Here is a 56609-nt window from a genome sequence, read left to right on the forward strand (position 1 = left end):
GCGCCTCGCCGGGCCGGAGCCGGCGCGCTGAGGACGCCGTCAGGCGCCGGTGCCGCGCGCCGGCTGGACGTTCGGCGCCGGCGCCGTCGGCGGCAGCCGCGTGCGCGTGTTGTATTTGCCCGAGTTCATCGAGCCATCGCGATGACGTGAGACTGCAACCGCGGCGGCGGAACGCAGTTGACGTTGCTGACGGCGGACCGCGGTGAAGGCGCAGCGGAACGCGCGCCGGCGGCCTTCAATGACGAAAAGTTTAGCCGTCCGCATCGCGGCTCGCCATTGCGTCCCACCTGCCTCACCTCCAATTCTAGAAACGAAACGGTTCCGTTCTATTCAAGGAGACGTGATGACACGGCAAGCTCTGTCGTCGGCCGAGGTCCCATCGGCGGCCAACGACGATCCGGCGGTCTCGGCCCGCGATCGGGCCGTGCAGCAATGGCGCGGGCGGGCCTCCGGCGAGCCTCGGCAGCAGGTCGAGGCCAAGATGCCGGCGGCGGAGCCCGGCCCGCCGCCGACGGAGCACGGGGAGCGCCAGGAGGGGTCCCGGAGGAGCCTGATCCGGCGGCATCCGCTCGGGGCAGCGCTGGGTCTCGTGCTGCTGCTCGCCGTCGGCGCCGGCGGCTACGTCTACTACGATGCGGCCGGTCACTATGAGACCACCGACGACGCCTTCATCGCGGCCCGCCAGTTCTCCATTGCGCCGAAAGTCTCCGGCTACATCACCGCCGTCCCGGTCACCGACAACCAGCACGTCAAGGCCGGCGACGTGATCGCGCGCATCGACGATCGCGACTACAAGACCGCGCTGGCGCAGGCCGATGCGCAGGTGAAGTCGGCGCAGGCGGCGATCCGCAACATCGATGCGCAGATCGACGTGCAGCAGGCGCAGATCACCGCGGGCCAGGCCCAGGTCGAGCAGGCCCAGGCCGGGCTGACCTTCGCAGAGCAGCAGGCCAAGCGCTATCAGGACCTCGCCCGCACCGGCTCCGGCACGGTGCAGAGCGAGCAGCAATACACATCGCAGCTCCAGCAGCAGAAGGCGGCGCTGACCTCGGCGCAGGCCAACCTCTCGGTCGCGCAACGCCAGTTGGAGTCGCTGAAGGCGCAGCACGAGAGCGCCGACGCCAATCTCGCTCAGGCGCAGGCCCAGCGCGACCAGGCCCAGCTCAATCTGTCGTACACGACCGTGACCGCGGCGCAGTCCGGCCGCATTGTCAATCTCAGCGCCGCCGATGGTCAGTTCGCGGCACAAGGGACGGCGCTTTCGATGTTCGTGCCCGATGACGTCTGGGTGACCGCCAATTTCAAGGAAACCCAGCTCGACGAGATGCGACCCGGCCAGCCCGTGACCCTCGAGATCGATGCCTATCCGGAGCGCGAGATCCGCGGCCATGTCGCGAGCGTGCAGTCCGGCTCGGGCCCGGCATTCTCGCTGCTGCCGCCGCAGAATGCGACCGGCAACTACGTCAAGATCGTGCAGCGCGTGCCGGTCAAGATCGACATGGACGATCCGCCGACGGACGTCGCGCTCGGCCCGGGCATGTCGGTGGTGCCGACCGTTCGCGTCGATCCCAAGCCGTCGCTCTATGAGCGGCTGAAGGCCGTGCTGTGAGAGAGGTCGGCCATGAGTGAGGCTGCTCCTCTCGCCGCGTCGCGATCCGCAGGCAGTCCGTGGATCATCGCGGTGCTGGTGGCGCTCGCGACCTTCATGGAGGTGCTGGACACCACCATCGCCAACGTCGCACTGCCCTATATCGCCGGCGGCATGGGCGTCAGCCAGGACGAATCCTCCTGGGTGGTGACGACCTATCTCGTGTCCAACGCGATCATCCTGACCGCCTCGAGCTATCTCGCCAAGCGCTTCGGCCGCAAGACCTTCTTCCTGCTGTGCCTCGGCCTGTTCACCTTGAGCTCGGTGCTGTGCGGCTTCGCCTGGAATCTGCAGGTGCTGCTGCTGTTCCGGATCATGCAGGGCCTCGGCGGCGGCGGCATGGTGCCGGTGGCGCAATCGATCCTCGCCGACTCCTTCCCGCCGGAAAAGCGCGGCCAGGCGTTCGCGCTGTTCGGCGTCGCCGTCGTGGTCGCGCCCGTCGTCGGTCCGACGCTCGGCGGCTATCTCTCCGACAACGTCTCCTGGCACTGGTGCTTCCTGATCAACGGCCCCGTCGGCGTCGCCGCGATGATCCTGATCGGGCTCATCCTCAAGGAGCCAGAAGAGGTCACGGCCGAGCGGCGCAAGCAGGCGCATGGCTTTGACGTGGTCGGCTTCGTGCTGGTCGCGACATTTCTCGGCGCGCTCGAACTGATGCTGGACCGGGGCCTTGAGGACGACTGGTTCGACTCGCGATTCATCATGGTGACCGCCGCGGTCTGCGTCGCGGCCTTCATCGCCATGATCCCGTGGGAGATGAACCAGAAAAATCCGACGGTCGATGTCCGCATGCTGGCGTCGCGCCAGTTCGGCGCCAGCTTCCTGGTGATGCTGGCGACCGGCGCGATCCTGCTCGGCACCACGCAGATGCTGCCGCAGATGGTGCAGCAGGATTTCGGCTACACCGCGACCTGGGCCGGCCTCGTGCTGTCGCCGGGCGGCCTCGTCACGATGGCGATGATGTTCGTCGTCGGACGCCTCTCGGGCAAGGTGCAGCCGAAATACATGATCATGACGGGCGCGGCCGTCGTGGCGTTCGCGATGTACGACCTCACCCGGGTCTACGCCAATGTGGATTTCTGGTTCTTCGCCGAATCCCGCATGCTGATCGGAATTGGCCTGCCGCTGATCTTCCTGTCGATCACGACCGCGTCCTACAACGGCATTCCGCCTGAGAAGACCGACCAGGCCTCGGCGCTGATCAACGCCGCGCGCAACACCGGCGGCTCGATCGGCGTGTCGCTGGCCGCCAACATCCTGGCGCATCGAGGGCAGTTCCACCAGAGCCGGCTGGTGGAGAATGCGATTCCATCCAATCCGGCCTATCAGGACACGCTGCACCAGGTGACCAATTACTTCACCGCGCATGGCAGCTCGCTGGTCCAGGCGCAGCAGCAGGCGCTCGCCTGGATCGGCCAGACCGTGCAGATGCAGTCGTCGCTGCTCGCTTATGTCGACGTCTACTGGGCGCTGATGCTGATCTCGCTGTCGGCGATTCCGCTGGCGCTGACGCTCCGCAAGGTCAAGCTCGGCGGCGGGCCGGCGATGGCGCATTGAGTAGGCACTGTTGTTCGGCTGTCATTCCGGGGCGATGGCAAGCATCGAACCCGGAATCTCGAGATTCCGGGTTCAGCCCTGACGGGCTGCCCCGGAATGACGGTCAAGAACATCAGGGGCGCTTACACCGCCTCGTCGGCGATGCCGTTCCGCAACAGCCCGATGCGGTCGATCTCGACCTCCACCACGTCGCCCGGCTTCATCCACAGCGGCGGTGTTCGGCGCGACCCCACGCCGCCCGGCGTCCCCGTGGCGATCACGTCGCCCGGCTCGAGCCGGGTGAACGACGAGCAGTATTCGATCTGGCGCGGGATATCGAAGATCATCTGGCTGATCGTGGCGTCCTGCACCACCTCGCCGTTCAGTCGGGTCTGCAGCCGCAGCGGACCGAGATCGTCGATCTCGTCCGGCGTGACCAGCCACGGGCCGAACGCGCCGGTCGCGGGAAAATTCTTCCCCGGCGTGAACTGGTGGGTGTGGCGCTGGAAGTCGCGCACGCTGCCCTCGTTGTAACAGGCATAGCCGGCGATGTGCTGCCAAGCCTCGCTGCGCGGGATGTAGCGGCCGGGCTTGCCGATGACGATGGCGAGTTCGCCCTCGAAATCGAGATCGGTCGAGACGCGCGGGCGGATGATGTCGGTGAGATGCCCGGTCTGGCTGTTGGCGAAGCGGCCGAACACCGTGGGGTTCTCGACCTCGGAGCGGCCGGTCTCCTTGCGGTGCGTCTCGTAGTTCAGGCCGATGCAGAGGATCTTGTCCGGGTTCGGAATCACCGGCAGGAAGCTGATGGCCGAGAGCGGATACCGCCTTGCGCCCGAGGCCGCTGCAGCCGCTTCCTTCAGCGCGTCCGCTGCGATCGCCGATTTCAGATCCGGGAAGCGGTCGCGTAGGACAGCACCGAGATCGGCGATGTCAGTGCCCTCGACCAGTCCCCAGGTCGGCGCATTGTCGATGGTGAAGCTTGCAAATCTCATCCGATGTCCTCAGGTCGAAACCGCCGCTACGGCGGAGGGAGAAGCCGGTTCTTGCGCCGATTTCGCGAAGCGCGCGATGGTGCGCTCCGGGAAGATCAGCGCGAAGGCCGAGATGGCGCCAACGATCAGCACGCCGGCGGTGAAGGTCATGGCGTGGGCGTAACCAAGCGGCGCGTTGCCGCCGGCCTCGCCGACGATCCAGCCGGTGAGCGCATTCGACACCAGCGCGGATGCCGCGTTGCCGGAATAGATCACGACGATGAGCCGGCCGCGCTGGATCGCCGGCGCCACGGCGCCGAGCGCGACGGGGCCGAAGATCGTGGTGAGGCTCGGTGCGGCGAAGGCGATCGCGATACAGGCGAGCTGCAGCGGGCCCGAGGTGACGATGCTCAACAGCAGTGCGCAGCCGGCGGCGAGCAGCGCGAGACCGGAGGCGTGGCCGAGGCAGGCACGCAAGCTGAAGCCTTTGCGCTGCAGAACTTGCGTCAGCCAGGAGCCGCCGAGCAGCAGCGGCGACTGGAACAGATAGATCCCTGAGATGATCCAGCCGACATCGACCTGCTTGTAGCCGAGCCCGAGCTGCAGATAGGGCGGCAGCCAGGTCGCGGACATGCCGACGATCCAGTACGACGCGGTCGACATGATGATGACGCCGATCACGGTCGGATCGGCCCACAGCACGCGCGCCGGCAACGCCTTGTCCTTGGCCGCCGCAGCCTCCGGCGCATGGGCGGAGTAGGGTCCTTCGCCGCCGATGAAGAACCAGCCGAGCATCCAGGCCAGCCCGAGCAGGCCGCAGAACAGGAAGCCGGTGCGCCAGCCATAGCTCACGATGACATAGGTCAGGATCGGACCGCCGGCCAAGAGGCCGACGCTGATGCCCTGCAGCACCACGGCGCTCGGCACGCTGCGCCGGTCGGCGGGAAACCAGTTGTAGCAGGCGTGCAGCGCGGTCGGCAGCCCAGGCCCTTCGCCGGCGCCGAGGATGATGCGGCAGATCACCAGCACGGCGATCGAGCCGGAGAAGAAGATCGGGATCTGCGTCGCCGACCAGACGCCGGCCATGATCAGGAGCAGCCATTTCACCGGGAAGCGTCCGACGACGAACATGCCGACCGCCATGCCCGACAGCGAGAACAGCAGGAAGAAGCTGCTGCCGATCAGCCCGAACTCCTTCGGGCTCAAGCCCAGCTCCTTCATCATCGGCACGGCCGAGAGGCCGAATACCAGCTTGTCGAAGAAGTTCAGCGTCTGGAACAGGAACAGCATGATGAGGACGGCGATCGCGCGTCCTCCCATACTGGATCTAGCGGTGTCCGATGATGTCGTCATGGCGTTTCCCCGTTTGATAGTCTCTTGTTATGATGAGTGCAGTCGTTCGTTCAGCTCGCTCAGCAGCGCGGCGAGCCCTGGCGCGTCCGTCGCGACGCCGTAGACATAATGGTCGGGTCGCACCAGCGCGGCGCCGCAGCCGTGGCGTTCGAACCAGCGTGCAACGACGGCGCTCTCCTCGTGCAGGCCGTGACCGCCGATGGCGATCACACTGATCCCGGCGTCGCGGGTGGCAGCGTCGATCGCGCTCGAGTTCAGCGCACCCCGCCCGTCGAGGACGAGCCGCCATCCGGTGCCGGCCACGCTATCGAGCAGGGCACGCCCGCCATCACCGGCGATCCAGGGCTGCGGAAACAGCGTGCCGTTGGCCGCATTTGCCTTGGTCGCGAGCAGTCCCTGCGTCAGCGGCGGCACGATCTCCTGCCGGGTGATGGTGCGCGGCGCGCCGCCGCCTTCGGCAAGGATACGCGCGTCGCGTGCCGCTGCGGCCTCCGGATCCTGCTCGCAGATGACGCGGCCGATCGCCTTGATGCGCGTGGTCAGCTCGCGCACATGCGTGCTGCGCTCGATCTCGTAGCTGTCGAGCAGCGCCGCGGTCGATTGGCCGCGCAACACGCGCGCGAGCTTCCAACACAGATTGGCTGCATCGCGCAGGCCCTGGCACATGCCCTGGCCGATGAAGGGCGGCTGCTGATGCGCGGCGTCGCCGGCGAGCAGGACGCGCCCCTGGCGCCAGCGGCGTGCGACCAGCGCATGGAAGCGATAGCTGGCCGCGCGCCACAGCTCGCCATCGTCCGGAGAGAGCCAGGGCGAGAGCAATTGCCAGACCTGATCCGGCTGCTCCATCGCATGTCGGTCCTCGCCCGGCCGCAGCATGATCTCGAAGCGGCGATGGTTGCCGGGACCAATGATGTAGGTGGTCGGCCGCGCCGGATTGCAGAACTGAGCGGCTGTCTTCGGCAGCTTGCCGACGCCGCTGTCGTTGACGAGGAGGTCGACCACGAGCCACGGCTCGTCGAAATCGAGATCGTCGAAGCTGATGCCGAGCTTCTGGCGCACGCTGCTCGAGGCGCCGTCGCAGGCGATCACGTAGTCGGCGGTGACCTCGCGCGTGGTGCCGTCCTCGCGCTTCAGCACGACCGTCGCCGCAGAACTGTCCTGGCGGATGTCGACCAGCGTCGTGCCGAGCTCGATCGTCACGGATGGGCAGCGGCCGACACGATCGCGCATCACCTGCTCGACCGGCGGCTGGGTGAACACCATGCTCGGCGTGTAGCCGAGGGGATAGGGCGGGCCTACCATGTCGATGCGGCGGATCAACTGCCCTTGGGCGCCGAAATGCTCGGACGCCGGGAACGGCGCGACGTACCGGCTGACTTGTTCGGCGATACCGAGATTGTCGAACAGCCGCATGATCTCGTGATCGAGCGCGATCGCGCGCGGCTTGTCGTAGATCTCGACAGCGCGGTCGATCGCGAGCGTTTTGATGCCCTGCATGCCGAGCAGGCTCGCGGCGATGGCGCCGGTCGGACCGAAGCCGACGATCACGGCCTCGAAATGCTTGTGATCTGACGTGGCGGACATGGATCTGGAAACTCTGGAGTTGGAAAACGAGTCAGGCGGCGTAGCCGACCGCGAGCTGCGCGGACTTGACGTGCTCGGCCTTGGGCGGAGCGATGCCCCATTGATCGGTGCGGCCGGGCGGCCAGACCCAATGCTCCGGCCCGCGCACGACGTAGTCGTCGTCGACCTGCAGCACCTCGGCGGTGTATTCGATCACGGTCCCGACGGGATCGATGAAGTAGGCGAAGACATTGTCGCCGGGGCCGTGGCGTCCGACGCCCCACGCAATCGGATGGCCGGCATCGATCATGCGGCCCGCACCGCGCATCACGCCTTCCCAGGTCGGCATCAGGAAGGCGACATGGTTGAGCCCGTTGACCTTCGCCGCAGCGATCACGACGGCATGGTGGTCCGAATTGCAGCGAACGAAGGCCATCGCCGCGGAGCGGTCGGTCAGGCGGAAGCCGAGCGCCCTCTCGTAGAAGGCCGCCGAACGATCGACATCGGTGCTGTTGAGATTGACGTGGGCGAGCCGCTCCGGGAGCTCGGGCCGCGGCGGCCTGGCGTCGTGCCTGATGTCGCCATGCACGAAGCGCAGCACGCCACCTTCGGGGCCGCGCAGGCTCATGATCACGCCGCCGTCGGGGCCGGGGTTCGGCGCCGGCGCTGCGATCAGCGTCGCGCCTTCATGGATGGCGTTGCGGCTGACGGCATCGAAATCACTGGACTCGGCGAGGCGGAAAGTCACCGCCTGCAGCTCGGTGCGCTCGCTCTGGTGCAGCGCCACGACATGATGGTCGCTGCCGGTCGCACGGAGGTAGACGATGCCGTGGGCCTCCGCGACGCGCTCCAGCCCCCAGGTCTGTCGATAGAACGCTTCCGAACGCGCGAGATCTGGCGTGCCCAGATCGACGCTGCGCAGAGCCGTGACCGGAAACCGGGTCATGAGCGTGTCCTCCTGCGCGATGCCCGGATGAGGACGCGCGACGTTTCTGTCCCTGGCCGGCGAAACCGGCTCGTCCCTTTTATTACATAAAAAATCGAAATCAATCAGAATTTATAAATTTTATGTTCTGCAGCCTCGCTCTATACATGTCGTCTGATTCAGAGGAGATCGGGCGTGGATGCGGTTTTGGAGGCCGAGGGGCAGGGCCCGTCGACGCAGGCGAGTCATGTGTATGACCGGCTGCGCGAGGACCTGCTGTCCGGCCGGCTGGCGCCGTCGCGCAAGCTGCAGATGCGGTTTTTGACCGAGACCTATCAGACCGGGCAGACACCGCTGCGCGAGGCGCTCAACCGCCTGACTGCCGACGGACTGGTCGAGGTGCGCGAGCAGCGCGGCTTCTACGTCAAGGACATCAGCCGCGCCGAGCTCGCCGAGCTGACCAAGACGCGCTGCTGGGTCGAGGCGCTGGCGCTGCGCGAGTCGATGGCGGCGGCGACGCCCGATTGGGAAGAGCAACTGGTGCTGGCGCAGCATCGGCTCAGCCGCGCGCCGCGCTCGCTCAGCGCGACAACGTTCGAGGACAATCCGGAGTGGGAGAGGCTGCACCGGATCTATCATCGGGTCCTGATCTCGAACTGCGGCTCGCAGTCGCTGATCGCGTTCTGCGGCCAGCTTGCCGACCAGCTCTATCGCTACCGCCGGCTGTCGATCCGCAAGGCGTTTCCGTCACGCCCCGTCGGCGACGAGCACGCCGACATCGTGAACGCCGTGCTCGACGCCGACACCGAACGCGCGGTTGCGCTGCTCACGGCGCACTATCAGCGCACCGCGGACGTGATCCTGCAGGACGAGACGATCTTTCCGGAGCTGCGCAAGGACAGAAAGATTTAGGATCACGTCGTCGCGGCGAGGAAGAAGTCGACGCGCTTCTCGACATGCGCCTGGGCTTCCTTCTTCAGGGCGCGCATGTCCTCGCCGAGCAGGCTGCGGATCAGCACGGCGAACACGACGAGATCGAGGAAGATCCGTGCGCTGTCCTCGATGCGGTCGGCCGAGAACGCGCCCTTGCCGGCGAGACCTTCGGCGCGCGCGAGCTCGCCGATCGCGTGGCTCACATTGCAGGTGGCGCGCTTGCGCGCCGTGTCCTGGATCTCGAGCGTCAGCTCGGGAAAGCGCGGACTTTCCGCAATCGCGGTGCGCATCAGGCCGATCGTGTCCTCGACGAAGGCGCGCTCGATCAAGGTGAGCCCGAGGCTGATCAGCCGGGCGCGGAAGGTGCGGCCCTGCGGCACCAGGTTCTCATACTGCGTGTTGCGCGCGGCCTGGCGGCCGATGACGGCCGCGAACAGCGCGGCCTTGCTGGGAAATCGCGCGTAGATGGTCGGCTTGCCGGCGCGCGCGGTCTGCGCGATTTCGTCGACGCTCGCGCCTTCGAAGCCGTTTGCGAGGAACACCGTCTTTGCCGCGTCGAGAATGCGCTCCTCGACCTCGCCGGCACGTTCGAGCGGAGGCCGCCCCACCTTGCCGCGCGCCGTCCTGGAAGCAACCATTCGATCCGCCATGGCTTTCTTTCGAGGCCTTTGTGTTCCCGTCCTGTTTGGCACAGGGGTCGGGATTGTTCAATCAACGCGGCCGGGGCCGCTGCTCATGCCTGGGGTGTTAATGCGTTCCACGGAATATCAGCTTGCCCGTGGGGTCTCGAACACTGAAACTGCACATAACGAATTAGGAGGAAAATCATGGGACGGACATTCGTTCATTTGGCGTTGCTCGCCGTCGTCTGCGTCGCGGCCGCGCCGATGGCTCGCGCCGAAACCGTCGTCTTGAAGTCCGAGCTCAAGGCCGCCAACGAGGTGCCGCCGAACGCGTCCGCCGCGTCGGGCGCGGCCGAAGCGAGCTTCGACACCGCAACCAAGACGCTGAGCTGGAAGGTCACCTTCTCCGGCCTCAGCGGGCCGCCGATCGGCGCGCATTTCCACGGTCCCAGCGAGCCCGGCAAGAATGCCGGCATCGTGCTGCCGTTCAAGAGCCCGGAGCCGCCGATCACGGGCTCCGCCGTGATCACCGATGCGCAGGCGGCCGATCTGCTGGCCGGCAAATGGTACGCCAACGTCCACACCCAGGCGAATCCGGGCGGCGAGATCCGCGGACAGATGACCCGGCAGTGAGGCGCGTGCCCGACGCGCGCGGGCTCGCCGTCACGCGGCCAGTTCCGGCTCGCCGGCCTGGCCGGGAACGGCCGAGGCCCGGCGCACGTCGAGGAACTGCTTGAAGCGGCCGAGCGACAGCGGCGGCGCGACCAGGTAGCCCTGGCCTTCCTCGACGCCGCAGGCGATCAGCGCATCGACCTGCTCCTGATGCTCGATGCCCTCGGCGACCACGGACATGTCGAGCTCGCGCGCCAGCGCCACCAGCATCTGCACCACCACGATGGCGGACTGGTCGCGGGTGATCGCGTCAACGAAGAACTTGTCGATCTTCAGGATGCGCGCGCCGAGCCGCTGGATATAGGACAGGCCACTATGGCCGATGCCGACGTCGTCGAGCGCGACGCGGAAGCCGAGTTCGCTGAGCTCCCTTACGACATCAGTCGCCTTGGCGAGATCGGCGAGCTCCTCGCGCTCGGTGACCTCGAGCACGACCTGGCGGGTAGAGACCGACGACGACGCGACCGTCTTGCGCAGATCGTCGATGAAGCGGTCGCCGAGCAGATGGCGCGGGGTGATGTTGACGGACAGCTTGAACAGCTTGTCCTGCTTCATCTCCGGCTGCAGTTCGCGCAAGGCGGTCTTGAGAAGCTGCCAGGTCAGCTTCTCGATGCGGCCGGTGGTCTCGGCGAGCGGGATGAAGCTCATCGGCGGGATCAGCCGGCCGTCCGGCTTCTCCCAGCGTGCCAGGATCTCGCAGCCGACGATGTCGCCGGTCTTCAGTCGGAAGGTCGGCTGTACGTAGGGCTTGAACTCGTTGGCCGCGAGCGCGCGGTCGAGCTCGGCGACCGGGTCCACCGGCCGGCTGAGATAGCTCGCCAGCAGCAGGCCGAACATGCCGCCCAGCGTGCCAGCGGCGAGCATGGTCAGGAGATAAGCGAGGTCGCCGCGGGTGCTCAGGCTCTGCGGCCGCACATGGATCGTGGCCTGCAGCGGATAGCGGTCGGACACGGTGGTGAACGCGACGGTCTGCGCCGGAGACTTGGCGGATGCATCGGGATGATAGCCGGCCACCTGCTCGCCATCGGGCAGGGTCAGGGTGACGTTGCTCTCGGCGCGCAGGCCGACCGGCATCACGTCCAGCAGGTTGCCATCGATGCGCAGGATCGCAGCCAGAGACCGTTGCGCGTCGATGTCGCGCATCACGCCGAACGCGGCGCCGGTGAACTGCTCGACGCGGAACAGCCGCAGCTCGCCGTCGGCGGACTTGAACATCTCGTCGCGCCGCGCCCAGCCATTGTCGAATTCGAGCGTTTCGGAATAGGCCGCACACTCGACCGCGCCGTCGCGGTCGACGGTGCGGATGTCCTTGATGATGGTGCCTTGATAGACGTGAAGGCGCAGCGCCTGCAGCGCGACGGCGCTGCAGTCCATCGGACCTTTCGCGATCAGGCGGTTCAGGATCGATCCGGCCGAGTCGATGGCCGCCTCGGAGCGGCGCAGCGCCACCTTGCTGAGCTCGCTGAGCTGCCGCGCGGTCTGGTTGCCGATCAGCGCGGTCACGGCGAAATCGGCGCCGGCCAGGAAGATCCCGACGCAGGCGGCCACCGCCCCGACGCGAAGCATGTGTTTGCGCTGCAATGCCATCGTGTCGTGAATGACCCCCGTATGACCACGGGTATCCTTCAATCCAACCTTCAACTTTCCGTATATGCGCTCATGGATGCCCGTCCGCAGCGGCACGGTGAGCGGTGGGCGCAGAAAGCTGGTTAAGAAAGGGCTACCGGCTCAAGCCGCCTTGTCGGTGGTGTCGAGCGGCACCGCCGTCTCGGCGCGCTCGGCCGGCAGCAGCATCAGGGCGGCGAGCGCCGACAGGCTGAGGCTCGCCGACACGATCAGTACGCCGCGGCCGAGCCCATCGATCAGCAGGCCGAACAGCAGCGGCGCGAAGGCCTGGCAGATCCGCGACGGGGCCCCGATCAGGCCGAGCCGGTAGGCGTAGTTGACGGGGCCGAAGATGGCGAGCGGCAGGGTGCCGCGAGCGATCGTCAGGATGCCGTTGCCGGAGCCGTGCAGCAGCGCGAACGCCGCCGCGGCGCCCCCGCCGAACAGCCCGATCGTCACGGCGCCGATCGGATGGGTGATGCAGGCGAGCCGCGCCGAGGCGAGCGGATGGAAGCGGCTGAGGAAGCCGGCCTCGAACACGCGCGCCGCGACCTGCGCCGGCCCGATCATCATGCCGGCGAACAAGGCTTGCGCGGGCGTCGCGCCGAACGCCTGCATCAGCCGCGGCAGATGCACCGCCATCGCCGCGGTCACGGTCCAGGCCGCCGCCATCGCGAACGCGATCAGCACCATCGGGCGGTCGAGCGGGATGTTGGGCTTGCCCGTCGGGATATCGCCGGGCGCCATCACGGTCGCCCGCGGCAGCGACAAATTGAGCGGCAGGCCGATGACGAGATGCGCGATCGCCCAGGCGAAGCAGGTCTCGCGCCAGCCGATCGTCGCGAGCCCCCATGTGCTCAGCGGCCAGCCGACGGTCGAGGCGAAGCCCGCGATCAGGGTGATGCCGGTGATCGCGCCGCGCGCGTCCTTGCCGTAGATGCGCCCGAGCGCGCCGAACGCGGCGTCATAGAGGCCGAGCCCCATGCCGACGCCGAGCCACAGCCACGCCAGCGCCATCACCCACAGCGAATGCGACAGGCCGAGCAGTGCGAGCCCGATCGCCAGCACGATGTTGGAGGCGCACAGCACCTGGCGGCCGCCGACGCGGTCGATCTGGCGGCCGATGCGCGGACCCAACAGGCCGGAGATGATCAGCGAGGCGGAAAAGGCGGCGAAGAACCAGTTGTTGGACAGGCCGAGATCCCTGGCGATCGGGTCGGCGAGGATGGCGGGAAGATAGTAGCTCGATCCCCAGGCCAGCGTCTGGGCGGTGCCGAGAGCGATGACCACGCCCAGCCGTCTTGCCTGCATTCCCGTCGACCTCTCCTTGGCTCGGCGTCATGAGCAGCCGCAGCCGCTGCGGCCAGCCAGCTTGGCTTTGGCGTCATCGGCACAGCAACTGTCTACGCCCGATGGCGCCGGTCCGCCACAGCAGCCGGGCAGGGCTGCAATGCTCTCCACTCCGCCGCGGGTGCAGACGCCGGTCTCCGGCAGTTTCAACTCGACACGATGCGCGGCGGCCTTGTCCCCGGCGATGTCGGCGGTGATCGAACGGACCTGCTCATAGCCCGTCATCATCAGGAAGTTCGGCGCGCGGCCGTAGCTCTTCATGCCGGCGAGATAGAGCCCGGGCTCGTCGGCCTGCGCCAGCTCGCGCGCGCCATGCGGCCGCACCGTGCCGCAGGAATGCTCGTTCGGATCGATCAATGGCGCGAGCGCAACAGGAGCCTCGATCGCGGGATCGAGCCGCAGGCGCAGCTCCGCCAGCAGCGACAGATCGGGGCGGAAGCCGGTGGCGACGATCAGCTCGTCGGCGATGATGCGGCGGTCGCCGTCCGCGGCGATCCGCAACCGGCTGTCCTCATCGGTGATCCCCGTGACGCCGAAGCCGGGCTCGAGCCGGATGCGGCCCGAACGTACCAGCGCGGCGAAGGCCAGGCCGAGTTCGCCGCGCGCGGCGAGCTGGTCGGCGCTGCCGCCGCCGAACGCCCTCGCGGGATCGTCGCCGCGCAACAGCCAGATCGCCTGCGTGCCCGGCGCGACCTCGGCCAATGCGGCCAGGTCGATCAGGGTGCCGATCGCCGAGTGGCCGGCGCCGAGCACCGCGACCGTCCTGCCAGCATAACGGCTGCGCTGCGCGCCTCGGACATCCGGCATCGCGTAGGCGATGCGCGCCGCATGCGCGGCTTCGCCGAGCGCGGGCAGTCCGCTATGGCCGGCAGGGTTGGGCGAGAACCAGGCACCGGAGACATCGATGACGGCGTCGGCCTGCAGCGCCGCCTCGCCCTTGCCGTTGTGGATGCGGATCTCGAACGGCGCATCGGCGCGTCCCTTCGACGTGGCCTTGTCGAAGCCGGCCCGGCTGATCGCGGTGACGCGATGCGAGGTCCTGACGACGTCGCGCAGCGCAGTGCGCGTCGCCAGCGGCGCGAGATAGGATTCGATCAGCTCGCGCCCGGTCGGATAGACCTCGGGCTCGGGCGAATTCCATCCCGTCGCAGCGAGCAGCCGCGCCGCCGCGCTATCGATGTTGTACTTCCACGGCGAGAACAACTGGACGTGCTGCCATTGCCGCACCGCGTGCGCGGCTTCCGGACCCGCTTCCAGCACGACCGGGGTCAGGCCGCGCGCCAGCGCATGGGCCGCTGCCGCCAGCCCGACCGGGCCGGCGCCGATGATAGCGACCGTCTTGGCGTCCGTCATGTACGTCCTCCTATACTTCTAGAATAATCGAATTAAAGGGCGAAATCATCAGGCCGCCGGCCTCGCGGTGCCGCAGTCGCGCTCCTCGACGCAGCATTCTGAGACGAGAAAGCCGAGCAGGGAGCGCATCACGTCGTATTCGGCATGGCAGACCAGCGTCGTGCCCTCGCGCATTTGCGAGATCAGCCCGACCGCGACCAGCGTCTTGACGTGGTGCGACAGCGTGGAGGCCGGGACCTTCAGCCGCTCCTGCAGCCGGCCGACCGGCATCCCGGCATGCCCGGCGCGCACCAGCGCGCGGTAGATCTTCAGGCGCGTGGTATTGCCGAGGGCTTCCAGGCGGGCAGCGGCGTCATCGAGCTTCATGGTGTGAAGGATGCGGCATGCGGCCCGCCGGAGTCAAACGATATTTCTAGAATATTGGAAATATCCATGAGTGCGCGCCGCGCGCGGTCGGTTGTCCGGCGCGCTATCGCAGCCGGTAGCCGGCATGGCAGCCGACGCAGGCCGCCATCGTCTCGCCGAGCGCCTTCAGCGCCGGCTTGAGGTCGCCGGTCACACCCGCATTCTGCGCTTCGATGGCGAAGCGGCTCGCCGCTTTGTGCATGGCGGTGCCGGCCTCCTGCATGCCCTGGGGCATGAACCCGGCGACCTCGGCGGCGCCGTGCAGGCGCAGTGAGCTCATGCCCAGGCGTTGCTCGGCGATCTGGCCGGCTTTGTCCGGCTCGCCCGCCGCAAGCGCGTCGTTGATCTGCTGCAGCGCCAGCAGATGGTCGCGCATGTTGGCGAGGGTGTGCTCGGCGAGATCGGGCGGAAACGCCAACCGCTCGCGCTGGTCTGGCGGAAGCGCCCCATGGCTGCCGTGGTCGTGATGGCCGTGGTGCTGCGCCGTGGCGATGCCTGCGGACGCAACAAGGGCCAGCGTGATGGCGGCGAGACGCAGGCGCATGAGGACCTCCATTTCAGCGAACGCGGTGGCGTCTTCCCTAGACCGCGCGGCCGGGCGGCGCATATGATCCTGATCATATGCCGAGGACCTGCCATCTCTCGCCCGAGGGCACGCGCCCGTCGCTCGACTGGCGCGCTCTTGCACGGCTGTCGCCGTTGCTCGCCGCGCTGCCCGCGGCCGCGCGGTTGCAGACCCGGCGCATCCAGGTGCCGCGCCAGGGCACGGTGTTCTGCCGGGGGGATCGGCCGCGGGCGATGTTCTTCGTGCTGACCGGCGAGGTGAGGCTGGTGCGCCGCTCGCGCGCCGGCGACGACATCGTCCTGCAGCGGGCCCGACGGGGCTTTCTCGCCGAGGCCAGCCTCGATCAGTCAACGTATCATTGCGACGCCGTCGCGACACAGGACTCAGCGCTGCTCGCGATCGACCGCGAGGCCTTCGCCGAAGCGTTGCGTCGTCCCGAGATCGGGGACCGATGGTGCGATCATCTCGCCCGCGAGTTGCGCAAGGTCCGGGCGCAGTCGGAGCGGCTCAGCCTGAAGACGGCGCGCGAGCGGATCGTGCATTTCATCGAGACCGAGGGGGAGGGCGGCGAGGTCGAGCTCGGCCGGTCGAAGAAGGACTGGGCCGCCGAGCTCGGCGTCACCCATGAGGCGCTCTATCGTGCGCTGGCACGCATGGAACGGGACGGCGAGCTCACCGTCGATGGCACCCGCCTGCGCTTGCGGTGAGCCTTCGGGCGCCGCGTCTCCCGATCGTCGACACGGACCATTCGAACTCGTCAGCCTTGACGCCGGATCATCATATCGATAGTTCTGGATATATGGAAAACGAGCAAGCCGTTCTGGCCTTGGCGGCGCTGGCGCAGCCGACGCGCCTGCAGGCCTTTCGCACCCTGGTGCAGCACGAGCCCGACGGTCTGCCGGCCGGCGAGCTCGCACGTCTGCTGGAGGTGCCGCAGAACACGCTGTCGGCGCATCTGTCCGTGCTGGCGCGCGCCGGCCTCGTCAGTTCGATCAGGCACAGCCGCTCGATCGTCTACCGGGCCGATCTCACGCAGTTTCAGAAGGTCGCGCTGTTCCTGCTGCAGGACTGCTGCGGCGGCCGGCCGGAGGTCTGCGCGCCCGTCATCGCAAGTCTCACCCCGTGCTGTCCGCCGAAGCGCAAGGAGAAGAGCCGTGTCTGACCGCATCTACAATGTATTGTTCCTCTGCACCGGAAATTCGGCACGCTCGGTGCTGGCCGAGTCGATCCTGCGCAAGGACGGCGCGGGCCGCTTCCACGCTTTTTCCGCCGGCAGCACGCCGAAGGGCGCGGTGCATCCGTTGGCGCTCGAGACGCTCGCGCGCATGGACTATCCGACCGACGATCTGCGCTCGAAGAGCTGGAGCGAGTTCGCCGCCGCCGGCGCGCCGGCAATGGATTTCGTCTTCACGGTCTGCGACAACGCCGCCGGCGAGGCGTGTCCGATCTGGCCAGGGCAGCCGATGACCGCGCATTGGGGCATCGAGGATCCGGCGGCGGCCGAAGGCACGGAGCTGGAGAAGCTCGCGGCGTTCACGACCGCCTTCCGCTATCTGAAGAACCGGATCGACGCCTTCATCAATCTGCCGCTCGGTCGCATCGATTCGATGTCGCTGGGCACGCGGCTGCGCGAGATCGGGACGGGCGAGGGCGCAACGTCGTTCCGCTCCGACGTGGCCTGATCCGATGACGATCTTCGAGCGCTATCTGACGGTTTGGGTCCTGCTCTGCATCATCGTCGGCATCGGTCTCGGCCATCTGATGCCGGGGCTGTTCGCGGCTGTCGCGTCGGCGGAGGTGGCGCGGGTCAATCTGCCGGTCGCAGCCCTGATCTGGCTGATGATCATTCCGATGCTGCTGAAGATCGATTTCGCCGCGCTCGGCAACGTGAAGGAGCATTGGCGGGGCATCGGCGTCACCCTGGTCGTGAACTGGGCGATCAAGCCGTTTTCGATGGCTCTGCTCGGCAGCGTTTTCATCGGCCACGTGTTCGCGCCGATGCTTCCCGCAGGCCAGTTGTCGTCCTACGTGGCCGGTCTGATCCTGCTGGCGGCGGCGCCGTGCACGGCGATGGTGTTCGTCTGGTCGAATCTGTGCGACGGCGAACCGCACTACACGCTGAGCCAGGTCGCGCTCAACGACGTCATCATGGTGTTCCTGTTTGCGCCGCTGGTGGGCCTGCTGCTCGGCGTCGCCTCGATCTCGGTGCCCTGGACCACCCTGCTGCTGTCGGTGCTGCTCTATATCGTCGTGCCGGTCATCGTCTCGCAACTCTGGCGCCGGGCGTTGCTGCGTAGCACGGACGGGGCATTGGAGCGCACCTTGCGGGTACTGCAACCGGTCTCGCTCGTGGCGCTGCTCGGTACGCTCGTGCTGCTGTTCGGCTTCCAGGGCGAGCAGATCCTGAAGCAGCCGGTCGTCATCGCGATCCTGGCCGTGCCGATCCTGATCCAGGTCTATCTGAACGCGGGGATCGCCTATTGGCTGAGCCGCCGGCTCGGCGTGGCCTGGTGCGTCGCGGCTCCGGCCGCCTTGATCGGCGCCAGCAATTTCTTCGAACTGGCGGTTGCCGCCGCGATCAGCCTGTTCGGGCTCGACTCGGGGGCTGCGCTCGCGACCGTCGTCGGGGTTCTCGTCGAAGTCCCCGTGATGCTCTCGGTCGTGCGCATCGTCAGGGCGACGCGTCGCTGGTACGAAGCGGGACTGCCGGCTTAGCTCCGGTCAGTGCTTCGGCAGAGCCGGTTTGCCTCACCGCCGCGACTCGTCCTGATCGTCGTCGTCGCCTTCGCGCTCCCGGCGGGCCGGCTCGTAGCTCAGCGGCTCGCCTTCGGCCCGCGCATGCAGCGCCGCAAGATGCGGGTAGGCTCCAAGACCAGCTCCAAGACCAACTCCAAGATCAGCTCCAAGACCGCCGTCAACGGCACGGGCCACCGGCACCAGCGTGGGCGCTGCGTTCCGGCTGGCTTGTGACATGGCCAAGAGGCCGCCCAGCCCCGCCAGCACGGCTGCCAATGTCATCGTCTTACGCATTCTCGTCTCCGAACTCACCGCGCCCCCGGCTCGCTCCGTCCGGACGCGATGATGTCGCAACGAGCGTGACAGCATCCTGTCAGGTTGAGTCAGCGAGACGTCAGCTTGTCTCGGGCAGGATGCCGATCCCTTGGAATTTCCCACCCCCGCATCGGCCTGAGCGCAATTCCGACATCGGAAGTTCAAACTAAAATCCGCACCAGCTCCTTAGCATTTGCGAACGCTCCGCAAGTCGACCCCCGCAAGTCGACCTCCGCAATTCGAACCCAGTGGCGAGAGCGCAACAAATCACGACGAGCTTTGAAGATCAGAGCGTCAGGCCCCGGGAAGATCATGCATTTGCCTCAAATCGGACGGTTCATGCGCATCACGGTATTTGCGATGCTGATCTCGACGGCGGCATCCGCGGCGACGGTGGCGCGCGAGGACGATCGCGAGCGCCGTGACGCCGTGCGTCGCGCCGTCGAGGCGGGCGACGTCCTGCCGCTATCGGAGATCCTGCCGCGATTGCGCGGCCGGGTCGCCGGCGACGTGATGGGAATCGATGTCGACCGCCAGCGGGGCCGCTGGCGCTATGAGTTTCGGGTGATCGGCCGCGATGGCCGCGTGCGCGAGGTCTATGTCGATGCGCGCAGCGGCGAGATCGAACGGATCGAGGAAAAATAGATGCGAGTGCTGCTGGTCGAGGATGATCCGCGGCTGGCGTCCGACCTGGCCCGGACGCTTCAGGCGGCGGGCTATCTGGTCGAAACGTCCGACAACGGCGAGCAGGCCTGGTTTCTCGGCGACACCGAGGACTATGGCGCCGTGATCCTCGATCTCGGCCTCCCCGGCATGGACGGGTTGTCGGTGCTGAAGCGCTGGCGCGGCGCCGGGCGGCACGTGCCGGTGCTGATCCTGACCGCGCGCGCGAGCTGGGCGGAGCGGGTCGATGGCATCGATGCCGGCGCCGATGACTACCTGCCGAAGCCGTTTCGCAATGAAGAGCTGTTGGCGCGGCTGCGCGCGATCGTGAGGCGCTCCGCCGGCCATGCGGCGCCGGTGCTCTCGTCCGGCGATCTGGCGCTCGACGAGCGCCAGATGAAGGTCAGCCTGTCCGGCGTGCCGGTGACGCTGTCGCAGCTCGAATACCGGCTGATCGCCTATCTGCTGCGGCAGAGCGGCCGCGTCGTGCCGCAGCATGAGCTGGAGGAGAACGTCTACGGCCTCGGCCACGAGCACGACTCCAACGCGCTCGAGGTGCTGATCCGGCGCGTCCGCAAGAAGCTCGGCGCCGAGATCATCGAGACCCGCCGCGGCTTCGGCTACATGATCCCGGAGACGGCGGAATGAGGCTCGGCTCGCTGCGGCTGCGGCTGGTGGCGGCGGGCACCATCGCGCTGCTGGTCGCGCTCGGCGTCGCCGGCTTCGGCATGGTCGTGCTGTTCAAGCGCCACGTCGCGCGTACGCTCGCCTCCGATCTCGACATTCACCTGCGCCAATTGCTGAACGGCCTCGAGGTCGATGCGGAAGGGCGCATCGTGGTCGCGCGGCCGCCAGCCGATCCGCGCTTCGTGGTCCCGCTGTCGGGGCTGTACTGGCAGATCTCGGACGATCATGGCCAGTTGCTGCGCTCGCGCTCGCTGTGGGACACCATCCTGCCGCTGCCGATCGACGAGCCCGGACCGAGCGACGTGCATCAGCATGAGCTTGCCGGGCCGGATGGCGAACACGTGCTGGTCGCCGAGCGCGGCATCCTGATGAATCCGGAAAGCCAGATCCGCGTACGCGCGGCCGTGGCCTACGACCTCGACGGCGCCACCAGCGCGGTGCGGACCTTCGCCAAGGATCTGTCGATCGCGCTCGCCGTGCTGGCCGTCATCCTCGCCGTCGGCACGTCGGTTCAGGTCACTCTCGGCCTGCGTCCGCTCGGCGTGCTGCGCCGTGGCGTCGCCGAGATCCGCAGCGGTCGGCGCCAGCATCTTCCGGTGGACGTGCCGACCGAGGTGGCGCCGCTGGTCGACGAGGTCAACGCGCTGCTTGATGCGCAGAGCCGCGAGATCATGCGCTCGCGCAGCCGTGCGGCCGATCTCGCCCACGGCTTCAAGACGCCGCTCGCCGCACTCGCGGCCGACGCCGCGCGGTTGAGGGAGCTCGGCCAGCTCGAGCTGGCGCGCAATGTCGAGGATGTCGCCGAGGCGATGAGCCGGCAGGTCGATCGCGAGCTGGCGCTGGCGCGGCTGCGCGGCAAGGCCCGCGGCGGGCCGGAGGCCGCGACCGAGCTGGCGCCCCTGGTGAATGCGCTGCTCGGGACGCTCGGCCGCACGCCGGCGGCCGCCCATGTCAGCTTCGATGGCCAGGTGCCCCCAAGCCTGCGCGTCGGCATGGATCGGACGGATCTCGCCGAGGTGCTCGGCAATCTCTTGGAGAACGCCGCGCGTCATGCGGCGAGCACGGTTCGCATCGTCGCCAGTGCGACCCCTCTGATCGTCACTGTCGAGGATGACGGTCCGGGCATTCCGGACGCGAAGATCGGCCGCGTGCTCGAGCGCGGCGGCCGCCTCGACGAGCAGGGGCCGGGCAGCGGGCTGGGGCTCGCGATCGTGCAGGACGTGCTCGAAGCCTATGGCTGGCGGCTGCAGATCGGCCGTTCCCAGCTCGGCGGCGCCAGGATCACGATCGCGCCGGCCATCGTCTCGGCACTCCGCTGGCCGCAGCCCGCGACGTCCCAGGCCACCCCGGCGCCGTCCATTCTGACAGCAGGCTGACATCCCGCGTCAGCGGCGCGACGCCCCCGGTGAGCTATCTCCTCCGGTCCTACCACCCCGCGCTCCGGCTTGCCGGCAGCGGGGCCAAATGGCCGAAGGAAGCTGATCATGCGTATTCGAAACTCCGCCAAGACGTATGGCTCCGTCGCGATCGCACTGCACTGGATCGTCGCCGTGCTGGTGCCGGCGGCCTGGATTTCAGGCCATCTCGGCGACATGCTGCCGCGTCCCTCTCACGACACGGGCCTGTTCATGCACGTCTCGCTCGGGCTGTCGATGCTCGGCTTCGCGCTGGCGCGCCTGGCCTGGCGCCTGGCCGATCCGCCGCCGACGCCTGAAGCGACCAAATTCGGCCCGTGGACCGTTCATGCCGGCGAGATCACGCATCTGCTGATCTACGGCATCATGTTCGCCATTCCGGTCCTCGGCATCGTCACCCAGTTCGCCCGCGGCTACGGCTTGCCGGTGTTCGGCCTGTTCGAGATCGCCTCACCCTGGGTCGGCGACCGCGACTTCGCCCACGACATGAAGGAGATGCACGAGGCGCTGGCCAATGGCCTGATGATCCTGATCGGCCTGCACGCAGGCGCTGCCTTGCTGCACCATTACTGGCTGCACGATCGCACCCTGCGGCGGATGGTGCCGGGACTGCGGTGATCGCTCCTGTCATCCGGGCCTGCTAAAGGGCCTCCGTCGAACACGTCATCGGAGGCCATCATGCCGGCAACGCCGCATATCGAAAAGCACTTCACCGCGTCGGAGGTCGTCCGCGACGTCGTCATCGGCATGGCCGACGGCCTCACCGTGCCGTTCGCGCTCGCCGCCGGTCTTTCGGCGGCGGTCGCCAAGACCGATGTGATCGTCACGGCCGGCCTCGCCGAGGTCGTCGCCGGCGCGATCGCGATGGGGCTCGGTGGCTATCTCGCCGCTCGCTCCGACGCCGAGCATTATGCCGCCGAGGAGAAGCGGGAGCACGACGAGATCGAGAAGCTTCGCGGTCGCGAGGTCGAGGAGGTCGCGGCGATCTTTCGTGGCTATGGTCTCGAAGGCCAGGCCTTGACCACCGTGGTCGACGCGATCGCGTCCGATCGCAAGCGCTGGGTCGACTTCATGATGCGCTTCGAGCTCGGCCTCGAACGCCCGGATCCGAAGCGCGCGCCGGTCAGCGCCGTGACCATCGGCGGCTCCTACGTGATCGGCGGCCTGATCCCGCTGATCCCCTATATGCTGGCGCCTGACATCTCGTCCGCGCTGCGCATCTCCGTGGTCGCCACCGGCATCGCGCTCTTGATCTTCGGCGCCATCAAGGGCCACTTCACCGGCGTCAACAAGATCAAGTCGGCGCTGCAGACGGCGCTGGTCGGCGGCCTCGCCGCCGGCGCCGCGTTCTGGCTGGCGCATCTGTTCGGGTAGGCGGACAGGATTGCGGTCGAGATCGTTCGGAAGGAGGTCGCCGGCCGCGATCATAATCGGCGTCACCCGAGCCGTAGGGTGGGCAAAGGCGCGCCAGGGTGCGGCCTTGTCGGACGAGCTTTTCCGCGCACCGTGCCCACCGCCCGCACCCAGCGCCACCGATGGTGGGCACGCGCCGCCTTTGGCGTCGCTTTGCCCACCCTACGGTGGCGTCGACTGCGGCGAAGGGTTTTAAGTTCGCCGAGTTCGAGACCATTGCTGCTCTGCGGATCTGGAGACGTCCTGCCGATGGCGTTGGAATGAGACCATGCGTCAGCCTTGAACTGGCATAGCCTGGCTTCAGGCCAGAAAACCGACCGTCATGGCCGGGATGCGGCGGCTTTGGCCAGAGTCTGGCGTTACTTCGATCCAATTGGCCGTTGCGGAGGGGCATGGTAGTCGGTTTGCGTGAGCAAGACCCTGACCCCGGCCAGAGCAAGAGATCTCGCGATCCGCCTCGCATCGGTTCGCCCGGACGAAGCGCTAAGCGTCGCAAGAGGGATCGAAGCGCCTTGGTTTAGGTGTCAGGCGCTATCTCACGTTGCACGCCATTGGCCCGATAAAACGTACAGCCGCCTCCTTGAAGAGGCGGTTCTGGCAGCCGACTGTCAGGAGGAGATTTTCAATCGTGTAGCCGTCTCGGCATGGCCGATTAGGGCATATCTTGAGCGCGGCAACTCGCCGCGCGCCGAAGAACTTCTCATAAAGTACGTCGCTGCCTCTGGCGCCATTGAAAACATGGGGAGTCGTTCAGAGGCGCTGTTTTCCATATTTCAGGCGTCGAAGCCCTTCGACACCGGGTTATGGCGCCCTGTATTTTGGGCTTTGGTGGCAGCAGCGGAGCCCGCTCTTTCCTGGCGTCAGCTTAGAAACCTGAGGGACGCCGTCGCAATGGTTGCCTCCGATAACGATGAATTGGTGCATCAGGTACTTGAGAAGCTTTCTGAACCGAAAAATCTTTCGACCGTGAGACGCTACCTCGGCCAACATATCAAGCAGCAGCCGCGCTCCTATTTCTGAGTCATGAGCCGCCGAAGCCAGCTGCGATCGCCTGCTTTCCGTGGAGCAAGAGATGGTCACCCGACGACGCGAATACCGAAACCCGCCGCGCCTGCCGATCAAGCCCGCGTGGACGTGGCCGCGGCACACCCTTTCGGATTGGTCAGCCTCATGCCATGATGTGTGATGATGCGCGCGCTTCTCCTCATGACTTCGATCATCGTGCTTGCAACCGCTCCAGCCGCAGCTCAACGGTTCGATGGCAATGATCCGGTGTGCCTCCAGACATGGGAATGGGGCGGTTCCAGCACAATCTCGTGCCAGTATCGGTCGTGGGAGGCGTGTAGAGCGGGGGCTGCGGGCCTTTCGGCCATGTGCTTGCCGAACCCCTATGCACAACGCCCGTCTGAGCCAAGCCGCCGTCGGCCTCCCCGGTAGGCGCCGATTGCGATCTGACAACACCCCAAGCTTCAACGGAGCTGGCACGTGCCATCCGATGTTTGCTCGGCTGATTGGATCCGGTCTTCGTTCTGAGAAAAATAAATCGATTGCTATTTTTCAGAATACATGCTTGATTGTCGCCATCCCGTGCTCCTCGAGAGGGGCGCTTCGCGATCGTCACGGAACGTTGGGTGCGGGATGCGGTGGCTGCAGGATGCCGCAGCGTGGGGCGACCCGCGCGGACGAACGGCAGCTTGCGGACGCGAAGTCGCGTGGTCCTGGCGCCCCGATGCTGGCGCCAAGTCGTCGGGCGATGATCCCGAGGGCGACGGTGGCTACCAAGCCGGACACCGGGGAGATCGCGAAGTAAGCGTGAAAACCATCGCGCGGGGAATGCCGGGATGTCTCGGCTGAACCTGTGGTGACTGCCGCCTGCTTTTTTTCTGCAGGCGGGCCATGGGGGCGGCCAGCTCCCGGCATTCCCTGCGCCCTCTGCCTGATCAGGGGGCAACACCGATGACATCACTCGGGCGCATGGCGCCGCGAGAGCAGTGACGCACGTCTTCATGGCGATGCCCAGGGGGGGAGGGAGCCCGTCGCGGGAACCAAATTCCGCAGCCAAGGTTAGCTGGCATGCAGGAGGACTCCCGATGCGCCGTCCGAAGATTCAGCCGTCCCGCAACAAGCTCGACATGACCGATCAGGCCCAGGTCCGCGTGGTGACCAAGCGGCTGAAGATGTCGCCCGGGGAATTGACCGAGATGGTCGAACGCATTGGCAACTCCATCGCAGCCATCACCAAGGAAGTCGCGCAGCAGCGGGCCGCGAAGGCTGCGCCGGAAGGAGCTGTGATCGCCTCGGTGACGGTGACCGAGACCAAGGCGGAAGTCATCGTGCCGGACGAGACGCCAGCGGCAACCTAGCCATCGACGCTGATCATCGAGACCCCCGGCAATCGATCTGGGGACTCGGACGAAGGGGGCAAAGGATGGACCAACGCACCGACCTCGGTGACGCTTTGACGCAGGCGGCGTTCAATCTGCGCAAGACCAGGATCAGCGAAGGCCGTCCGTTTCCTCTCGGCGCCACCTGGGACGGGCTCGGCGTCAACTTTGCGATCTTTTCCGCGCATGCGACCAAGGTCGAGCTGTGTCTGTTCGACGACACCGGCGAGACCGAGCTCGAGCGCATCGAGCTGCCCGAATACACCGACGAGGTCTGGCACGGCTACCTGCCGGCCGCGCGGCCCGGCACGGTGTATGGCTATCGCGTGCACGGACCCTACGAGCCGGACGCCGGTCACAGGTTCAATCCCAACAAGCTCGTGATCGACCCCTATGCCAAGCAGCTCGTCGGCAACCTGCGCTGGGGGCCGGAGCTGTTCGGCTATCGGCTCGATCATGCCGACAAGGATCTGTCGTTCGACGACCGAGACAGTGCGCCCTTGATGCTGAAGTGCCGGGTCATCGATGCCGCCTTCACCTGGGGAGGCTCGCGCAAGCCGGAAATTCCGTGGGAGCGGACGATCTTCTACGAGATGCACGTCAAGGGGTTCACCAAGCTGCATCCAATGGTGCCCGAAGCCGACCGCGGCACCTTCGCCGGTCTCGCGCACCAGGACATTCCGGCCTATCTGCGCTCCCTGGGCATCACCTCGGCCGAGCTATTGCCGATCCACGCCTTCATCGATGACAGCTATCTGGTCGAAAAGGGCCTGCGCAACTACTGGGGCTACAATTCGATCGGATTCTTTGCGCCGGAGCCGCGCTATCTGAAGACGCCGTTCGCGACCGAATTCAAGACCATGGTCAACCAGTTCCACGCCAACGGCATCGAGGTGATCCTCGACGTGGTCTACAACCACACCGCCGAAGGCAACGAGCTCGGGCCGACCTTGTCGTTCAAAGGCATCGACAATGCCAGCTACTACCGGCTGATGCCGGACCAGAAACGCTACTACATCAACGACACCGGCACCGGCAATACGGTGAACCTGTCGCACCAGCGCGTGCTGCAGCTCGTCGCGGACTCGCTGCGCTATTGGGCGACCGAGATGCGGGTGGACGGCTTCCGCTTCGACCTCGCCACCATCCTGGCGCGCGAGCCCTATGGCTTCGACGAGGGCGGCAGCTTCCTGGATGCCTGTCGTCAGGACCCGGTGCTGTCCAGCGTCAAGCTGATCGCAGAGCCCTGGGACATCGGTCCGGGCGGCTATCAGGTCGGCCAGTTTCCGCCGGGCTGGGCGGAGTGGAACGACAAGTTCCGCGACACCGCGCGGGCGTTCTGGAAGGGCGACGGCGGCACGCTCGCCGATTTCGCCAAGCGCATCTCGGGCTCGGGCGACCTGTTCAACAAGCGCGGCCGAAGGCCCTGGGCGAGCGTGAACTTCATCACCGCGCATGACGGCTTCAACCTCAACGACCTCGTCTCCTACAACGACAAGCACAACGAGGCCAACGGCGAGGATAATCGCGACGGCCACAGCAACAACCACTCCTGGAATTGCGGCGTCGAAGGACCGACCGACGACCCCGAGATCACCGCGTTGCGGGAGCGGCAGAAGCGCAATCTCCTCGCCACGATGCTGCTGTCGCACGGCACGCCGATGCTGCTTGCCGGCGACGAGTTCGGCCATACCCAGAACGGCACCAACAACGCCTATGCGCAGGACAATGAGACCACCTGGCTCGACTGGATGGGCATCACGCCGCAGGGGCGGGCGTTGCGCGAATTCACGCGCAAGCTGATCGCCATGCGCAAGGCGTTTCCGATCCTCTATCGCAGCCGCTTCCTGATCGGCTCGCACAATGAGGACCTCGGCGTCAACGACGTGACCTGGCTCGACCCGTCGGGCGAGGAGATGACGACGGAGCAGTGGACCGACGATCACGCGCGTTGCTTCGGCATGCTGCTCGACGGCCGCGCCCAGGAGACCGGCGTCAAGCGGCGTGGCTCGGATGCGACGCTCCTGCTGGTCTACAACGCGCATTTCGACGTCGTGAACTTCACGCTTCCGTCCGTGCCCGAAGGCCACAATTGGCTGGCGCTGCTCGACACCAACCAGCCGGATGCTCAGCCGCAGTCGTTCCCGTTCGGCCACGTCTACGCGGTGACCGGGCGATCGCTGCTGGCCTTCGGCCTGTCGTCGGAGCAGCAGCCGATGCGCGGCCTGCGCCATGGCCTCGGCGCGCTGCTCGACGTCGCGGAGGCGCCGCTGGGGTAGGATGTTCGGCGGATTTTGCGGTCAGGCACCGCGGGCGTATTTCGCAAGCCTCGCGTCGAGCACGCCGAGCATGGCCTCGCGCGCCGGATCGCGCGAGCCGCGCAGCCAGACGGCCGCGAGCGGAAGCCGTCCGGCGGTGCTGCCGCGTGTCATCCGCAGCGGCACGAAGCGGACGCCGGAGACCGCGAGCCGCGAGGTCCAGCGCGGCACGATGGCGATGCCGAGCCGCGCGGCGACGAGATGCACGATGGTCTGCTTCTCATCGGCGAACTGCGCGATAGCCGGCGACAGCCCGGCCTGTGCGAACAGCTTCATGGTGAGGTCGTGGCTGTGCGGCCGCGACCGGCGGTCCGGGACGATCAGCGGCTGGTCGGCGATGTCGGCGAGCGAGACCACAGCACGCGAGGCCAGCCGGTGCCGCTGCGGCAGGGCCACCACGGCGCTCTCGCTGAGCAGCGCGCGGAATTCGAGCCTGATATCGGTGCGCTCGGGCGGCCTGACAAAGGCGAGGTCGAGCGCGCCGGACAGGATCCTGGGCAGCAGCCGGATCGTCTTCTCCTCCGTGAGCTGCACCGCGATGTCGGGATGCCGCTCGCGAAAATCGTGCAGCAATTGCGGCAGCAGCCCGGCGGCCGCGCTGTCGATGGCGCCGACGCGCAGCCGCTGCGCCTTTGTGCTTCGGGTACGGCGGCGGAAGCCGGTTTCGACCGCCTCGACCCGGGCCAGGATCGCCCGGGCATCGCGCAGCAAGGTCGTGCCGTGCTCGGTCAGCGACACCGCGCGCGTCGTGCGGGCGAACAGCGGCGTCGCGAGGTCTTCTTCCAGCAGCTTGATCTGGCGTCCGAGCGCCGAGGGCAGCATCTGCAGCCGCTGCGCCGCCTTGCCGAAATGCAGTTCCTCGGCGGCGGCCACGAAGCAGCGGAGCTGGTGCAATTCCATGGTGGGGTCCTGAAGAGGTGATGGGCCGGATTATATCATTTTTTTGTATAATGATGCGAGCATTGAAGCCGGCTTGGCTCGACGCCTACGCTTGTCAGATCAACGACAAGACGGGACAGGGAGGTGACGATGGCCGGAGAGCTGGAAACGCGCGTGCTGCGCAGGATCACGTTGCGCATCGTGCCCTTCATCATGCTGCTCTATTTCGTAGCCTTCATCGACCGCGTCAACGTCGGCTTCGCAGCGCTGACCATGAACAAGGACATCGGGCTGTCAGCCTCGGCCTATGGGTTCGGCGCCGGCATCTTCTTTTGGGGCTATTTCCTGTTCGAGGTCCCCTCCAACCTCGCGCTGGACAAGTTCGGCGCGCGCATCTGGATCGCGCGGGTCATGATCACCTGGGGCCTCGTCTCCGGCGCGATGGCGTTCGTGCAAGGACCGACGAGCTTCTATGTGCTGCGCTTCCTGCTTGGTGCTGCGGAAGCAGGCTTCTTCCCCGGCATCATCCTCTATCTCTCCTACTGGTTCCCGGCGCGCCAGCGCGCAGCCGTCACCGCGCTGTTCATGGCCGCCGCGCCGCTCTCCACGGTTCTCGGCTCTCCGGTTTCCGGCGCGCTGCTGGAGATGGACGGCATTCTCGGCTTCAAGGGCTGGCAGTGGCTGTTCCTGATCGAGGCGCTGCCGGCGGTGCTGCTCGGCTTCGTCGTGCTCGCCTACATGACCGATCGTCCGGAGCAGGCGCGCTGGCTCGCCGACGACGAGCGCGACTGGCTGGTGCGCACGATGAATGCCGAGCTGGCGAGCAAGGCCGCCACCGCGAGCCACAGCATCTGGCGCGGGCTGGCCGACATCCGCGTGCTGGCGCTCGCGCTGGTCTATTTCGGCACCTCGGCCGGCCTCTACACGCTCGGCGTCTGGGCGCCGCAGATCATCAAGCAGTTCGGACTGTCGTCCTTCACCGTCGGCTTCCTCAACGCGGTGCCACCGACCGTGGCCGTGGTCGTCATGATCCTGTGGGCGCGCCATTCCGACCGTACCGCCGAGCGCACCTGGCACGTCGTGCTGGCCTGCGTGGCCGCAGCCGTCGGGCTCTGGTTGGCCGGGCTGTCGACCAGTGTCGCCGCCGTCCTCGCTGCGCTCACGCTCGTCAATGTCGGCATCTCCTCCTCGAAGCCGCCGCTGTGGAGCATGCCGACCATGTTCCTGTCCGGCTCGGCCGCCGCGGCGGGCATCGCAACCATCAACTCGATCGGCAATCTCGGCGGATTCGTCGGTCCCGCGATGATCGGCTGGATCAAGGACCAGACCGGCAGCTTCAATGGCGGGCTCTATTTTGTCGCCGGCCTGCTGGTGGTATCGGCGGTGCTGACCCTGTTGCTGTCACGTTCACAAAGTGCGAAGGCCCAAGCAGCCACGCCGTCCTGACCTCATCAACGGAGCTCTTTCATGCGCACCCATTCCATCGCCGCCATTCCCGCCGACGGCATCGGCCCCGAGGTCATCTCCGAAGGCGTCCGCGTGCTCGAGGCACTCGCCAAGCGCGCGGGCGACATCAGCTTCAACGTCAAGACCTTCGACTGGGGCTCGGACTACTACAAGAAGCACGGCGTGATGATGCCGGCCGACGGACTCGCGGAGCTGAAAAAGTTCGACGCGATCTATTTCGGCGCGGTCGGCGCTCCCGACGTGCCCGACCACATCACGCTGTGGGGCCTGCGGCTGCCTATCTGCCAGGGATTTGATCAGTACGCCAACGTCCGTCCGACCAAGATCCTGCCCGGTGTGGCCTCGCCCTTGCGCAATGTCGCCGTCGGCGATCTCGACTGGGTGATCGTGCGCGAGAATTCCGAGGGCGAATATGCCGGCATGGGCGGCCGGGCGCATCGCGGCCTGCCGGAGGAGGTCGGCACCGAGGTCGCGGTCTTCACCCGCGTCGGCGTCACCCGCATCATGCGCTACGCGTTCAAGCTGGCGCAGTCGCGCCCGCGCAAGTTCCTCACCGTCGTCACCAAGTCGAATGCGCAGCGCCATGGCATGGTGATGTGGGACGAGATCGCCGCCGAGGTGGCGCGGGAATTCCCCGACGTGACCTGGGACAAGATGCTGGTCGATGCGATGACCGTGCGCATGACGCTGCAGCCGAAGAGCCTCGACACCATCGTGGCGACCAATTTGCATGCCGACATCCTGTCCGATCTCGCCGGCGCGCTGGCCGGCAGCCTCGGCGTGGCGCCGACCGGCAACATCGATCCGGAGCGGCGCTTCCCGTCGATGTTCGAGCCGATCCATGGTTCGGCGTTCGATATCACCGGCAAGGGCATCGCCAACCCGGTCGCGACGTTCTGGACCGGCGCGCAAATGCTCGAGCATCTCGGCGAGACGGACGCGGCCGCGCGGCTGATGGCTGCGGTCGAGAAAGTCTGTGCAGCCGGCATCCTGACCCCCGATGTTGGCGGCACGGCGACGACCAAGCAGGTGACCGACGCCGTCATCGACGCGATCCACGGCTCCAACGCCTGAGGCGTGCTGTTCTCTTGCACAATTCTGGCGTGTTCCGTGTCGCGCTTGCAATGGACGCTGCGGGGCGTATATCAGCGCTTCCGCTGCGTCCGCGCATGCCAATCACATGCGTGTCATAGAGACGCGAGACACGGCTTAAGGAGAAAGGACACATCATGCGTCGTCACCGTCGAGCCAAGATCGTCGCGACTGTCGGTCCCGCGAGCAATTCTCCGGAGATGCTGAAAGCGCTGTTCCTCGCCGGTGTGGACACCTTTCGTCTCAACTTGAGCCACGGCACCCAGGCCGATCACGCCAAGGTCCATGCCGCGGTCCGCGCCCTCGAGAAGGAAGTGCAGCGGCCGATCGGCATCTTGATGGATCTGCAGGGTCCTAAGATTCGCGTCGGCACGCTGCGCGACAAGAAGATCCAGGTCGAAGCCGGCGAGACGATTCGATTTGTTCTCAACGGCACCGAGGGCGACAAGACATCGATTCCGTTGCCGCATCCGGAAATCTTTGCGGCAGTCTCGCCCGGTCACGATCTTCTGATCGATGACGGCCGCGTGCGCGTCCGCGTCACCGGCCTCGGCGACGACTGGATCGAGGCCAAGGTGATCGTCAGCGGCGCGATCTCCAATCACAAGGGCGTCAATCTGCCCGGCACCATTCTGGAGCTATCGCCGCTGACGGCCAAGGACCGTTCTGATCTTGCCTTTGGGCTCGACCTCGGCGTCGACTGGGTGGCGCTGTCGTTCGTGCAGAAGCCGTCCGACGTGCTGGAGGCGAGGGGCCTGATCAATGGCCGCGCCGGCATCATGTCCAAGATCGAGAAACCGGCGGCGCTGGAGCGGATCGACGACATCATCCAGCTCTCTGACGCGATCATGGTTGCGCGCGGCGATCTCGGCGTCGAGATTCCCAACGAGGACGTGCCGGGCAAGCAGAAGGAGCTGGTGCGCGCCTGCCGGCTCGCGGTGAAGCCGGTGATCGTCGCGACGCAGATGCTGGATTCGATGGTCGCGACGCCGACGCCGACGCGCGCCGAGGTCTCCGACGTCGCGACCGCGATCTATGACGGCGCCGACGCGGTGATGCTGTCGGCGGAATCGGCCAGCGGGCAATATCCGCGCGAGGCGGTGGCGATGATGGACAGCATCATCAAGGCCACCGAAGGCCACAAGATGTACCGCTCGATCGTCGAGGCGACGCAGCCGGGCGAGGAGCAGACGCCGCCGCATGCGGTGGCGACCGCGGCGGCCGATCTCGCCTCGGCGATCCACGCCAAGGCGATCGTGGCCTATACGTCGAGCGGCACCTCGGCCTCGCGCGTTGCGCGCAAGCGGCCGAGCCTGCCGATTCTGGCGATCACGCCGAATGAGGACACCTCGCGGCGGATGTGCCTGCTGTGGGGCGCGCACAGCGTGCTGTCGCAGGACGTGCAGAGCTACGAGGAGATGGTCGAGCGCGCGACCTTCTTCGCCGTGCAGGAGGAGTTCGCTGAAGCCGGCGACCTGCTCGTCGTCGTCGCCGGCATTCCGTTCGCGCAGACCGGCACCACCAACAATCTGCGCGTCGTCACCGTGCCGAGATAGGAGGCTGATTTTCCCTGTTCGCGCTGCCCGCCTGTCGCCTGATTGTCGCACCCCGCTGGTATCGCGGGGCAGTGACGAGGGACATCGCGAGTCGTCAAACGAGCGGTGTCCGGTCGCGGTCCGGCAGGATGGGTTCTGCCGGTGCGGCGTTTCGTCATCGCGGTGTCATCAGGGACTGTTAGGTGGGCGCGCATGGGACTTGAGACTGCTGGTGAAGAAAGCCCGGCTCGGCGCTTTCGGACGTTGTTCATCTCGGACGTTCATCTCGGAGCCCGCGGCTCGCAGGCCAATCTCCTTGTCGATTTCCTGCGTCACCATGATGCCGACACGATCTATCTGGTCGGCGACATCATCGACGGCTGGGCGCTCAAATCGAGCTGGCATTGGCCGCAGTCGCATAACGACCTGGTGCAGAAGATGCTGCGCAAGGCCCGCAAGGGCGCCAAGATCGTCTATGTCCCCGGCAATCACGACGAGTTCCTGCGCGGCTATTACGGCACGCATTTCGGCGGCATCGACGTCGTCGAGAACATCTTGCACACCGGCACCGACGGCAAACGCTATCTGGTGATCCACGGCGACATCTTCGATCTGGTCGTGCAGAATGCGCGCTGGCTCGCCCATCTCGGCGACAAGGCCTATGACTTCGCCATCCAGATGAACCGTCTGGTCAACTTCTTCCGTCGCATGTTCGGCGTTCCCTATTGGTCGCTGTCGCAATGGGCCAAGCAGAAGGTCAAGAACGCCGTCAACTACATCGGCGCGTTCGAGACGGCGCTGGCCTCGGAGGCGCGGCGGCATGGCGCTGATGGCGTGATCTGCGGCCACATCCATTGCGCCGTCATCCGCGACCAGGACGGCATTCGCTACATGAATTGCGGCGACTGGGTCGAGAGCTGCACGGCGCTGGTCGAGCACGAGGACGGCCGTTTCGAGATCCTGACCTGGACCGATCCGCAGCGGCAACCCGCGCCGGTTCCGCAGCTGGCCGCCCGCGCCGCCTGACACCGGTTCCCTTGCCTCTCGGCAATCGGGCGCGGTAAAATAGGGGTATGACAGCTCATTCCCCGATCCTGCCCGTGACCGCCGCCGACATCGAGGCGGCGGCACGCGTCCTCGCGCCCGTGGCCGTGCGGACTCCGCTGCTGCCGGCTCCCGTGCTCAACGAGCGGTTCAAAGCGAACGTCTTCGTGAAGCCGGAGGTGCTGCAGCGGACCGGCTCGTTCAAGTTCCGCGGCGCCTACAACAAGCTGGCGTCGATCCCGGAAGCAGCGCGCGGCAACGGCGTCGTCGCATTCTCCTCCGGCAATCATGCGCAGGGCGTCGCCCATGCCGCCACATTGCTGGGCATGGACGCCACGATTGTGATGCCCTCGGATGCGCCGGCGGCCAAGCGCGAGCGCACCAAGGCGTTCGGTGCCGACGTCGTGCTCTATGATCGCGATCGCGAGGACCGCGAAGCGATCGCGCGCGATATCGCAGCAAAGCGCGGCTCGACGGTGGTGCCGCCCTATGACGATCCCTACGTCATCGCAGGGCAGGGCACCGTCGGTCGTGAAATCGCCGAAGATCTCGCGGCGCTCGGCCTGTCGCCGGATCTGGTGATCGTCCCGGCTTCGGGCGGTGGACTGCTTGCCGGCGTCTCGACCGCGGTCAAGGCGCGCTTTCCCAACACCCGGATGGTCGTGGCCGAGCCAAAGGGTTTTGACGACCATGCGCGCTCGCTACGGGCCGGCCACCGCGAGGCGCACGACGCAAAGGGCCGGACCATCTGTGACGCGCTGATGGCGGCGATTCCAGGCGAGATCACCTTCGCCATCAACAGCCAACTGCTGTCGGCCGCGGTCGAGGCTTCGGATGAGGAGGTGGGGCGCGCGGTCGGCTTTGCCTTCCGGGAGCTGAAGCTCGTGGTCGAGCCCGGCGGTTCGGTCGGGCTTGCAGCATTGCTGGCCGGCCGGCTGGATGTGGCGGGCAAGACGGTGGTGATCGTTTTGTCCGGCGGCAATGTCGATGCTGAGCTCTACGCCAGGCTGATCGCCTGACGATCAAGCCTCAGTGAAAGCTGAGGCCGCCTTTTGCAAATCCCCCGCCGCCCATCCGCAGTCCGGACTGCGCGACGTGCGGCGTGCTCCGCGCCGGGCCGCCCTGCATCCCGCCTTGGCCACGCGCCATCGACGGATGCGACGCGTTGATGTTCGGCTTGAACGGTCCGGAATTGCCGGGGAAGGGACGCCGCACTTCGCGGGCGTCGAATGGCCGCCCAGGACTGCGCTTCAGTGGATCGCGCTGGATTTTCGTAGCCACAGGCGGATTTGTCGGCGGCACGATCCTGTCGCGCAACTTGGTCTGAGCGATAGGCCCGGGATCGACGACCTTGTTGGGACCCGCGTTGTTGATGGCATTGCCTTTCGTGACCACCGTTGGCGGCAGCGGTCCGTGCGGCACGGTGGCGGCCGGCAGCGTCGGTTGCGGGGCTGGATGGCTCTGGATCTGCGGACCGGGATTGAACGGTCGCGCGATCGGTGCCAGTTGCGGTGGCATCATGAGACGGCTCGGTTGCAGCACGGGGATGGGCCGAGGCTGTCCCTGCAGCCGCAGTGCGACCGGCGCATATGGGCTGTCGGCATAGGATTCACGGAAGCTCTGATAGGCGGCCGGCGAATTCGCCAGCACGGCCTGGTGCCAGGCCGTGGCCTGCACGAGGCCGGCGAGCAGTGCGCGGATGCGGTCGGCGAGCGGATCGCGCGGATACAGCTCGATGAACTCGCGATAATATTGCGGACGGTTCTCCGACAGCACGTAGTCATAGGCCTGCCGCACGGACCGGCTGGGCAGGTTGGCCGCCATCTGGATCACCGGCGCGTTCTCGGCAGGGCGCGCCGCCGCGACCAGCGTATCCCCGAAGAAGGTGAAATCACTGGTCAACGAGGAGCTTTCCCATGGCGTCTGTCGTCCGTCGGTGCTCTGGTTCACCTGTAGGCGAATGCGCTTGAACAATTGCTCGATCGGCAGGTTCGGCTGCCGCGCCAGGTTCAGGAACGCCTGCGCGTACGGGCTGTGCTCGCCACGCCCGTCGAGCGCCTCCGCGCCAGGCGAGGTCGAGTATCCGAGGATCGAACCGTTCGGCGCGTCGACGATGGCAAGTCCGCGTCCGGCATCGTTGATGGCAGGGAATGGATTGTTGCGGCAGGCGTCCAGCACGACGATCCGCATCCGGCTCGGGATGGCGTCGAGCGTTGCCATCAGGTCCACCAGACGGATGGTCCCCGTCGTCAGGTCGGAGGGCGCTGAGATACGGGCATCGATCGGGATCAGATAGTTCTCGCCCGCGAGCTGAACCCCGTGGCCGGCGTAGTAGACCATTGCCACGGTGTTCGGGCCGTGTGCTGCCACCCGGCTCGAGAAATCCTCGACGACCTTGAGCATCTCGTTCTGCGTCAGGTCGGTCGCCGTGATCACCTCGAAGCCGGCTGAGTTCAACAGCTTGGCAACAGCATGGGCGTCGTTGTCCGGGTTCTCCAGCGGCGGCGCGTTCTGATAGCTCGCATTGCCGATCACGAGCGCGACGCGTGGCTCGGCTCCTTGAGGGATCGCGGCGGGCGTGTTGCTCTCTTTTGCCGGTGAGGGAGCTGCCAGCGCGCGCGGTGGTGTGTGAAGGATGTCGAGCTCACTGCCGGCGGCGAACGCCGAGTCCGGGCCGACCCAGGCCATCAGGCCCAGCAGCGCGGACATGAGCAGGGATTTCCAGGCGGATGTTACAGCGCGAAATTTTGGAACGGACACGGCGTTCTCCTCGAGCATGCGCAAAGCGAATGGCTTGAGGATCAGGCTACGCAGGTCGCGCAACAGCGTAAGTGATCCGCGTCACCCATTAATGCGGCACCTTTCGGTGCTCAGCGATCGAGGTTCAACAGGAGGCGGCCGAGATGCACTCGCCCTACGAGAAGAATGCGATCTTCTCAGGCTGGGTCATGCGACGGATCGGCGCCAACGAGTCGTTGGCGGGTGCCTGCGGCCGCTGCAGAAGGCCGTTCGACAGCAGCGTCGATCCCAGCGACGGCTCGTAGGCAGGCTTGGGCATCGCGGACGCGCTGGTGCTGTGAGCCGCGGCGGCGGTCGGGCGGACCTGCTGGATCGGCGCAACGTCGGCCTTCGGGGCCGCTGCGGGAGATTGAGCTGCGACCGCAGCCGCCACGGCGGCCAGGGTCTCGATGGTGATCGCCTCCGGAAGCGGTGGCGATACGGGCACGCTGGGGACCGGCGCCGGGGCTGCAGGCGAGGCCATGCGCGGGGCCGCCGCGGGCGGGGCCGGCATCGGAGGGGAAGACATCGGCGGAGCCGACATCGTGGGCGCAGCGGGAGCCGGCGCCGCGCTGGCAACCGGGGCTTCTGCCGTGGTCAGCACGAGATCCGGCTCCGACGGCGCTGTCTCGCTGAAGCTCGCGACGATGTCGTCGTCGACCGAGGTCGGCTCCTCAATGTCGAAGCCGAGCGTCCTGGCCCGGCTGAACTCCTCATCGTCGATCGGATCGGGGGCACCCATCTCCGCCGCGACCAATTCCAGGATGGCTTCGTCGTGGGCTTCTGCGGCGACGGCGTCATCCAGGGCCGCCGCGGCGTGCTGCTCGATCTCGAGCAGGGCTTCGTCCACCGACGGCTCGGTCGCAGCTTCCGGGGGCTGCACCACCGCCGAAGCGGCGGTGTCGACCATCCTGGCCTCAACCGCTGCAGCCGCCATGATCACAGCATCAGCGCCGGAGGATGTCTCGACCGATTCGATCGCGGCCACTGCGGCAACGAGCGGAATGGTCATCTCAAGCCCGGCTTGGGCCGCCTCCATCTGTTCCGGCACGGGCTGCGGCTCCGGAGCCACCTGTGGCTCAGCCGAGACCGTCGCCGCCGCAGTCGGACCCGATGCGACATCGGGTGTCGGCGGGGCCGCAGCTTCGGTCGCCGGTTCGATCTCGTCAGCCGCGGGCGGAATGCTTGCTTTCTCCGCGTCGAACTCCTTCAGCCGCGTCTTGATGATCTCGAAGGCCGCAAGCAGCGCGACCTTGGGGTCGGCGCACGCAAGCTGGTCGCAGGCGGCCTCGATCGACGTGACCTGTGAATCGATCAGGTCGCAGATCCGCGAGTCCGCACCGATCTCGCGCCAGCGCCAGGAAATTTCCTTGATGATTCGGATGCCCTTGCGCACCGGCGCCAGGTTCTGCTCGAGGGCCATGCTGTCGACCGCAGTGGCGGCGGCGAGTGCGGCGTCTTCGACCGTGGCGCGGATCGCGGCCAGCGCTTCGGGCAGTGCCTTGCTGTCGGCCTGCTCGAACTCCTGCTGCTGCTGACGCTGTGAGGCCAGCGCATGCTCGATGCGGGCCACCGCGTCGAGCACCATGCTGGTGTCGGCATTGCGGTTGCGCTTGGCGTATTCGCCAAGGAACCAGCGGCCTCGGGACGTCTCCATGAAGGCGTCGCGGATCGCCTCGTAATCGGCCTCGTTCGGCTGAGCCGCACGGGCGGATATCGGCGAGAGGGCGAAGACTTCATCGACCATGGCAAACCTATCGCGCACATTGCTGCGCGTTGGCATAACGATCACCATGATATTGATCGAATCGCAATTGAATTGATGCCACTGTCCCGACAAATCTCCACCATATCGCCGGTATTGTCGCGCCGATTCGCGGACAGGTTGGGGCTGTTCTATGGCGCTGTGTTCGTGCTCTCGGGCACGCATCTGCCGTTCTTTCCCGTATGGCTACGGGCGATCGGCCTGGATGCCGCATGGATTGGGGTCATCGTTGCGGTTCCCGCCGTAACCCGCTTCACCGTCCTGCCGCTGATCACCGCGGTTGCCGAGCGCCGGCAGGCCCTGCGCGCCGCGATGCGGCTGACCACCTTCGCAACGGCATCGGGCTTTGTGGCTCTTGCCTTCCAGCGCGAACCCTGGCTGGTATTCCTGGTCTACGTGGCAACCTGCTGTCTCTGGACACCCGTTGTCCCGCTGACGGACGCTTATGCGCTCCGTGGCGTGATGAGCTATGGCCTGAACTACGGTCGCCTGCGGCTGTGGGGATCGGCCGCATTCATCGCCGGAACGCTGCTGTGCGGCGGGCTGGTCGACTTCGCGCCGTCGTCCGAGCTGATCTGGATCATCGTCTCGGTCGCGCTGTGCGGTGCGGCAAGCAGCCTGCTGCTGCAGGCGCTGCCGCCGCTGCCGCATGGCGCCGGCCTGGCCCGGGACGGGCGCAGTCTGCTGGGCAATCCGAGCTTCCTCTGCATCATCGCCGCTTCGGCGCTGATCCAGGCAAGCCATGCGGCCTACTACACGTTCTCCGCCATCGAGTGGAAGGCGCAGGGCTTCAGCGGGCTGACCATCGCTTGGCTCTGGACCATGGGCGTGCTGGCCGAGATCGTCGTGTTCGCCCTGTCGCCCCGGTTCACGCTGGCGCCCGCGAGCCTGGTCATGATCGGCGCGATGGCGGCCGTGCTGCGCTGGAGCCTCACGGCCCAGGAGCCCCATGCGGGTGGGCTCGCCGCGGTCCAGATCAGTCACGGCTTCACCTTCGGGCTGACCCTGGTTGGAACCATGGGGCTGTTGGTCCGCCAAGTGCCGGCGCAGCTGACGGCGCGCGGGCAGGGCTATTATGCGGCTGCGAGCGGAGTGGTCGGCTCGGCGGCATCGGCCCTCTCTGGGCCGGTCTATGCGGCCTATGGACCCGGTGTCTACTACGTGATGGCCGCGATGGCCGGAGCGGGCGGCGTCCTGATGTGGATCGCGCACCGAAGCCTGTCGTTTCAGCCCCACAACGCCTGATCGGGCGGATAGACCAGGCTGTCCTCGTAGTGCAGGCCATGCTCGCAATCCTCGGCGAGCAGCAGCGGACCGTCCAGATCGACGAAACGGGCGAAAGGCGTCAGCAGCATGGCCGGTGCCATCGACAGCGATGTCGCCACCATGCAGCCGACCATGATGTCGAAGCCGAGAGCGCGCGCGGCTTCGGCCATGGCAAGCGCCTCGGTGAGTCCTCCGGTCTTGTCGAGCTTGATGTTGACGGCGTCATAGCGTCCGCGCAGCGCTTCGAGCGAGTCGCGGTCATGCACGCTCTCGTCGGCGCAGACGGTGAGCGGGCGCGCGATCTTTCCGAGCGCTTCGTCTTTCCCTGCGGGCAGCGGCTGCTCGACCAGCGTGACGCCGGCGGTGGCGCAGGCTGCGAGATTGGATTCCAAATTCGCTTCGGTCCAGGCCTCGTTGGCGTCGACGATCAGTTGTGACTGCGGCGCCGCCGCTCGCACGGCTGCAATCCGCGCAGGATCGCCGTCGCCGCCGAGCTTGATCTTGAGCAGCGGGCGATGCGCGGCCTTGGCCGCAGCTTTGGCCATCACATCGGGGCTCCCGAGCGAAATCGTGTAGGCCGTGACGCACGGTGCCGGTGCGCGACGTCCGAGCAGGTCCCAGATGCGCCGGCCGCTCCGCTTGGCTTCGAGGTCGAGCAGCGCGCAGTCGAGCGCATTGCGCGCCGCGCCCGGCGGCATCGCCGTCTGCAGGGCGGCGCGGTCGAGACCAGAGGCGAGCGCATCGCGCATCCCGAGCAGGGCGCTCAGCGCCGCATCGGGCGTTTCGCCATAACGCGGATAGGGCACGCATTCGCCGCGGCCAACCATCGTCCCGTGTCGCAGCTCCGCGATCACTGTCACGGCTTCGGTCTTGGCGCCGCGGCTGATCGTGAAGCTGCCGGCGATCGGCCAGTGGCCGATCCGGGCGTCCAGTATTGGAAAACCGTTGGAAGTCATTTGAAAGTCTGGCGCTTTGTGAACCGGAATGAGGCGCTTGGGACTTGCGCGATCTGACCGACTATGGCTGTTGATAGTGGTCTCCGGCAAGGTGGTAGCGACGCGGTGGGATTTTTCTCGTCAAGGAGCGGACGTCCAAGGCTCCGAGGATGGCCGTCGTGAAGGGCGGCCCTGATTTGCAGCGCAGTGGCGATGGCAACGCGCTGTCGCTGCGCGCGACCGGCGCCTGGACTGCGCCCTTTGCGCCGTCGCTCGAACGGCTCGTCGCCGATGCCGAAAAGCTCGCCGGCAAGAAGATCGATGTCTCCATCGACGTCTCCCAAGTCTCCAAGCTCGACACGTTCGGTGCCTGGCTGATCGAGCGGCTGCGCCGCAGCTTCACGACCGGAACCGTCGAGGTCCGGATCGATGGGCTCTCTGCGAACTACGCCAGCCTGGTCGACGAGGTTCGACGCGTCAGCACCGCGCCCAATGGCGACGCGACGATGGTGACCATCACCGGCATGCTCGGCCAGATCGGTCTCAGTGTCGCCGGCATCTTCGGCACGATCGCCGCGCTGATCGACATGCTCGGCGCCGTGATCGTCGCCAGCGGCCGGGTCCTCATTCATCCCCGCAGCTTCCGATTGACCTCGACCATCCATCATCTCGAGCAGGTGTGCTGGCGCGCGGTGCCGATCATCGTGCTGATCACCTTCCTGATCGGCTGCATCATCGCTCAGCAGGGCATCTTCCATTTCCGAAGGTTCGGCGCCGACATCTTCGTCGTCGACATGCTCGGCGTGCTGGTGCTGCGCGAGATCGGCGTGCTGCTGGTGGCGATCATGATCGCGGGCCGGTCGGGTAGCGCCTACACGGCCGAGCTCGGCTCGATGAAGATGCGCGAGGAGATCGACGCGCTGCGCACGATGGGCTTCGATCCGATCGAGGTCCTGATCCTGCCGCGCATGCTCGCGCTGGTGATCGCACTGCCGATCCTGGCCTTCCTCGGCGACATCGCCGCGCTCTATGGCGGTGGGCTGGTGGCCTGGTTCTATGGCGGCGTCGATCCCGAAGCCTTCCTGCTGCGCCTGCGCGATGCGATCTCGATCGATCATTTCAAGGTCGGGCTGCTCAAGGCGCCGGTGATGGCGGCGGTGATCGGGATCGTCGCCTGCGTCGAAGGACTGGCAGTGCAGGGCAGTGCCGAGTCGCTGGGGCGCCACACCACTTCGTCGGTGGTGAAGGGCATCTTCTTCGTCATCGTGATGGACGGCGTGTTCGCGATCTTCTTCGCCGCGGTCGGGATGTGAACTGAGATGATGCAGGAGGTCTCCGATCCGATCATCCGCGTGCGTGACGTCACCGTACAGTTCGGCAAGACGCGCGTGCTCGACGGGCTCGACCTCGACGTCAAGCGCGGCGAGATCCTGGGCTTCGTCGGTCCATCCGGCGCCGGCAAGTCGGTGCTGACGCGCACCATCATCGGCCTCGTGCCGAAGCTGTCGGGCAACATCGAGGTGTTCGGCGTCGATCTCGACGCCGCCGATCGTGCCGGCCGCCGCGCCGTCGAGCGGCGCTGGGGCGTGCTGTTCCAGCAGGGCGCGTTGTTCTCCTCGCTCACCGTGCGGCAGAACATCCAGTTCCCGGTCCGGGAGTATCTCAAGGTCTCGCAGCGTCTGCTCGACGAGATCATGATCGCAAAGCTGGTGATGGTCGGATTGCGGCCCGATGTTGCTGATCGTTTCCCGAGCGAGCTGTCGGGGGGCATGATCAAGCGCGTGGCGCTGGCACGCGCGCTCGCGCTCGATCCGGAGCTGGTGTTCCTCGACGAGCCGACCTCGGGGCTCGACCCGATCGGCGCCGGCGATTTCGACGAGCTCGTCCGGACCCTGCAGCGCACTTTGGGACTGACGGTTTTCATGGTAACCCATGATCTCGACAGCCTGTATACGGCGTGCGACCGCATCGCCGTGCTGGGCGACGGCAAGATTATCGCCGCGGGATCGATGGCCGACATGCAGGCCTCGGAACATCCGTGGCTCCGACAGTATTTCCACGGCAAGCGTGCCCGAGCCGTGATGGGGTAGCGCGACGCGCCCCAGGGACGATTTTTGTGAGCGGGAGTGGGGACTGCCGCGACAAAGTTGATGGGGTGGGTGCCGCTGTCCGGCGCCAACCGACAGTGCACGGAAGCGGGGGCCGGATGACCGCCGCGACGTGCCGGTACCGGAGTTGGTAATGGAAACGCGGGCGAATTACGTCCTGATCGGGTCGTTCACGCTGGCTGTGATTGCCGCGGCGATCGGATTTGTCCTCTGGTTTCAGAGCCTGCACACGACCAAGCAGCGCAGCCCGCTGCGGGTCGTGTTCGAGGGTCCGGCCGCGGGTCTGCGCAACGGCGGCAGCGTCAACTTCAATGGTATCCGGGTCGGTGAGGTCATCTCGGTCAAGCTCGACAATCCGCGCCGCGTCGTCGCGCTGGCGATGGTCGAGAACAACGCGCCGATCCGCAAGGACACCCTGGTCGGGCTCGAGTTCCAGGGCCTGACCGGCGTCGCCGCGATCTCGCTGAAGGGCGGCGAGGAGGCTGCGCCGCCGCCGCCGCTCGACGAGGATGGCGTGCCGATGCTGCGTGCCGATCCGACCCGGCTGCAGGACGTGACCGAAGCGATCCGAGCCACCTTGCAGAACATCAACAAGGTGGTCGCGGACAACCAGGACGCCGTGAAGAACTCGATCAAGAATCTCGAGGTGTTCACCCAGTCGCTGGCCCGCAATTCCGAGCGCATCGATGGCGTCATGAGCCGTGTCGACGGCATCATGGGCAAGGCCGATACCCTGATGCTCGGTCTCAACACGCTGGCCGGCGGCAAGGATGGCGGCGAGCTGTTCCTGACGGTGAAATCGATCCGGGAGCTCGCCGAGGATCTGGACAAACGCTCCGGCGCGCTGATGGCCGATGGACGGCGCACGCTGTCCGACATCAGCCGCGCCGTGAACAATTTCGACCGCAATCCGACCCGGGTCCTATTCGGGGCCAGCAACGCCAGCCCGAGCAACGCCCAGGCCTCGCAGCCCGCGCCCGCGGCGCCCACCAGCGGGCGGCGGTGAGGGAGGCGGGCGGGCGCAGGGCGTAGCGAGAGGCAGCGCCTCGGTGCCCTCCGCGGCGATGCACCGATTGCTCCACGCTCGGCTTGGCATTGTCCCGTCTCATGCTGACTGGCATCCCGGGCGCCTGCAACGACGGCTGCCGTGCCGGTCGGGCCGGCGACGGGCAAATCCGAAAACGCTTCACTGGACCCCGATAAGCGAAACGGAGGCCTCGCGGCCTCCGTTGTCTATTCTCATCGCGGTCGGCTCCTCGCCATCCGCTAGTCGCTGTTCGCTGCTCCCGTCACGCCAGCCTTCCGGCGGCGTGGGCGAGCAAGGTGTAGACCAGCCCGGTCTCCGAGGTGAGCTGGGCACGCAGCGCCTGCGGATTGCGGTCGTCGCGTGCGACCTCGTCGAGCAGCCGCTCGAACTCGGTGATGTAGCGGTCCACCGTCTGCTTGAAGGTGCGGTCGGCGCGGTACTTGCGGGCGACCTCGTCGAACGCCTTCTGGCCGGCCGGGGTGTAGAGACGCTTGGAGAACGCCTTGGTCTCGCCCCGCTGGTAGCGGTCCCACATCTCGGCCGCGAGATTGCGGTCCATCAGCCGTGCGATGTCGAGCGACAGCGACTCCAGCGGATTGCCCGACTGCTGCGCCGGACCGCGGCCACGCGGCGGCTGGGGCTGGCCGGCGGTGCTGTTGTCGGCCCGGTTGAGCAGGTCGGACAGCCAGTTGTCGCTGCGCTGATCGGCGACCGGACCCATCGGCGGCGCCTCGACCCGGCGTGGCTGCGGCGGCGGGGCCGGCGGCTGCATGCCGAGATCCGGCGGCGGCAGGTTGGCGACGCTGGTCGCAGCCGGCTCGCGCAGGCGCATGTCCGGCCGGCCGCCGACGGCTGCGGCGACGATCGGCTCTTCCTGACGGATCACGGCCGCTGGCGCCGCGACCGCGGCGGGACGCGACGCGCTGACCACGTCGAGACCGCGGCCGTGATGCGCGACGATCCGGTTGAGTTCGGCCAGCGCCTCGATCTGGTCGACGATGACCTTGCGCATCTGCGCCGTGCTCTCGGCGGCCTCCTGCGGCATCTCCAGCACGCCGCGGCGCAGCTCGTTGCGCGTCGCCTCGAGCTCGCGATGCATCTCGGCGGTCATCTGCTTCATGCTCGACACCAGCGTGGCGAACTTCTCCGCCGACTGCTTGAACATCGCATCGGCTTCCTGCGTGCTCTGCTGGTAGATCTCCTGCATCTGCGACGTGGTGAGGCGGCGTTCCTCCTCCGCGTTGGCGCGGATGGCCTCGAACTGGCGGCTGAGCGCGGTCGAGCCGGCCCCCGCCGTTTCCGCCACGACCCGGGCGATGTCGCGGGCGCGCTCCTCGGCGGCCGCCAAGGACTCGTCGAGCAGGGTGGTGAAGCGCGTCAGACGCTGGTCGAGATCGGCGGTGCGCAGATCGATAGTGGTGACCAGCGATTCCAGCGTCGTCTTGCGATCCGAGATCGAGACGGTCGCATCGCGGTTGCTCTGCTCGACGATGGCCGCCGCCTCGATCAGCGCCTTGCCATGCGCGTCGAACTGGCCGGACAGCGAGTTGAGATCCTCCAGCGCCCGCGACGTCTTGGAGTTGAACACGTTGAGCTGGTCCTCGAGCGTCTGCGTCGCGGTGCCGTTGCGTGCGGTGACGTCGTTCATCGCGGTGACGAAGTCGGCCACCCGGGTGACCAGCGCCCGCTCCAGCGAGTTGAGGTTGTCGTGGGCGCCGGTCAGGACCTCCTGCAGCAGGATGTTGCCCTCGCGCAGACGTTCGAACAGGGCGACCGTATCGGTGCGCAGGATCTTGCTCGTCTCCTGCATCTCGGTGACCGCAGCCACCGAGACCTGGCGCGACTGCTCGATCGCCGCGCGCGAGGCCTGCTCCAGCTCCTTGAGCGACTTGGTGATCGCGGTGGTCGCGAGCTCTCCCGCCGAGGTGATGGTGCGGGCGACCTCGGAGCCGTTGCCATTGACGCTCTGGGCGAAGTTCTGGCCGCGGACCTCGATCGCCTTCAGCGCGTCGGTGGTGACGCGATCGATCTCGATCGTGAGCTGGTTGGTCTTCGAGTTGAGTGCCTCCACAAGGGTGCCGCGCTTGCCGTCGAGCATCTGCGACAGCCGCTCGCTCTGCTGCTGCACATAGGTGACGATCTCGTCGGTCTTGCCGGTCATGGCCGAGCCGAACGAGTTGCCGGCGGCGAGCACCGAGCGCTCGATCTCGGTCGAGGTCGACTTGACCCGCGTGGAGACCTCGTTGGAGGCGGCGACGAGCGCGCTCTGCGCATTGAGCGCGCTGCTCTGGATCGCATCGGTGGTGTTCGCCGCGACGGAATTGATGACGCGCTCGATCTCCGACGACATCGCCTTGAGCTGGCCCGCGGTGTCGGTGGAGGTGGCGGTCAGCAGGTTCTGTGCCTCGCGCGCGCCGCCGACGATCACCGCGACCGTCTCGGTCGTGGTCGTCGTCAGCACCGCCTGGGCTTCGCGTGCGCTGCCGACCAGGGTGGCCGCGGTGTCGGCCGACGTGGCGGTCAGCGACATCTGCGCCTGGCGCGCGCTGTTGAGGATCGAGGTCGCGGTATCGGCGCCGACGGACGACAGCGTCCGCTCGACGTCGACGGCCAGCGACTTGACGTGCTCGGTTGCTTCCGTCGAGGCGGTGACGAGCTTCGACTGGACGTCGCGGGCGCTGTCGACGATCGCTGCGGCGGTGCTGGTTCCGACCGCGGCGAGCGTGCGCTCGACGTCGGCCGCCAGCGACTTGACGTGATTGGCCGCTTCGGACGAAGCGCTGATCAGCGTGCTCTGCGCTTCCCGGGCGCCGCCGGTGATCGTTTCCGCGGTGGTCGTCCCCGCGATCGACAGCGAGCGCTGGACGTCGACGGTCAGCGCCTTGACCTGTTCGGCCGCTTCGCTCGATGCCGCGAGCAGGGCATGCTGGGCATCACGGGCGCCCGCCGTGATGGCTTCGGCGGTTTCCGTCCCGGCACTGGTCAGCGAGCGCTGCACGTCGGCTGCGAGCGACTTCACGTGCTCGGCCGCGTTGGAGGAGGCGGACACCAGCGTGTTCTGGACCTCGCGTGCACCGGCGAGGATCGAGGCTGCCGTGGCCGAGCCGGCGGCCGTCAGCGCCTGCTCGACGTCGACGGCGAGCGACTTGACGTGGGTGGCGGCATCGGAGGAGGCGGACACCAGCGTGTTCTGGGCCTCGCGCGCACCGGCGAGGATCGAGGCTGCGGTGGTCGAGCCTGCCGCCGTGAGCGTGCGCTCGACGTCGGCCGACAGCGACTTGATCTGGTCGGCGGTCTCGCCGGAGGCCGCGACCAGCGTGGCCTGGGCCTCGCGTGCGCTGGTCAGCACGGCCTCGGCCGCGCTGCTGCCTGCGTTCGACAGGGCACGCTCGACCTCGGCGGAGGTGTTCTTCAACTGCGATCCGACGTCGGTCGAGACGTTGAGCAGCGCCTGCTGTGCCGAGCGGGCCCCGGTCTGGATGGTCTCGCTGGTGTTGACCACGAGGTTGGTCAGCGCCCGCTCCGCATCTTCCACATGCGACTTGATGCTGGCGGACAGCAGCTCGGCGCGGGTCATCAGTTCGTCGCTCGCCTGGCGGCCGCTGCTCTCGATGCGGCCGGCCACGGCCTCGACGCGCGAGCCGAGCAGGTCCTCGAACTGCGACACGCGATGGTCGATGTCCTTGGCGATCGAGCCGACGCGGGTCTCGATGCCCTGATGGATGTCCTGGAAGCGCGCGGTGACGGCTTCGGTCAGCTCGTAGCTGCGGCCGTCGATGATGTTCGACAGGCTGTGGATGCGCTGATCGATCGCTTCGAGCGCCTTGTCGGTGCCGTCAGTCAGCGAGGAGGTCAGTATGTTGAGGCGGGAATCGATCGACTGGATCGCCTGCGCCGAGCCATCGGTCAGCGAGGAGGTCAGCACGGTCAGCCGCGAGTCGATCGCGTGCAGCACCTGGGCAGCGCCGTCGGTCAGCGAGTTGGACAGAGTGCCGAGGCGGCCTTCGATCGTCGAGGTGACCGAGGTCGCGCGGTTGTCGAAGTTCTCCTCGAGCGACTTGAGGCGGCCCTCGACGCTGTCGTCGAAGGTCTTGATCTTCGCATCGAGCGAGGTGTCGAGGGTGGTGATGCGGGCCTGCAGATTGGTCTCGAACTGGTTCAGCCGCTGATCCAGCGTCGCCGTGATCTCACCGCTGTTGGACGACAGCCGCGTATCGAACGTATCGACATAGGACTTGAGATTGTCGGAGATTTCCTGGGTCCGCTGGCCCATGCGCTCGACGATCTCGCCGCCATAGGTCTTCACCGTGCGGTCGAATTCGGTGATGTGCCGGGTGATCAGCGCGCCCAGCGTCGAGCTGTCGCGTGCGAAGCGCTCGGCGAGCTCGGTGCCCTGGTTCTTCACCAGCTCGTCGAAGGCGCTGATCTGGATCGACAGCGTGTCGTGGGTGCTCTCGGTCTGGCTCACGACCTTGGCGACCAGCGAATTGACGGTCGCATCGAGCGACTCGCTCGCCTTCTCGCCTGACGTGACGATGTGGCCGGACATGCGCTGGCTCGCCTCGTCGATCTTGGTGACGAGATCGCCGCTGCGCAGCTCGAGCTCCAGCAGGAGGGACTCGCCGGACGCCTTGAGCTGGTCGTGAACCTGTTCGGTTCGCACCGAGATGCCGTCGACGATGGCCGCCGTGCGCTGCTCGAACTCGCTGGTGATGCGGTCGATGCGCTCGTTGAGCATCTCGTGGACTCGGTCCGACAGGTCGGCGAACTCGTCGTGGACGTGGCCGGTCTTGAAATTGAGGCTGGTGGTGAGCCGCTCCGAGGCGTCGAGCACGGCGCGGGTGGTCTCGGCGCTGGCCTCTTCGAGCCGGTCGAGCAGATCGCCGCCGCGCTCGCCGAGCGCGAGGATCATGTTGTCGCCGGCGTTGCCGAGCGCGGCCGTGATGTGGGCGCCGCGCTCTTCCAGCGCGCCGGTGATGCTCTTGGCGACCTCGTCGACCCGCGAGGCGATCGCGTCCGAGATCAGCGCGATGTCGTGGCGAAGGTCGATCTGGACGCCCGAGATGGCGCTCCGGACCTGCTCGGCCTGGCCCACGAGGTTGTCGCGCTGATGGGCGATGTCCTGGAGCAGGGCGCGGATGCGGACCTCGTTGTCGCTGTAGGCGCGCTCGAGCGCCGCAACCTCGTTGGCGACCAGCATCTCGAGCTCGCCTGCGCGAGCGATCGCGCGCTCGACGCCGTCGCCCATCGCCGCGACCTCGCGGCGGATGGCCTGGCCGACGGTCACGATGGAATCGCTGACGGCGCCTTCCGGCTCGGAGAAGCGGATCGCGACCTGCGCCATCGACTGCGCGATCATGCGCAGCTCCTGGCCGCGCCAAGCGAGGCTCGCGAGGAAATAGAACAGCAGAACCGGGGCAAAGAACACTGCGGCGAGGCCTGCCATGACCAGCACGCCGCCGCTCTGGCCGATCAAGGTCTGCAAAGCGGGCAGGAAGCCGATGGTCAGCAGGACGCAGCCGACGATCCAGATGCCTGCAAAGGCGGTTGCCAGCGTGTAGACGCCGCGTGACGGGCGGCCCTTCTGGATCGCCTGCAGCAATTGGCCGATAGTCTCGCGGTCGTCATTGGCCGGGCGGCGCGCGGCGAGCGGCGGCGGCTCGATCTCGTCAAGGCTGCTGCGGTCGATGCCCGGACGCGAGTCGAACGAATCCAGACTGGACACGCCGTTCGGCATGACGGGCGGAGCCCCGTCAGCGTGGACCGAGCCCTGCGAGTCCGTGGGCGCGGACGAATCGCTGATGTTCAAAGCCTCCTGAATGGCGGACAGCGCAACTTCAGTCGGGTCTTTGACCTTTTTCGGAGTGTTCGCCATGTTGAGTCCGAGCCCTCGTCTTAATTTCGATCCGGCGAGCCGCGTACGAGTGCCCTCTCGCAACGCTCGAACCGGACGTCATCCCTCGCAGGCACCAGGGGTGGCAAATTCCGCCAGGTGACCCACTCCATCCGGGCATCATCCTATTGGCTGTGCCTGTTGAAAGAAATGGCCGTGGTTAAGAGATTCTTAATCATCGTTAACAGCAGCCGCCGTTAACACTCTAGAAGTTCTGCGAATTCCCGTTTCTGCCGTGATTGGGGCAGAGCCGGGCCCAAATCACGGCAAACCCGCGGCAATTGGGCCGGTAACAATGCATTAACCATTGTCGTGCTTGGCTTACCACAGGCGCGCGCGGCGCGCCCGGACCGGATTGCCGCCATGATTCCCGACCTTTCACGGATCGAATGGATGCCCTCGCCCCCGCTGGTTCCCGATGACGGGCCGATCAGCCTGGACCTGCTGCGCCGGATGACGCTCGGCGACAGCGCGCTCGAGCGCGAGGTGCTCGCCATGTTCTCCAGCCAGGCCGTCCGCCTGCTGGAGCGGTTGCAGGTGATGCCCGAGGATGCCGCCACCGTCGCCCACACGCTGAAGGGCTCGGCCCGCGCCGTCGGCGCGCTCGACGTCGCCGACGCGGCGGAAGGGCTCGAAGCGGCGCTGCGGGCGGGCGATCCGGCCGATGCGCTGGCCTGGCTCGGCACGGCGATCGCGCAGGCCCGCGCGGCGATTTCGGAGATGCTCGGCGCGGCCTGAGCGGCCGGCGGCAGCACTAGCGCGGAGCGGAGCGGTCCGTTATAGGACAGCCCGACCTCATTTCCTGCGCAGCACGAGCACACATGGCCAAGATCACCTTTGTCGACCATACCGGCGAATCCCGAACCGTTGACATCGAAAACGGCGCGACCGTGATGGAAGCGGCGATCCGCAACGCCATTCCCGGCATCGAGGCCGAATGTGGCGGCGCGTGCGCCTGCGCGACTTGCCATGTCTATGTCGACGAAGCCTGGCGCGAGAAGGTCGGCCCGCCGACCCCGATGGAAGAGGACATGCTCGATTTCGGCTACGATGTCCGGCCGAATTCCCGTCTTTCCTGCCAGATCAAGGTCTCCGACGAACTCGACGGCCTCGTCGTCGCCACCCCCGAGCGTCAGGCCTGACCGTTCGCCTCGCGCCCTCGTCGCCGCGCTTCGGCTGATCGCCGCCAGGCCTATGCCGGCGGCGCGATCGCCATGCCGCGGCGGACCCAGGGCTGTAGCGCAGCAACGAGATTCGGCGTCAGCGGCGCCGGTTTGCGCGTCACCTCGTCGATCAGGACCATGACCGCGGTGGCCGACGCCACGCAGCGCCCGTCCGAGAACACGACCTGCTCGCAGGTCACCGACGTGCGCCCCAGCCTCACGACCCCCAGTCCCAGTTCGATCGTGCCCGGCCAGCGCAGCTCGGCCCGGAAATGCATGTCCAGCCGCACCATGATCCAGGCCAGCCCGTCCTGGGTCAGGCCATGGCGCGGGTCTTTCATCAAGGTCACCCGGCCGGTCTCGAAGTAGGTCGCGTAGACCGCATTGTTGACGTGCTGGTTGGGATCGAGGTCGCCGAAGCGGACATTGTCCGCGAGGCGGTAGGGAAAGTCCTCCAGGCGTGGCGCGTGGTCGCCGCGGGCCGTCTCTGTCACCGATTGATCTCCATCATTCATGTCCCCTTCAAACCCGGCTAAGCCCACCGCTGCAAGCCGCGCGCGAGCCAGGGGCGGCTTTTGTGCCTTCCCTGCGACCACACCAATGGCTACAAATTCGGAACCGCCATCTGCCGCCATCCGTCGAGCGGCGCCTCCAACGAGAAGAGCGACATGAGCGAAGCGATCAAGACCGATGTGCTGATCATTGGCGCGGGCCCTTGCGGACTGTTTGCCGTTTTTGAACTGGGGCTGCTCGACATCAAGGCGCATCTGATCGACATCCTCGACAAGGTCGGCGGCCAATGCGCCGAGCTGTATCCGGAGAAGCCGATCTACGACATTCCCGGCGTGCCGATGGTGGCGGGGCAGGGCCTCACCGATCAATTGATGGAGCAGATCAAGCCGTTCAGTCCGACCTTCCATCTCGGCGAGATGGTCGAGAAGGTCGAAAAGATCGGCGATCCCGGTTTTCGCGTCACCACCGATGCCGGCAAGGTGTTCGAGTGCAAGGTCGTGGTGATCGCGGCCGGCGGCGGCTCGTTCCAGCCCAAGCGCCCGCCGGTGCCGGGCATCGAGGCCTATGAAGGCACCTCGGTATTCTATGCCGTGCGCAAGATGGAGCAGTTCCGCGACAAGAATGTCGTCATCGTCGGCGGCGGCGACTCCGCGCTCGACTGGACGCTCAACCTGCACCCCATCGCGAAGCGCATCACGCTCGTTCATCGCCGCGACGACTTCCGTGCCGCGCCCCACAGCGTCGAGCAGATGCGCGCGCTCGTCGCCGGCGGCAAGATGGATCTGCGCATCGGCCAGGTGACGGCGCTCGAAGGCGCCAATGGCCAGCTGTCGGCTGCGACGATCAAGGGCAACGACAACGCGGTCGAGACCGTCCCCTGCGAGATGATGCTGCCATTCTTCGGACTGACGATGAAACTCGGTCCGGTTGCCGAGTGGGGCCTCGCGCTCGAGCACAATCTCATTCCGGTCGAGACCTCTGCCTTCGAGACCTCCGTGCCCGGCATCTTCGCGATCGGCGACATCAACACCTATCCCGGCAAGATCAAGCTGATCCTGTGCGGCTTCCACGAGGGCGCGCTGATGGCGCAGAAGGCGCACCGCTACGTGTATCCGGAGAAGCGGCTGGTGTTCCAGTACACGACATCGTCGTCGAGCCTGCAGAAGAAGCTCGGCGTCAACTAATTTGTCGGCGGTATGGAACCTTCCGCCGCCGGACCAACTCAAATGTGAAGAAATGTTTCCTGCGCGTGCCGGTTTCACCGGCGCGCCAGACCTGTTATGGGGCTGGAACGATGCATGAAACGGCCGTACTGTGCGGCCATTCATTTTGTGACTTGGTCAAGGTGAGATGATGATGCGCAATGCGTTTCCCCGACTTCGGCTGGTGCCTGGTGTGACGAAGCTCGCGATCGGCGCGCTCGTCGTTGCCGGTGCTCTGCTGACGCGGCCTGCGCTCGCGGCTGAGCCGACCGCGGCCGGTCTGTGGCAGAAGGTCGAGGATGGCAGGCCCGTCGGCTGGTTTCTCTTCATCGACCACGACGGCGTGTTCGAGGGCGTGATCGCCAAGACGTTTCCGCGTCCCGGCGACAATCCGAACGAGGTCTGTTCGAAGTGCAGCGATGACCGCAAGAATGCGCCGGTGCTCGGCATCTCCTTCGTGCGCGACATGAAGCGCGAGGGCCTGAAATACGAAGGCGGCAACGTGCTCAATCCGCGCGACGGCAACATCTGGAAGGCCAATATGCGGGTCAGTCCGGACGGGCAGACGCTGATCCTGCACGGCTATCTCGGCATCTCGCTGTTTGGCAAGGACGAGACCTGGACCCGCCTGCCGGACAGCAACATGGCGCAGATCGATCCTGCGATCCTCGCCAAATATCTGCCCTCGCAGGCGACGACGGCAACCGGCCCCGCCACCAAGCAGGCGCCTCCAATGATGAAGAAGCCGGCTGCAGTCAAGTAGACTGTTTCCGAACTGCGACCGTCCTCGCTCCTGGCCGACAAGGGATCGCGATCTCGGACACCGCGTCGGCGAAGAGCTTGATCCAGATCAACCGTGTGGTCGAGGACAAGGTCTCCATGATCATCTGGGCGTTGCTTGCCGGTGATCGTGAGACCATTGGCCGCAGCGGCCGGAATTCGACGAGGGAGCGATGCTGATGCTGCGTTGGATCATCGCGGGGAGCGCGGCCATCTCCATGATCCCGATCGCCGCTGCTCAAACCTATGATTCCAATTATCCTGTCTGCCTACAAAGGTGGGAATGGGGTGGTAGCACCTATGTCGAATGCACCTATACGTCCTGGGATCAGTGTCGAAGGGCAGGCCGGGGCCTCGCGGCCATGTGCGTGAACAACCCATATTGGGCACAAGGACAATCAGGATCGCTTGGCGGTGGTCGCCGTCGATTTGCGCGCTGAGCGTTGGGACGTCGAGGCCGACACGTTCTTTCGAGGCGGCCCGGCTCTCCATCCGCTCCCAACCCACCGTGAGGCCCGCGATCTCGCCGCCCCACAGCCTTTGTTCCTGAGCGCCCGCTCACGGAGGGGCGTCCCGAAAGACGGTGTGCCGAGCGGAGCGCTTCAGGCCGTTCTTCCTCTGCGATCCCTACCCGAATGGCCGACTACTGCCTCACCACGCCCGCCGGCGGCAGCGGCTGGCTGGTGACGTTGGGCTCGGCCGCATCGAGGTTGAGCACTTGCGCCGCGGCCGGAAAGGCGGCGTCGGCCATCGCGGCATGGCCCTCCGCCGTCGGATGCACGGCGCCGCCATAGACCGCGGACAGCACGCCCCAGCTCGCATCGTGGATGTCGGAGGGCTGCATCGCCGCCGGCAGCCCTTGCGGATAGGTCATCGCCGAGAAGTAGCTGTCGTTGGCATCGCGGATCCAGCGCGCGCGCGGCAGATAGGGACGATACTCGCTGGCGCCGCGGCCGCACAGCAGCGGCTCGTTGGCGGCGCTGACGATGTTCGGATCGAAGCTGGCGCCGTCGGCCGAAAAGCATTCGCGGTCGAACGGCGGATCCTGCGTCGAGCGGGCGCAGAAGCCGTGATCGGCAAACGCGGCCTGATGCGCATCGACGAAGGTCATGCGGTCGGCCTGCGGATCGCGGCACAGGACTCCCGCGGTACATTGCGCCAGCCCGCGTAGCGACGGCAGGAACTCGTTCTCGACGAAGCCCGCGACCTTGGCGAGCCGCTGCGGATTGGCATTGAACGATGGGTGGATAGCGAAACCGGCCGGACCACCGGGGCAGGGCGTGCCGGGGCCGCTCAGTGCCGGGTTGCCGTACGAAGTGTAGATGACGTGCGAGAGGTCGCCGACCAGCGGCTTCAGCGCCTCGCGCAGCTTGGCAAAACCCTGCGGCAGGTCGCGCGCCAGCTCGCTGCGCGATTCCTCGACCGAGCCGATCACGCCTGAGCGTTTGAACAGCGTGCGTTCGGTCGGCGTATCGACGATGACGTCGGCGACGAGACCGGAGAAGTTGATGTCGTTGGCGCCGATCGACAGCAGAATCAGATCGAGCTTGCGGTCCGGCTGGCGACGCTTGGCCGCGGTCAGCGCCTCGCGCAGCTCGCCGAGCTGGCCGTTGACGCTGCCGGCGCAGGTGGTCGCGGCGCGGCCCGGCGTGCATTCGCGTGCGCGCTGGCTGCCGAACAGGCCGTCGGCGATGGTGGCGCCCGTGCAGGCGAGCGGCAGGTAGGTGACCGCGACATGCGGATAGCGCACCGCCAGCGCCAGCGCCGTCCGTGTCTGGTAGCTGTAGAGCGAGCGGTGGCAGGCGGCGTTGAGCCAGACCGCGCTGTGCTTCTGCCAGTTCTGCAGCGTGTCCGGCGCCTCGCAGGCGCGGCCGCCTCTGAAGCCGGCCCGGCTCGGCCGATAATATTGCGCCGTCGGACCGCCGAGATAGGAGCGGAAGCAGAAGCCCTCGTCGGCGAGCGCGATCGGGCGGTCCGGGTTGCCCTCGCCGGAGGCGATGCTGTCGCCGAGGCCGGCGATCAGGACGTCGCGGACCTGGATTCCCGTCGACACCTGCTGCGTGCCTTCCGGGCTGGCGACATCGACGGATGCGACGGTCTGGCGGCCGTAGCGGACGCGCAGGTTGACCGGTTCGGCGCAGTCGAATGTCGAGGTCTGCGGCCCGTCGCCGTCGTCGAACGACCACGCGCAGGTGGCGCCGACCGGGACCGGGCCGGTCAGGCGCACCGTGACCGGATGGTCGATCGGCGTGAGATAGCTTTCCTTGACGTTGTCGCGCGTGCACGGCTCGTTGATGCGGCCGGCGAGGTCGATGCAGAGCCGGTTGACGACGTTCCGGGCCCAGCCGCGGCCGTCGCTCTGCACCGCCAACGCCTGCTCGGCGGCGAGGATGGAGCGGTCGCGCGTGCTCTCGGTATGCAGCAGGAAGTCGCGCTCCTCCCGGAAGAGACGGAAGCGGTTGCGCACCTCCCAGCTGATCTGCAGCGGCGTTGCGCCGAACTGCGCGGCCGCCTCGGTGGCGGCGAGAGGGGCGAGCAGGCCGGCCAGGACGCAGGCGGCGAGCAGCGGACGAAGGGGCATTCGGGTCATGCGCAAGGATTCACGTCAGCGATGGGGCGGAAATAAGAGGATCGCACGCGAGTTCAACCGGTCGAGTGTCGAACCGTCGCGTCATCCGCGAGACGATTGCTGCTCAGCGCTGGGAGTGGCGCTTGATGCGCTGGGGAACCGCGGCGGGCGCCGTGGCCGCGGCGCGCTTGGCGGCGACCTCGTCCTCGCAGGCTGAGTTCAGCCGGCGCCGCTCCTGCCACGGCTTCACGACGTTCAGCCAGAGTTCCCTGATGCCCATGATGGAGATCGCCGTCGCGAACGGGATCACGAAATACAGCACGCGGAAAACGAGCAGGGTGGCCAGCAACTGCTCGCGGCCGAACTGCGGCAGCGCCACGAGCATCGCGGCATCGAACACGCCGATGCTGCCGGGCGCGTGGCTGGCGAAGCCGAGCAGGGTGGCGAGGATGAACACCACCGACAGCGACAGGAAATCGATCGGCGGAGCGGCGGGGACGAGGAGGTACATCGCCAGCGCGCAGAAGCCGAGGTCGACCACTCCGATCAGGATCTGCACGAGCGTGAGCTGCGCCGAGGGCAGCACCACCTTCCAGCCGTTCTGGCCGAGCTGGCGCCGGTTCTTGCCGGCGGTAAGCCAGCCGAGATAGGCGAAGATCGCCCCGAGGATGCCGATCGCGATCAGCTGGTTCACCGCCGGGGGCAACTGGTCCATCGCGGTGGCGGCGGCCGGATGCAAGGTCATGCCGATGCCGAGTACGAACAGATTGCCGAGCCAGAAGGTCAGGCCTGACAGGAAGCAGATCTTGGCGACGTCGATCGCGGACAGGCCGTAGTCGGAGTAGATCCTGAACCGGATGGCGCCGCCGGTGAACACGGTGGCGCCGATGTTGTGGCCGATCGAATAGCTGGTGAAGGCGCTCATCGCCGCGATGCGATAGGGCACGTGTTTCTTGCCAATCGTTCGCAGTGCAAAATAGTCATAGAAGGTCAGCGTGCAGAACGCGCCGACCACACACAAGGCCGCGAGGGCGATGTGACCGGGCGGGATTTCGGTGAGCGCGGTCAGGATGACGCCGGCATCGACGCCCTTCAGCGTGCGCACGAGTGTCGTGATCGCGAAGGCGATGATCGCAAGGCTCGCTGCAATCCCCAGC

Annotated in this window: 51 protein-coding genes (2 of these 51 cut by a window edge); 32 read left to right on the plus strand and 19 right to left on the minus strand. The window is 66.8% G+C overall.

The genetic code is table 11. The features are described 5' to 3' along the window. The 3 genes from QX048_RS29265 to QX048_RS29275 all read left to right on the plus strand — a co-directional run. Positions 1-31 carry the 3' end of a YoaK family protein gene (locus tag QX048_RS29265; RefSeq protein ID WP_315828186.1) on the plus strand. The gene continues 662 nt to the left of window position 1, outside the view, so only the last 31 of its 693 coding nucleotides appear in the window; the start codon falls outside the window, past its left edge; its stop codon occupies positions 29-31. A 312-nt stretch (positions 32-343) separates the two neighbouring features. Continuing rightward, positions 344-1609 (plus strand): HlyD family secretion protein, encoded by a 1266-nt coding sequence (locus tag QX048_RS29270; protein ID WP_315753196.1) that lies wholly within the window; start codon positions 344-346, stop codon positions 1607-1609. 12 nt (positions 1610-1621) lie between these two features. Then, positions 1622-3205: a DHA2 family efflux MFS transporter permease subunit gene (locus tag QX048_RS29275; protein WP_315753195.1), complete on the plus strand. Its 1584-nt coding sequence runs from the start codon at positions 1622-1624 to the stop codon at positions 3203-3205. 122 nt (positions 3206-3327) lie between these two features. Here QX048_RS29275 and QX048_RS29280 read toward each other — a convergent pair whose 3' ends face one another. From QX048_RS29280 to QX048_RS29295, 4 genes are read right to left on the minus strand one after another with little or no spacing between them, the layout of a single operon-like run. Then, positions 3328-4179 (minus strand): fumarylacetoacetate hydrolase family protein, encoded by an 852-nt coding sequence (locus tag QX048_RS29280; RefSeq protein WP_315753194.1) that lies wholly within the window; start codon positions 4177-4179, stop codon positions 3328-3330. 9 nt (positions 4180-4188) lie between these two features. Then, on the minus strand, positions 4189-5511 hold the full coding sequence (locus QX048_RS29285; RefSeq protein WP_315753193.1) for an MFS transporter: 1323 nt from the start codon (positions 5509-5511) through the stop codon (positions 4189-4191). A 27-nt stretch (positions 5512-5538) separates the two neighbouring features. Beyond that, positions 5539-7095, minus strand: a complete 1557-nt coding sequence (locus QX048_RS29290; RefSeq protein ID WP_315828185.1) for a bifunctional 3-(3-hydroxy-phenyl)propionate/3-hydroxycinnamic acid hydroxylase — start codon at positions 7093-7095, stop codon at positions 5539-5541. Positions 7096-7126: 31 nt separating this feature from the next. Beyond that, the gene (locus QX048_RS29295; RefSeq protein ID WP_315753191.1) at positions 7127-8020 is read right to left on the minus strand and encodes a VOC family protein; all 894 of its coding nucleotides are present in this window, start codon (positions 8018-8020) and stop codon (positions 7127-7129) included. 174 nt (positions 8021-8194) lie between these two features. Between QX048_RS29295 and QX048_RS29300 the strand changes: the two genes are divergently transcribed. Next, entirely contained in the window at positions 8195-8911 is a 717-nt protein-coding gene (locus QX048_RS29300; RefSeq protein ID WP_315828184.1) for a GntR family transcriptional regulator, read from the plus strand. A gap of 2 nt (positions 8912-8913) precedes the next feature. On the opposite strand, the gene QX048_RS29305 is transcribed toward QX048_RS29300, so the two are convergent. Further along, entirely contained in the window at positions 8914-9570 is a 657-nt protein-coding gene (locus QX048_RS29305; RefSeq protein WP_315753189.1) for a TetR/AcrR family transcriptional regulator, read from the minus strand. Between the two features lie 189 nt (positions 9571-9759). On the opposite strand from QX048_RS29305, the gene QX048_RS29310 reads away from it, so the two are divergent. Continuing rightward, a complete protein-coding gene (locus QX048_RS29310; RefSeq protein WP_315828183.1) occupies positions 9760-10188 on the plus strand; it encodes a CHRD domain-containing protein in 429 nt (142 codons plus the stop codon). Positions 10189-10218: 30 nt separating this feature from the next. Here QX048_RS29310 and QX048_RS29315 read toward each other — a convergent pair whose 3' ends face one another. From QX048_RS29315 to QX048_RS29335, 5 genes are all read right to left on the minus strand, one after another. Beyond that, positions 10219-11793: an EAL domain-containing protein gene (locus QX048_RS29315; RefSeq protein WP_315828182.1), complete on the minus strand. Its 1575-nt coding sequence runs from the start codon at positions 11791-11793 to the stop codon at positions 10219-10221. Between the two features lie 162 nt (positions 11794-11955). Then, the gene (locus tag QX048_RS29320) at positions 11956-13143 is read right to left on the minus strand and encodes an MFS transporter (protein ID WP_316167148.1); all 1188 of its coding nucleotides are present in this window, start codon (positions 13141-13143) and stop codon (positions 11956-11958) included. Positions 13144-13170: 27 nt separating this feature from the next. Continuing rightward, a complete protein-coding gene (locus QX048_RS29325) occupies positions 13171-14535 on the minus strand; it encodes an NAD(P)-binding domain-containing protein (RefSeq protein WP_315828180.1) in 1365 nt (454 codons plus the stop codon). Positions 14536-14583: 48 nt separating this feature from the next. Next, positions 14584-14901, minus strand: coding sequence for a metalloregulator ArsR/SmtB family transcription factor (locus QX048_RS29330; protein ID WP_315712726.1), 318 nt, complete (start codon positions 14899-14901; stop codon positions 14584-14586). A gap of 103 nt (positions 14902-15004) precedes the next feature. Then, a complete protein-coding gene (locus tag QX048_RS29335) occupies positions 15005-15484 on the minus strand; it encodes a hypothetical protein (protein WP_315828179.1) in 480 nt (159 codons plus the stop codon). 77 nt (positions 15485-15561) lie between these two features. On the opposite strand from QX048_RS29335, the gene QX048_RS29340 reads away from it, so the two are divergent. The 4 genes from QX048_RS29340 to arsB all read left to right on the plus strand — a co-directional run bounded on the left by QX048_RS29340 (position 15562) and on the right by arsB (position 18220). Beyond that, on the plus strand, positions 15562-16212 hold the full coding sequence (locus QX048_RS29340; RefSeq protein ID WP_315828178.1) for a Crp/Fnr family transcriptional regulator: 651 nt from the start codon (positions 15562-15564) through the stop codon (positions 16210-16212). 92 nt (positions 16213-16304) lie between these two features. Then, positions 16305-16667: a metalloregulator ArsR/SmtB family transcription factor gene (locus QX048_RS29345; RefSeq protein ID WP_315712722.1), complete on the plus strand. Its 363-nt coding sequence runs from the start codon at positions 16305-16307 to the stop codon at positions 16665-16667. Beyond that, positions 16660-17187: an arsenate reductase ArsC gene (locus tag QX048_RS29350; protein ID WP_315828177.1), complete on the plus strand. Its 528-nt coding sequence runs from the start codon at positions 16660-16662 to the stop codon at positions 17185-17187. Before QX048_RS29345 ends, QX048_RS29350 begins: the two co-directional genes overlap by 8 nt. Before the next feature lie 4 nt (positions 17188-17191). Continuing rightward, positions 17192-18220, plus strand: a complete 1029-nt coding sequence (gene arsB / locus QX048_RS29355; RefSeq protein ID WP_315712719.1) for an ACR3 family arsenite efflux transporter — start codon at positions 17192-17194, stop codon at positions 18218-18220. Positions 18221-18253: 33 nt separating this feature from the next. Here the strand turns inward: arsB and QX048_RS29360 are convergent, their stop codons facing one another. Further along, on the minus strand, positions 18254-18535 hold the full coding sequence (locus QX048_RS29360; protein WP_316167143.1) for a hypothetical protein: 282 nt from the start codon (positions 18533-18535) through the stop codon (positions 18254-18256). Between the two features lie 360 nt (positions 18536-18895). Between QX048_RS29360 and QX048_RS29365 the strand changes: the two genes are divergently transcribed. The 9 genes from QX048_RS29365 to glgX all read left to right on the plus strand — a co-directional run bounded on the left by QX048_RS29365 (position 18896) and on the right by glgX (position 27397). Then, a complete protein-coding gene (locus QX048_RS29365; RefSeq protein ID WP_315712717.1) occupies positions 18896-19201 on the plus strand; it encodes a PepSY domain-containing protein in 306 nt (101 codons plus the stop codon). Further along, positions 19202-19867 carry a response regulator transcription factor gene (locus QX048_RS29370; RefSeq protein ID WP_315712715.1) on the plus strand — a complete coding sequence of 222 codons (666 nt, stop codon included), beginning with the start codon at positions 19202-19204 and terminating at the stop codon, positions 19865-19867. Further along, complete coding sequence (locus QX048_RS29375; protein ID WP_315712714.1) at positions 19864-21282, plus strand: sensor histidine kinase; 1419 nt, start codon at positions 19864-19866, stop codon at positions 21280-21282. Before QX048_RS29370 ends, QX048_RS29375 begins: the two co-directional genes overlap by 4 nt. Before the next feature lie 108 nt (positions 21283-21390). After that, on the plus strand, positions 21391-21939 hold the full coding sequence (locus QX048_RS29380) for a cytochrome b (protein WP_315753181.1): 549 nt from the start codon (positions 21391-21393) through the stop codon (positions 21937-21939). Between the two features lie 60 nt (positions 21940-21999). Then, positions 22000-22695, plus strand: a complete 696-nt coding sequence (locus tag QX048_RS29385; protein ID WP_315828176.1) for a VIT1/CCC1 transporter family protein — start codon at positions 22000-22002, stop codon at positions 22693-22695. A gap of 447 nt (positions 22696-23142) precedes the next feature. Then, on the plus strand, positions 23143-23754 hold the full coding sequence (locus QX048_RS29390) for a hypothetical protein (RefSeq protein WP_315828175.1): 612 nt from the start codon (positions 23143-23145) through the stop codon (positions 23752-23754). 168 nt (positions 23755-23922) lie between these two features. Further along, a complete protein-coding gene (locus QX048_RS29395; protein WP_410052185.1) occupies positions 23923-24171 on the plus strand; it encodes a DUF3551 domain-containing protein in 249 nt (82 codons plus the stop codon). 653 nt (positions 24172-24824) lie between these two features. Continuing rightward, entirely contained in the window at positions 24825-25097 is a 273-nt protein-coding gene (locus tag QX048_RS29400; RefSeq protein WP_315712707.1) for a DUF3606 domain-containing protein, read from the plus strand. A gap of 65 nt (positions 25098-25162) precedes the next feature. Then, the gene (gene glgX, locus QX048_RS29405) at positions 25163-27397 is read left to right on the plus strand and encodes a glycogen debranching protein GlgX (RefSeq protein WP_315828173.1); all 2235 of its coding nucleotides are present in this window, start codon (positions 25163-25165) and stop codon (positions 27395-27397) included. 21 nt (positions 27398-27418) lie between these two features. Here the strand turns inward: glgX and QX048_RS29410 are convergent, their stop codons facing one another. Continuing rightward, a complete protein-coding gene (locus QX048_RS29410) occupies positions 27419-28336 on the minus strand; it encodes a LysR family transcriptional regulator (protein ID WP_315828172.1) in 918 nt (305 codons plus the stop codon). Positions 28337-28465: 129 nt separating this feature from the next. Between QX048_RS29410 and QX048_RS29415 the strand changes: the two genes are divergently transcribed. The 5 genes from QX048_RS29415 to QX048_RS29435 all read left to right on the plus strand — a co-directional run bounded on the left by QX048_RS29415 (position 28466) and on the right by QX048_RS29435 (position 34472). Beyond that, positions 28466-29761, plus strand: a complete 1296-nt coding sequence (locus QX048_RS29415) for a D-galactonate transporter (RefSeq protein WP_315828171.1) — start codon at positions 28466-28468, stop codon at positions 29759-29761. Between the two features lie 21 nt (positions 29762-29782). Then, positions 29783-30856, plus strand: coding sequence for a tartrate dehydrogenase (locus QX048_RS29420; protein ID WP_315828170.1), 1074 nt, complete (start codon positions 29783-29785; stop codon positions 30854-30856). A 155-nt stretch (positions 30857-31011) separates the two neighbouring features. Further along, positions 31012-32430, plus strand: a complete 1419-nt coding sequence (pyk, locus tag QX048_RS29425) for a pyruvate kinase (RefSeq protein ID WP_315828169.1) — start codon at positions 31012-31014, stop codon at positions 32428-32430. Between the two features lie 192 nt (positions 32431-32622). Beyond that, the gene (locus QX048_RS29430) at positions 32623-33435 is read left to right on the plus strand and encodes a UDP-2,3-diacylglucosamine diphosphatase (RefSeq protein WP_315828168.1); all 813 of its coding nucleotides are present in this window, start codon (positions 32623-32625) and stop codon (positions 33433-33435) included. Positions 33436-33482: 47 nt separating this feature from the next. After that, complete coding sequence (locus tag QX048_RS29435) at positions 33483-34472, plus strand: threonine/serine dehydratase (RefSeq protein WP_315828167.1); 990 nt, start codon at positions 33483-33485, stop codon at positions 34470-34472. Positions 34473-34482: 10 nt separating this feature from the next. Here the strand turns inward: QX048_RS29435 and QX048_RS29440 are convergent, their stop codons facing one another. Then, positions 34483-36162, minus strand: coding sequence for a caspase family protein (locus tag QX048_RS29440; RefSeq protein WP_315828166.1), 1680 nt, complete (start codon positions 36160-36162; stop codon positions 34483-34485). Between the two features lie 205 nt (positions 36163-36367). Further along, positions 36368-37978: a hypothetical protein gene (locus tag QX048_RS29445; RefSeq protein WP_315828165.1), complete on the minus strand. Its 1611-nt coding sequence runs from the start codon at positions 37976-37978 to the stop codon at positions 36368-36370. 75 nt (positions 37979-38053) lie between these two features. Between QX048_RS29445 and QX048_RS29450 the strand changes: the two genes are divergently transcribed. Next, a complete protein-coding gene (locus tag QX048_RS29450) occupies positions 38054-39241 on the plus strand; it encodes an MFS transporter (protein WP_315828164.1) in 1188 nt (395 codons plus the stop codon). Here the strand turns inward: QX048_RS29450 and dgcA are convergent. Beyond that, positions 39223-40218: an N-acetyl-D-Glu racemase DgcA gene (dgcA, locus tag QX048_RS29455; protein ID WP_315828163.1), complete on the minus strand. Its 996-nt coding sequence runs from the start codon at positions 40216-40218 to the stop codon at positions 39223-39225. The two genes, QX048_RS29450 and dgcA, sit on opposite strands and share 19 nt — an antisense overlap. A 158-nt stretch (positions 40219-40376) precedes the next feature. Between dgcA and QX048_RS29460 the strand changes: the two genes are divergently transcribed. The 3 genes from QX048_RS29460 to QX048_RS29470 all read left to right on the plus strand — a co-directional run bounded on the left by QX048_RS29460 (position 40377) and on the right by QX048_RS29470 (position 43311). Beyond that, on the plus strand, positions 40377-41510 hold the full coding sequence (locus QX048_RS29460) for an ABC transporter permease (protein WP_315713623.1): 1134 nt from the start codon (positions 40377-40379) through the stop codon (positions 41508-41510). A 6-nt stretch (positions 41511-41516) separates the two neighbouring features. Continuing rightward, positions 41517-42287, plus strand: coding sequence for an ABC transporter ATP-binding protein (locus tag QX048_RS29465; protein ID WP_315712692.1), 771 nt, complete (start codon positions 41517-41519; stop codon positions 42285-42287). A 151-nt stretch (positions 42288-42438) separates the two neighbouring features. Beyond that, complete coding sequence (locus QX048_RS29470) at positions 42439-43311, plus strand: MlaD family protein (RefSeq protein ID WP_315828162.1); 873 nt, start codon at positions 42439-42441, stop codon at positions 43309-43311. Positions 43312-43594: 283 nt separating this feature from the next. On the opposite strand, the gene QX048_RS29475 is transcribed toward QX048_RS29470, so the two are convergent. After that, positions 43595-49207: a methyl-accepting chemotaxis protein gene (locus tag QX048_RS29475; protein ID WP_315753166.1), complete on the minus strand. Its 5613-nt coding sequence runs from the start codon at positions 49205-49207 to the stop codon at positions 43595-43597. A gap of 381 nt (positions 49208-49588) precedes the next feature. Here QX048_RS29475 and QX048_RS29480 point away from each other — a divergent pair, with 381 nt between their 5' ends. Further along, complete coding sequence (locus QX048_RS29480) at positions 49589-49963, plus strand: Hpt domain-containing protein (RefSeq protein WP_315753165.1); 375 nt, start codon at positions 49589-49591, stop codon at positions 49961-49963. 83 nt (positions 49964-50046) lie between these two features. Further along, entirely contained in the window at positions 50047-50367 is a 321-nt protein-coding gene (locus QX048_RS29485; protein ID WP_172115065.1) for a 2Fe-2S iron-sulfur cluster-binding protein, read from the plus strand. Positions 50368-50417: 50 nt separating this feature from the next. On the opposite strand, the gene QX048_RS29490 is transcribed toward QX048_RS29485, so the two are convergent. Beyond that, positions 50418-50882, minus strand: a complete 465-nt coding sequence (locus QX048_RS29490; protein ID WP_315828161.1) for an acyl-CoA thioesterase — start codon at positions 50880-50882, stop codon at positions 50418-50420. 174 nt (positions 50883-51056) lie between these two features. Here QX048_RS29490 and QX048_RS29495 point away from each other — a divergent pair, with 174 nt between their 5' ends. The 3 genes from QX048_RS29495 to QX048_RS29505 all read left to right on the plus strand — a co-directional run bounded on the left by QX048_RS29495 (position 51057) and on the right by QX048_RS29505 (position 53323). Next, positions 51057-52085 carry an NAD(P)/FAD-dependent oxidoreductase gene (locus QX048_RS29495; RefSeq protein WP_315828160.1) on the plus strand — a complete coding sequence of 343 codons (1029 nt, stop codon included), beginning with the start codon at positions 51057-51059 and terminating at the stop codon, positions 52083-52085. Positions 52086-52257: 172 nt separating this feature from the next. After that, positions 52258-52866 (plus strand): DUF2147 domain-containing protein, encoded by a 609-nt coding sequence (locus QX048_RS29500; RefSeq protein WP_315713622.1) that lies wholly within the window; start codon positions 52258-52260, stop codon positions 52864-52866. A gap of 196 nt (positions 52867-53062) precedes the next feature. Beyond that, entirely contained in the window at positions 53063-53323 is a 261-nt protein-coding gene (locus QX048_RS29505; protein ID WP_316200825.1) for a DUF3551 domain-containing protein, read from the plus strand. Positions 53324-53526: 203 nt separating this feature from the next. Here QX048_RS29505 and QX048_RS29510 read toward each other — a convergent pair whose 3' ends face one another. Together QX048_RS29510 and QX048_RS29515 are read right to left on the minus strand one after the other, a co-directional pair. Next, positions 53527-55473 (minus strand): hypothetical protein, encoded by a 1947-nt coding sequence (locus tag QX048_RS29510; RefSeq protein WP_315828158.1) that lies wholly within the window; start codon positions 55471-55473, stop codon positions 53527-53529. 103 nt (positions 55474-55576) lie between these two features. Continuing rightward, positions 55577-56609 carry the 3' portion of a YbhN family protein gene (locus QX048_RS29515; protein WP_315712684.1) on the minus strand. 59 nt of this gene lie beyond the right edge of the window, so only the last 1033 of its 1092 coding nucleotides appear in the window; the start codon falls outside the window, past its right edge — the gene reads right to left on this strand; it ends in the stop codon at positions 55577-55579.

The organism is Bradyrhizobium sp. SZCCHNS30572 (assembly GCF_032484415.1).
GTDB lineage: Bacteria > Pseudomonadota > Alphaproteobacteria > Rhizobiales > Xanthobacteraceae > Bradyrhizobium.

What these genes read in the sequence shown, in the direction of transcription:
- QX048_RS29510 (WP_315828158.1), bottom strand. Translation starts at nt 55,473, where the DNA reads ATGACCCGAATGCCCCTTCGTCCGCTGCTCGCCGCCTGCGTCCTGGCC.
- QX048_RS29410 (WP_315828172.1), bottom strand. Translation starts at nt 28,336, where the DNA reads ATGGAATTGCACCAGCTCCGCTGCTTCGTGGCCGCCGCCGAGGAACTG.
- dgcA (WP_315828163.1), bottom strand. Translation starts at nt 40,218, where the DNA reads ATGACTTCCAACGGTTTTCCAATACTGGACGCCCGGATCGGCCACTGG.
- QX048_RS29275 (WP_315753195.1), top strand. Translation starts at nt 1,622, where the DNA reads ATGAGTGAGGCTGCTCCTCTCGCCGCGTCGCGATCCGCAGGCAGTCCG.
- QX048_RS29295 (WP_315753191.1), bottom strand. Translation starts at nt 8,020, where the DNA reads ATGACCCGGTTTCCGGTCACGGCTCTGCGCAGCGTCGATCTGGGCACG.
- QX048_RS29330 (WP_315712726.1), bottom strand. Translation starts at nt 14,901, where the DNA reads ATGAAGCTCGATGACGCCGCTGCCCGCCTGGAAGCCCTCGGCAATACC.
- QX048_RS29395 (WP_410052185.1), top strand. Translation starts at nt 23,923, where the DNA reads ATGCGCGCGCTTCTCCTCATGACTTCGATCATCGTGCTTGCAACCGCT.
- QX048_RS29485 (WP_172115065.1), top strand. Translation starts at nt 50,047, where the DNA reads ATGGCCAAGATCACCTTTGTCGACCATACCGGCGAATCCCGAACCGTT.
- QX048_RS29400 (WP_315712707.1), top strand. Translation starts at nt 24,825, where the DNA reads ATGCGCCGTCCGAAGATTCAGCCGTCCCGCAACAAGCTCGACATGACC.
- QX048_RS29415 (WP_315828171.1), top strand. Translation starts at nt 28,466, where the DNA reads ATGGCCGGAGAGCTGGAAACGCGCGTGCTGCGCAGGATCACGTTGCGC.
- QX048_RS29340 (WP_315828178.1), top strand. Translation starts at nt 15,562, where the DNA reads ATGCCGAGGACCTGCCATCTCTCGCCCGAGGGCACGCGCCCGTCGCTC.
- QX048_RS29365 (WP_315712717.1), top strand. Translation starts at nt 18,896, where the DNA reads ATGCGCATCACGGTATTTGCGATGCTGATCTCGACGGCGGCATCCGCG.
- pyk (WP_315828169.1), top strand. Translation starts at nt 31,012, where the DNA reads ATGCGTCGTCACCGTCGAGCCAAGATCGTCGCGACTGTCGGTCCCGCG.
- QX048_RS29500 (WP_315713622.1), top strand. Translation starts at nt 52,258, where the DNA reads ATGCGCAATGCGTTTCCCCGACTTCGGCTGGTGCCTGGTGTGACGAAG.
- QX048_RS29475 (WP_315753166.1), bottom strand. Translation starts at nt 49,207, where the DNA reads ATGGCGAACACTCCGAAAAAGGTCAAAGACCCGACTGAAGTTGCGCTG.
- QX048_RS29325 (WP_315828180.1), bottom strand. Translation starts at nt 14,535, where the DNA reads ATGACGGACGCCAAGACGGTCGCTATCATCGGCGCCGGCCCGGTCGGG.
- QX048_RS29445 (WP_315828165.1), bottom strand. Translation starts at nt 37,978, where the DNA reads ATGGTCGATGAAGTCTTCGCCCTCTCGCCGATATCCGCCCGTGCGGCT.
- QX048_RS29280 (WP_315753194.1), bottom strand. Translation starts at nt 4,179, where the DNA reads ATGAGATTTGCAAGCTTCACCATCGACAATGCGCCGACCTGGGGACTG.
- QX048_RS29370 (WP_315712715.1), top strand. Translation starts at nt 19,202, where the DNA reads ATGCGAGTGCTGCTGGTCGAGGATGATCCGCGGCTGGCGTCCGACCTG.
- QX048_RS29505 (WP_316200825.1), top strand. Translation starts at nt 53,063, where the DNA reads ATGCTGCGTTGGATCATCGCGGGGAGCGCGGCCATCTCCATGATCCCG.
- arsB (WP_315712719.1), top strand. Translation starts at nt 17,192, where the DNA reads ATGACGATCTTCGAGCGCTATCTGACGGTTTGGGTCCTGCTCTGCATC.
- QX048_RS29495 (WP_315828160.1), top strand. Translation starts at nt 51,057, where the DNA reads ATGAGCGAAGCGATCAAGACCGATGTGCTGATCATTGGCGCGGGCCCT.
- QX048_RS29430 (WP_315828168.1), top strand. Translation starts at nt 32,623, where the DNA reads ATGGGACTTGAGACTGCTGGTGAAGAAAGCCCGGCTCGGCGCTTTCGG.
- QX048_RS29480 (WP_315753165.1), top strand. Translation starts at nt 49,589, where the DNA reads ATGATTCCCGACCTTTCACGGATCGAATGGATGCCCTCGCCCCCGCTG.
- QX048_RS29470 (WP_315828162.1), top strand. Translation starts at nt 42,439, where the DNA reads ATGGAAACGCGGGCGAATTACGTCCTGATCGGGTCGTTCACGCTGGCT.
- QX048_RS29335 (WP_315828179.1), bottom strand. Translation starts at nt 15,484, where the DNA reads ATGCGCCTGCGTCTCGCCGCCATCACGCTGGCCCTTGTTGCGTCCGCA.
- QX048_RS29320 (WP_316167148.1), bottom strand. Translation starts at nt 13,143, where the DNA reads ATGCAGGCAAGACGGCTGGGCGTGGTCATCGCTCTCGGCACCGCCCAG.
- QX048_RS29465 (WP_315712692.1), top strand. Translation starts at nt 41,517, where the DNA reads ATGATGCAGGAGGTCTCCGATCCGATCATCCGCGTGCGTGACGTCACC.
- QX048_RS29290 (WP_315828185.1), bottom strand. Translation starts at nt 7,095, where the DNA reads ATGTCCGCCACGTCAGATCACAAGCATTTCGAGGCCGTGATCGTCGGC.
- QX048_RS29345 (WP_315712722.1), top strand. Translation starts at nt 16,305, where the DNA reads ATGGAAAACGAGCAAGCCGTTCTGGCCTTGGCGGCGCTGGCGCAGCCG.
- QX048_RS29305 (WP_315753189.1), bottom strand. Translation starts at nt 9,570, where the DNA reads ATGGTTGCTTCCAGGACGGCGCGCGGCAAGGTGGGGCGGCCTCCGCTC.
- QX048_RS29420 (WP_315828170.1), top strand. Translation starts at nt 29,783, where the DNA reads ATGCGCACCCATTCCATCGCCGCCATTCCCGCCGACGGCATCGGCCCC.
- QX048_RS29375 (WP_315712714.1), top strand. Translation starts at nt 19,864, where the DNA reads ATGAGGCTCGGCTCGCTGCGGCTGCGGCTGGTGGCGGCGGGCACCATC.
- QX048_RS29385 (WP_315828176.1), top strand. Translation starts at nt 22,000, where the DNA reads ATGCCGGCAACGCCGCATATCGAAAAGCACTTCACCGCGTCGGAGGTC.
- QX048_RS29270 (WP_315753196.1), top strand. Translation starts at nt 344, where the DNA reads ATGACACGGCAAGCTCTGTCGTCGGCCGAGGTCCCATCGGCGGCCAAC.
- QX048_RS29435 (WP_315828167.1), top strand. Translation starts at nt 33,483, where the DNA reads ATGACAGCTCATTCCCCGATCCTGCCCGTGACCGCCGCCGACATCGAG.
- QX048_RS29380 (WP_315753181.1), top strand. Translation starts at nt 21,391, where the DNA reads ATGCGTATTCGAAACTCCGCCAAGACGTATGGCTCCGTCGCGATCGCA.
- glgX (WP_315828173.1), top strand. Translation starts at nt 25,163, where the DNA reads ATGGACCAACGCACCGACCTCGGTGACGCTTTGACGCAGGCGGCGTTC.
- QX048_RS29310 (WP_315828183.1), top strand. Translation starts at nt 9,760, where the DNA reads ATGGGACGGACATTCGTTCATTTGGCGTTGCTCGCCGTCGTCTGCGTC.
- QX048_RS29440 (WP_315828166.1), bottom strand. Translation starts at nt 36,162, where the DNA reads ATGTCCGCGCTGCTGGGCCTGATGGCCTGGGTCGGCCCGGACTCGGCG.
- QX048_RS29450 (WP_315828164.1), top strand. Translation starts at nt 38,054, where the DNA reads ATGCCACTGTCCCGACAAATCTCCACCATATCGCCGGTATTGTCGCGC.
- QX048_RS29285 (WP_315753193.1), bottom strand. Translation starts at nt 5,511, where the DNA reads ATGACGACATCATCGGACACCGCTAGATCCAGTATGGGAGGACGCGCG.
- QX048_RS29315 (WP_315828182.1), bottom strand. Translation starts at nt 11,793, where the DNA reads ATGCTTCGCGTCGGGGCGGTGGCCGCCTGCGTCGGGATCTTCCTGGCC.
- QX048_RS29360 (WP_316167143.1), bottom strand. Translation starts at nt 18,535, where the DNA reads ATGCGTAAGACGATGACATTGGCAGCCGTGCTGGCGGGGCTGGGCGGC.